The organism is Atopobacter phocae ATCC BAA-285, assembly GCF_000526675.1.
GTDB classification, from domain to species: Bacteria; Bacillota; Bacilli; order Lactobacillales; family Aerococcaceae; genus Atopobacter; species Atopobacter phocae.
Window position 1 is genome coordinate 1 of sequence record NZ_JAGN01000003.1, and the last position, 57,671, is coordinate 57,671.

The following is a 57,671-nucleotide window of genomic DNA, read 5'->3' on the forward strand; positions in this document are numbered from 1 at the left end:
CTCATTACCTGCTAAATCTTGTTTTGAGAATTTGACTACCGTTTCTTTTTCTTTATAGTCGTCTACCATTATTAGTAAACCATCTGCACCTTCTTTATTACCTGTTCCTACTTCTACATTTTGAATTTCAAGTTTTTGAGTCTCTTTATTTCTCACTACTTCAAATTTGATTTCTGTTGCTATTTTATATCCCTCTGGTGCTGCTGTTTCTGTGAATGTATATTTTCCTTCTTTAACTGTAAATTCTTTTGCTTTTGTCTTACCGTCAGATTCCCATGTTTGTTTATCTCCATTATTACCCGTTAAGGTAATTGTTGCTCCTTTTAACTCATTACCTGCTAGATCTTGTTTTGAGAATTTAACCGTTGTTTCTTTTTGATTTGAATTTTCTATAGGAATTATTTCCTTAGTATTCTTATTAATAAGGTTAGCTCCTAAAAGATTTTGATATTGTTTGCCATCTGCTTGTGTTACACCATTTGATATGTATAAATCTAAAGTGGAATTTTCTGGAATTTTCTCAATTTCTTCTGGTATTTGGTATGTAGGTTGCTTGTCTTGATAAGCCTTTAAATAATAATCCAACACATCATTATCTAAAATTTCACTTTTAGCATTAGTTAAAAGTATAGACAATGCTAGCGCTTCTTCGTCTTTAGGAAGACTTTGCAATTGTCCAATATTAATATACTGTCCATCAGTAAAGTGCCAAACTGCCATTTGAGTTATTTCTCTATATTTGTCATCAGAAAGGTTTAAAGATTTTTGAATAATTTTTCCATTTGGATACCCTTGTGTTAAAATTATTTTTAAAGCATTTATCAGCTTTTCACCTTTATATTTTGATTTTTCATTAACATGATTTTGAAAACTAACTACATCGCCAGTTGTTTTTTTATAAGCAAATCCGTTAATATCTCTTATCCCTCCGGGCCAATGATATTCTTTATTAAAGCAATAAACTATACGTTTATTATCATTAGTCTCCTTATCAACAACTGCTAATTTTCTTATATTGCCAATCCCACCTTCTTGATATCCAATATAATTGAATTCATCGCTACTATTGAATCCTTCTGCCATCACGTTACTCGGCAAAAGTCCCAACGCAATAAGCATAAAAGATAATATAAATGAAATAAATTTTTTCTTCATATTTCTTCTCCTTTAATTCATATTTTTTTAACCTATAATTATAGTAAAGCATTAAATTGATATATTTTCAATAATCAATTTGTACACTATATATAAAAAAATTTAATTTATTACTCACCTGCTGCAAGAGTCATTATCTGAATTAATACAAGTTCATCACTTAACATGAGACATTATCTAGCTGTCTATTTAAGTAGGTAGAGTTTAATTCTTTTTAGTCCGTTCATACATATGTGTGTTTCAAAGACGAATAACCATTACAATTAGTCAAAAAGGAACTATACCTATTTTCAGTTATCATTATACTACAAATTTGTAATTCATAAAATCTTTTTTAACAATTATCATTTTATTTTCTATTAAAAAACTCACACCAATTGATATGGTGTGAGTTTATAATATTATTATTTTATTTCTGATAAAGTAGATGATCATTTTCCATAATGATCGGTGGTAATTCATCTTTTTCGCCGTAAAGATCATCACGATTTAATAAATAGTCATTTAACTCTTCTCGTGATTGGAAAGTGGTCGTTTGGAATGGGTATAGCGGACCAAATTTCTCTATGAAAATGAGTTGCGTTCCTTGTTCCATTAGAACACCTGTATGTCCAACAAAGCGAATATCTTCTAATGGTGAATGCAAATACACGTTGACTAAGGACATGTTGCCTGGAGCCATTTGAATTTCTCTGTCGCTCCACGCTTGCTGAATTAATTGTATTTGTTCCTCTTCTTTTTTCGTTCCATTCATTGGTACCCAATTGAATAAAGTAATAAAATTGGCACGTTCTTCTGGTGATAAATGATACATATCAAATTGATCAATCGCTTCTATATCAAACATTAAAAACGTATCATCATTAATCGCTTGATGATTGGTTTGAATTAAATGTTTGGATAAAAGGAAACTTGATAAACGACAATTGACTTCTGGAAATAAATCACCTGAATCTGTTTCTTTCATTTCTAAACTAACATTGCTATAATCCACTTTTAAATCATGTAATGGGGTTAAACCATTTGTTAGCGAATCATTTTTAACCCGCTGATTAAAATCATCTGCCCATTCTATTAATGTGTCGATTTGTTGATCGGGTACTTTATTTTCACTTAGTATATCTTTCGCTTCTTGTTGTGTCGTTTTATTATTTAAGTTAGTGTAGTAAATTTTAGTTGATTGCACATCTGGTTGCGCTGAGTCTGTATTTTCTTTAGTATGGCATCCTGTTAATACAACACATGCAGCGATTAAGGTCAGTATTTTTTTCATAACGTACTCCTTTATTATGTTATTTATCGTATGGGGGTGGTGCCGTTTAATTTTTTTAATGTCAGTCTTATCGTATCTTCTAAAAAGTGATCAACATAAGACACTATTTCTTCTGGTGTTGTGTGCATTCCTTGACGTGCCCATTCTAAAATTAAACCGGACAGTGCACGTTCGTAAAAGAAGGCGACTGATTCAATATGTTCGATGGCTTCTTCTTTTTTCTCAACTAACGCTTGCTTCGTAATTAATTGTTGAATAATATGCAATGAGATACGATTGAGGAAATCCGTTAAATATTCACGTCCTTTTGAATGATACGTGTGATAGAGTAATCGTTCATTCATTTTCATATATTGCAACGCTTTTTTTAAGCCTATTTGCCACGTATCATACGTTATATTTTCACCAAGAACTGCCATCAATTTTTTGTTATAATAAACTTCGACTAAATCAAATACATCTTTGAAATGATAATAAAAAGTTTGACGGTTCACTCCTGCAATTTGAATGAGTTGAACAATGCTAATATCATCTAAAGATTTCTTGCTGAGTTCTTGTTCTAAAGCATTTAATAATTTTAACTTAGCTCCCATGTTAACCGTCCTTTCGTCTATGATTTTAACACATTCAATGAGGAAATGACTATCAAAAAATCATATTTCATAGTGGATAAAAATGAAGGTGAAATCATGTCAATTTAACGATTGAAACTTGCTTATCTTGATGCAATCCAATACAATTTATATGAGGTGAAATGAATGAATGTAACTGAATTATTTCCAAATATGACGATTCCATCGTCAACTGATTATCCGATTCAACATATTACAACGAACACAAAAGATGTAAAAGAAAACACACTTTTTATAGCGATTAAAGGAGCGCGTATTAATACACACGATGAGCATTACTTAAAAGAAGCCTATGAAAAAGGAGCACGTGTTTTTGTACTTGAAGAAGTACGTGATTTACCAGCAGATGCTTTGCCTATCATCGTTCCGAATACACGAGAAATGGTAGGTTTAATTGCATCACATTTTTATGGTAATCCTTCTCACTCATTAAAAGTAATTGGAGTGACAGGTACAAAAGGAAAAACATCAGTCACTTATATATTAAAAGGGTTGCTAGAAGGTTTGAATAAAAAAGTCGGAGTGATTGGAACAAATGGTGCAGTCATTAACGGTGAACAAATTGATTTAGATAATACGACACCTGATCCGATTACTTTACAGCGATTATTCCGACAAGCAGTTGATGCTCAAGTAGAATTTATTGCTATGGAGGTCAGCTCTCAAGCGATGAAACAATGGCGTGTTAATGGTACACATTTTAATGCCGCATTGTTTACCAATTTATCGCAAGATCATATTGGACCAACTGAACATGCTACATTTGAAGAATATCGTGACGCCAAAAAAGCTTTACTATACTTAGCTGACCATGTCATTATTAACCGTGATGATGAACACTTTGACTATTTAACGCATGATTTAGACCAGCCAGTCATTTCTATAGGGACGCATGATGCAAACTACGTTATCACACCAAAAGAAAATCAGTCTTTTATGTTAAATAAAGCAACCATTCAAACTAATTTATATGGTGGGTTTAATCAAGTTAACTTATCTTTAGCTATCGCCGCATTATATGAGTTAGGCTTTTCTGTTGATGAACAACGTCAACATACACAACAATTGGCGATTCCTGGTCGGATGGAAGTCATTCATAAAAATGAGCGAACCTTTTTAATTGATTATGCTCATAACGAATTGTCTTTAACTAGTCTATTCAATGAACTAAAATCATGGAACAAAAATCGTACGATTTTAGTCATTGGTTCAGTCGGTAATCGGACATATGAACGACGTAAAGAAATTCCATCGATTGCCAACCAATTTGTTGACGAAATCGTCTTAACGTCTGACGACCCATATTATGAACCACCGATGGATATTATCGAAGAAATGGCATCCTACAGTACCATTCCAACTAAAAAAATAGAAAATCGTGCTGAAGCCATTCGTGCAGCCTATATTGATTCTGAACCAGGTGATTTAATTATTGTCGCAGGTAAAGGAGCTGAAACTTTCCAAAAAGTAAAAGGTGAGCACGTTCCTCATAACGATAAAGAAACTGTTTTAAGCTTATAATTGAATTGATCAACTTGCTCAATCAAAAAACGCTCGAGTTCAATCTAAATGATTGTGAACTCGAGCGTTTTTATTTATATTAATGACTTTAATTCATAAACGAATCTTCTTCATCCATTTCTTCTTCATCTACATAAAAATCCATATCGTCTGCTAATACTTTTTCATCACGAAAACGATAAGCTTGAATTGCTCCATATAGTCCGACAATCGTCAACATATATGAAATAATTTGCATTCCCTTCATCAATGGTGTGTAAGCAAAAGGGATATTACCATTAAAAATATTGTACAAGTTATATATGACACTAAGCGAACTAATAACATACATAATCAAAATAAATGTTTCCCATTTTGCTTTTAAAATGCCATTAATCATAAAGAAGGTAGGAACTAATCCAATTACTAACCCAACTAATCCAAAAATAATTACCATACCCATATTTGACATCGCTTCAGGTGGCATATCTCCCATCTGTGTCACCAATACAAAAATCGTCGTTAAAACAGACCAAACTAATGCTGTAAATATTGTAATCTTTAATAATCGATTGGCACGATAATATGCGTCACTCACTAAATATTTTCCAATCATATTGTCCCAATTTTCCATGTAATCCCTCTTTTCTAAATATTTAATACCTATTTATTATTACATAAAAATTTTATTCAAACAATACCACTCATCATTCTAAGAATAATTGTCTTAATTCCTGATCAGTTAGCGATTGATTTAATGATATGACTTCATCCTGATCTGCGACAATTTCATTAAATAGACTGCGCTTAGCAGATTGTAATTCGCGAATTTCTTCTTCAATGGTTCCTTCTGCAATTAAACGATACACATGCACATCTTTTTTCTGGCCTAATCGATGGGCACGCGCAAAAGCCTGTGATTCCACCGCCGGATTCCACCATAAATCGAGTAAAATAACGCGATTAGCCCCTGTTAAATTGAGTCCTGTGCCTCCCGCTTTTAACGAAATAATAAAGACATCCGCATGTCCAACATTAAAATCATCGACCATTTTTTGTCTTAAATTCATTGGTGTCTTACCATCTAAGATGAACACACGATAGCCCGCATCTTTTAAAAAGTTAGCTAAATAAGGTAAGCCAGATGCAAATTGACTAAAAATAAGCCATTGATCGGTTGGGTTTTCTTGAAGCAAATGAGTGATTTGCATGTATTTACTGGATGGAGTGGTCCACTCTTTCGTTACTAATCCAGGATGACAACAAATTTGACGTAAACGAGTTAAGCCCGCTAAAATGGAGAATCGATATTTGCCAAAATTCTTGCCTTCAATTTCTGCCATTTGAACTTTAATTGCATCTAATTGACTTACGTATAAAGACCGTTCAAAAGTTGAGAGAGGTACTAATTGATCTTCTTCAATTAATTCTGGTAAATCAAATAGTACTTGACTCTTCTCACGTCTTAAAAAGAAAGGTGCTGTTAATCGACGAATTTCATTTAAATCAGTTATTTCAAAATGCTTTTTCGATTCAAATAATCCGGGAATAACTAACTGAATTAATGCCCATAATTCATCCATTTTATTTTCGATTGGAGTGCCACTTAATGCATAAATCGGACGATCGGTCCATTTCATTAACGCATGATGTGTCTTACTCCGGTCATTTTTAACGTATTGCGCTTCATCTAACACGACCGAAGCAATATCCAGTGGGAAAAACAATTCATGATCTTGTAAAAATGTTTGGTAACTCATAATCAATATTTGATACTGTGCGTTATCTTTCAACAAGGTCATTCGCTCAACCGGTTGCCCGCGGTATGCTATGGCTGATAGTTCAGGAACAAAACGTTTAATCTCATCTAGCCAATTGTCAACTAATGACGCTGGACAGCAAATAATAATGTGGTCAGACGGCTGGAAGCGTTCATCTGCATATTGAGTGGCAATTAAAGATAACATTTGAATCGTTTTCCCTAATCCCATTTCATCGGCCAAAATACCGCCCATATGCCAATCATTTAAGCGTTTCAGCCATTTCACTCCCTCAATTTGGTAAGGTTTCAAATAATCTTGAAGGACTAGATCTGTTGTAATTGATTCGGCTTCTTGATTTTGAAATTGGTGTAACAACCAATCAAAGGATGAGGTGGTGGCAATGGCATCTTTATCCACTCGTTCTAAATAGCGTTGGATGAGTGGTAATTTAATCATCGGTAACTCCATTACTGGTTGAATCGTTGATCGTTTTAAGTGCAACTCATCAATCAATTCATTAACTTCTTGCTCGCTAGATGCATCAACCGCGATAAATTGAAAGGGTTCGATTTCGACAAAGCGTTGGTTTGTTGCAATCGCATCTGTCAATAATTTAATTTGGCTTTGGTCTAAATCATCAGTTTCGAACTCAATAGACAAATAGCGCCCTCGTTCATTTATTTTAGGTCGCATTTTCACCTGATCAATAGTTGGTCGAGTTGATGCACGTAAGTTAAATTCATGTTGACGTAAATAAGGTAAGATTTCATGTGAAATTTTCCATCGATCCGCTACGTCTCGTCCCGAAAAAATAAATTGATGATCTTGATACGTTGCCCCAAAATTCATTAATTGTTCGAAAAAAGCAAGTTCCTCTATACTTCGCCAAACGATAAGTTGTAAACGTGGTTCTTCTAAAATGATGGGATAAGACATTTCATCCCCGTATTCAAAAAAGACTTCAAGATATAGTTGATGTTCGTCAAATCGGCCGTCAATTTGAATCGTTAACTCTTCCACTTGTTCACCCGATGGAATTCCATTAGCAACATCTTTTAATAAAGGCCATACAGCTTGAACCATCGAACTTTGACGTTCGCCTAATGTAAACTTTGGACCTGAAGATACGTGTAATCGTTTTCCATAATATGTGCCATGAGCGAGCTCTCCTAATATACGTAATGTTTCCATCTGCTGGTACGTTAACCGGTACCACGTTTGATCCATTATCATCACGCGATAATTTAAATCAAGCTGATACGGTGTCTCTAATTGCATTTGGACTTGATCATTTACTAGGGCATTAAATGGTTTTTTTATGGGTGTTGTCATCCAGTTCATTTCAAATGTAATACTTAACTGCAAGTTTTTTTGATTAACCTGTTTTGCCCACTCCAAAAATTCTGGTAAAATCGTTGAATCAATGACTAAATGATGACGATAACGTTTACTGTTATTTAATATGTTCATGTGATTTGACTTTAAAACCAATTGACCTAGTAGACGAAAGTGATTCATTGTTTCTTCTTTAAAGCGTAAGATTGGTTCTATATATTCTTGGTGTACGAGTTTTTCTAAAAATTCTATCGTTGATATTTCTTGCGGTAAAAAATCTAATTTTGTCAAAATAAACGATGCATCAATCCCACCGTAAACGACTGCATCCGATGTAAAATGTAATGGAATCGTTTCTATTTGAGTAAAGTGTTCTAAGTGATACGAATTGAAACGTGATTTAATTAATAATAATTCATTTAAGTTAATCGATTGCTCGATGGATTCAAACACACTGTTTTCATGATCTGATTCCATCCAATATCTACGACCGATTCGTTGTCGTAATTCTAACTCGACCGCAACTGTATGCACACAAAAATGATGTGCTTGCCAATATGCACATTGACAGGTATCTTCTTCTTTTCCTGTTCCATCAATTTGCACGCGGTAATTCCGGTCATCAATTACTTGCGCAAAAAAAGCTGGAAAATCTTTGGCTGCGCCTATCTTTACAATTCTTTTTTCTTCTACTAATTGCTTGGCTGACTCAATTAAATGGTCGGGTACACTCCACTTCATGAATACCACCTCTTTCATATGCCATTCCTTTATTATACCATGGTATTATTAAAAGAGCATTTTTTCCTTAAAAATGATATACTATTTTTGAAGTATTTATATATAGAAGAATAAAGGAGTTCTAACATGATCTTTAAATTAACATTCCTATTCATTAGAGGATTAATTCGATTACTCAATGGACCGACAGAAGTCATTGGTCGTGAGAATTTACCAACCGATACGGGATATACCGTTGTCGCCCCCCATCATTCTTGGTTAGATCCCGTTTTAGTCGCATTAGCGATTCAACCTCAACCGGTTATCTTTATGGCAAAAAAAGAACTATTCCGTCCCGCTTTTTTTGCATCATATATTAAAAAGTTGGGCGCTTTCCCAGTTGACCGTCAAAATCCTGGTCCTTCTGCTATTAAAATTCCTGTTCAAGCCATTAAGCAAGATAAAAAAGCACTCATTATTTTCCCGACAGGAACGCGTTATGCATCAGAAATTAAAAGTGGCGCTGCAACGATTGCTCGTCTAAGTCAATCTCCAGTTGTGCCGATTGCTTATAACGGTCCACTCACTTTACTCGATGCATTAAAACGGAAAAAAATGCAAGTTGTCATTGGTGAACCTTTCTACATCCAATCTAAAGAAGATGTAAAAGATTTTTCCAATCGTTTAAATGCTATTTTTCAAACCATTGATAAAGTGGCACCGATAACGACTGACTCATCTGAATTATAAATAACAAAAAACCTGAAACCATTATCGGTTTCAGGTTTTTTTTATTGAGATTGACCTTGAACTTGGTACATTTGAGCGTAAACACCTTGTTGTTGCAACAATTCATCATGTGTCCCACGTTCAATAATTTCTCCATGATCTAAGACTAAAATTTGGTTCGCATCACTAATGGTTGACAAACGGTGAGCAATGGCAATCGTTGTTCGATTTTGACGCATAGATTTTAAACTATCTTGAATAATCATTTCCGTTTCGGTATCAATATTAGCTGTTGCTTCATCCATCACTAAAATTTTAGGATGTCGAGCAATTGTACGCGCAAACGAAATTAATTGCCGTTCGCCACTTGAATAAGAACTTCCCCGTTCTAACACTTTTGAATCATATTGATCTTCTAATCGTTCAATGAAATGACTTGCATTGACATATTCTGCGGCTTGTTTAATCTCTTCTAAACTCATGTCTTCTTTTAATAAGGCAATATTTTGCTTAATGTCACCATAAAATAGAAAAGAATCTTGAAGAACTAAGCCCACCTTGTGACGTAACTCTTCTAAAGGATAATCTTTAATCGACTGACCATCAATTAAAATATCGCCACGATCAAACTCATAAAATCGCATAAATAAATTAATTATAGAACTTTTCCCTGAACCTGTTTGTCCCACTAAAGCGACTGTTTCACCTGGTTCAACAGTGAACGAAATATTTTTCAATACATCGACTTCTCCATCGTATGAGAATGAAACATTTTTAAATTCAATACGTCCTTCACTTATTTCAATTGGTTGATTCATTTGTTCTGGCGCCGTTTGTTCGTGATCTAACAGTTGAATAATACGTGTACCAGAAACAATGCCATCTTGGTAGACACTCAAGTTATTCATCATCATCCCCATTGGACTAAAGAAATTAGCGATATACATCGTAAAAGCATAAATTATCCCAACGTCTAATGGCTCATTTAAAGCTTGCACACTGAATAGTGCTAGAACAAGCGCTGTCGCTAAAGCTCTTAAAAAATGAATGACGGGCATTAGTAGTAATGAATTAAGTTTTACTAATCGTAAATTGGATACATAAAAAGCTTGATTTGTTTCATTAAATGTTTCGTTCATTCGATTTTCTTGATGAAACATCTGAATAATCGGCATCCCCGATATCGCTTCATTTAATTGCGCATTCACTTGACTCAAATTTTCTCGCATTCTTCGATAAAATAACGAACTTTTCTTTTGATACAAGCCAATCACTCCAGCGATTAACGGAGCAAAAATTAAGAAATATAATGTAATCGTCGGATTCAACGTGTACATCGCAATACCTGCTGCAATCATGCTTAAAATCCCTTCAATTAAAGCAAGAAAGACAGACCAAAATTCATTAATCGTTTGTGTATCATTAGTTAAACGCGAAATGATTTTTCCAGTCGGTGTTTGATCAAAGAAAGACATGCTTAGTGTGTTTATTTTTTCAAACAGCTGATTGCGAATGTATCGCACCGTTTGTGCACTTGCCACAGTAAAAATATATCGTTCATAATATTGTGCCAGCATTTTGAGTAAATTACCGACCATATACGCTATAGCAAACCAGACGCTGATTTTGATGGTCGCTTGTCCTGGCGTCAAATAATCATCAATATAACGTTGAATAATAATCGGTAAGCCCATATTAATCGCAGCAAGTACTAAGCTTAATATTAAACTCATCAAAAATTGCCACTTAAATGGTTTAGCAAATTGAATTAACCGTTTAATTACTTCAATCGACTGTTTGAACGTTAATTGTGGTCGTTTCTCATGCATATTAAGCCCCTCCCTTCAACGATTGTTCGACTTGTTGTCGTTGATACATATCATAATACCAACCCTTTAATGCCATTAAATCGTCATGTGTCCCTCGTTCAGCAATGGTTCCTTCATCGATGACTACAATTTCATTAGCATGCATCACACTACTTAAACGATGGGCTGCAATAATGGTGGTTTTATTGTGGCGTTCTTGTTTAAGATGCGCTAAAATACGTTCTTCAGTTTTAGCATCAACTGCCGATAACGAGTCGTCTAAAATTAAAATTTGTGGATCCGAAACAAGTGCGCGTGCAATCGAAATCCGTTGTTGCTGACCTCCGGATAAAGACACTCCACGCTCTCCTACTAACGTTTCATATCCTTCTGGAAATTCCGATATGGCTTCGTCAATATCAGCTAAACGAGCAGCCTCTTTCACTGCTTCAAGCGGTAATCCAGGATTTCTAAATCGAATATTGTCTAAAATTGTCGTTGAAAATAGAAAATTATCTTGTGGAACATATCCTAATTGATTCAAATAATAATCTAAATCATAATTTAGGATGTGTTCATTATTTAAAGTAATAGTTCCTTGATAATGGTCATATTGTCTGAGTAACAATTTGAATAAGGTTGTTTTACCTGATCCCGTTTTCCCTACAATACCTAATGTTTCTCCAGGTTTTACAGTTAAATGAATATTATTTAAATGACCTGATTGACTTTCATTATATTGAAAATGATCGATATGAAGCGCCAGTTCTCCATGGCCATTTTCTTGTTTACCATCTTCTTTTAAATAAATACTTGATTGTTCATTTAATAACGCATCCACTCGGTCATAACTAGCACTTCCACGTTGAAGTACATTCACTAATCGACCAACAGCTAACATCGGCCAAATCATCATACTAATATAATTAATAAATGCAATAAACTGTCCTAACGATAATTGTTTCGTTGTAATTAACCAGCCACCAAAAATAATCGTTAACATATAACTTAAACCAGTAAAGAAGTTGATATTCGGATTAAATAAGGCATCTAAACGATTCACTCGTTTATTTGCTTCAAAAACGGCTTCTGTATGTTTCTTAAATTGTTTTAAATCTTCGTGCTCTTCCCCAAACGTACGAATGACTCTAACACCAGAAACACTTTCTTGAACTTTTGAATTTAAATTTGAAAATTCTGCTTGTGCTTGTTTGAAACCAGTATGCATTTTCCGTCCAATTAAATTAGATGATAAAATTAAAAAAGGCAAAGGCATCATCGCAATTAAAGTTAATCGCCAATCCACAAACACCAGCATAGCAATTAATGTCGATCCCCCCGTAAAAATGGAGTCTGCAAATGTCAAAATCCCCGGTCCGGCCACCATTCGAATAGCGCTCAAATCGTTTGTCGCATGTGCCATTAAATCTCCCGTACGATGCCGATCAAAGAAAGGTTGATCCATATTGGTATAATGACGGAATAAACGTGTTCTTAAAATACGATCTAATTTACTAGCCGTACCAAAAATATTTGTACGCCAAATATAACGTGCGACGTATTGCGTTATTCCGGTCAAAAGTAACAAGCCGATAAACCAAACCGTTTGTCTCATCGTCAACTCTTTGCTAACGATCGCATCAATCATACGACCGATAATATATGGATTGACGGCTTGTAAAATTGCAACTAATAATAGCATCATTAACCCAATCACATATGCTCTTTTTTCTTGTTTAAAAAACCATCCTATTTTTTTATAGATGGACATGTAAAAACCTCCTTCAGTTAACCATTCCACTCCTCACTACTTTACCTAATTCTTCTCCCTAATTGCAAAGAAAACACTCGCTAATTGCCCCATATAAAAAGAGTTGGGAAAGTCCCAACTCTTTTATCAACATCTATTAAACACTTTTTGTGTGTTTTACTTTTTTTTCTTTTTGTTTTTTGCATCACGTTTTGCTTGCATTTTGATTGAATTCGCTAATTGACGAATTTTTGTTTCTGAAGGTTTTTGTCCCATTTGAATCATCATTGTACGTAACATTGTTTCATCAATTGGTGGATTCTCTTCAAAATATTTAATCATGTAGTAACGTGCACCGAAAAAGCCACCAACTAATCCAATCATAACACCGATGATGACGAATAAAATCCATACGCCTGTATTCAAGATTACCCCTCCTTTATATGATTACCTTGTCTATTTTACGAAAAATCACGCCATAAAGAAAGGTTAAATCACAAATTATTTCATTGATTATTTTACAAATGTTGAACGGTATAGGTTTACAACGTTCTCTACTGTAAAACCATATTCTTTCATCACTGTATTACCGTTTCCGCTGGCACCGAAACGATCAATACCTAATGATACACCGTCTAGCCCAACGAACTCGCCCCAACCAAATGTACTTGCCATTTCGATTGACATACGATTACGTACACTATTTGGTAACACTGATTCTTGATAAGCTGCATCTTGTTGCTTGAAGCGGAATTGACTTGGCATTGATACAACTGATACATCGATACCTTCTTCACGCAATTGTTTTTGAGCTTCCATTGCTAAGTATACTTCTGAACCAGTAGCCATTAAAATACCCATTGGGGTTTCTGCTTGACTTGGTGATAACACATAAGCACCTTTTTTAACGCCTTCTAATGCATGTTCTTTTGTACCAGGCAATACTGGTAATCCTTGACGTGTTAAAACTAATACAGTTGGATGTTGTTTACTTTCAAGTGCCATTAACCATGCTGCAGCCACTTCATTACCATCTGCTGGACGAATTGTGTCTAAGTTTGGTAATGAACGGAAAGTCGCTAATTGTTCAATTGGCTCATGAGTTGGTCCATCTTCTCCAACGGCAATTGAGTCATGTGTATAAACGTATGTAGCTGGGATATGACTTAATGCAGCTACACGCATTGCTGCTTTTAAGTAATCAGAGAATACAAAGAATGTTCCGCCATAAGCTCTTGTTCCGCCATGTAGTAAAATACCACTTAATGCAGCACCCATTGCAAATTCACGTACACCAAACCAAATATTACGTCCTTCATAATTTTCAGCGGTAAAGTCGCTATCTGATTTAATCATTGTATTATTTGAGCTAGCTAGATCAGCAGATCCACCCCAGAAATGTGGAACAGTTTCTGCAATTGCTTGAATCACTTGTTGACTCGTTACACGACTTGCTAAAGCATCAGAGCCTACTTCATATGAAGGTAATTTTTCAATTAAATCAGTTGGTAATTCATCATTAAAAGCTGCTTTATATTGGGCTGCTTTTTCTGGGAATTCACGTTGGTAGTCCTCAAATAATTGTGTCCATTCATCATATTCATTTGCACCTGTTTCAACCATTAATTTTTCAAAGCGATGTGCAACATCTTCTGGTACTTCGAATGGTTCATAAGTATAACCGTAAACTTTTTTAGCTGCGGCAATTCCTTCTTCACCAAGAGGCGCGCCATGAACTTTATTTGTTCCTTCATTTGGTGAACCAAACCCAATCACTGTTTTCACTTCAATTAATGTTGGACGTTCTGTTTCTGAATGTGCGGCTTCAATTGCTTCTGCAATTTCATCTAGGTCATTACCGTCTTCTACGCGAACATAATGCCAGTTGATTGCTTCGAAGCGTTTTTTAATATCTTCACTAAATGATTGATCTAAGCGACCATCTAAACTAATATCGTTTGAATCGTATAAAACGATCAATTTATCTAATTTTAAGTGGCCTGCTAATGATAGAGCTTCACTTGAAATACCTTCCATTAAATCACCGTCACCACATAATGCGTATGTGTAATGATCTACGACTGGGAAGTTTGGTTCATTGTATGTCGCTGCTAAATGGGCTTCAGCCATTGCCATACCCACTGCATTAGCAATCCCTTGTCCTAAAGGTCCTGTTGTTACCTCTACACCATCAGTGTAATGTACTTCTGGATGTCCAGGTGTTTTACTTTCAAATTGACGGAAGTTTTTTAAATCTTCCATACTGATGTCGTAACCTGATAAATGTAATAAACTATATAATAATGCGGATCCATGTCCAGCTGATAAAACAAAACGATCGCGGTTGTCCCATTTTGCATGTTTTGGACTAACTTTTAAATATTTAGAGAATAACGTATACGCCATTGGAGCGGCACCCATTGGTAAACCTGGATGTCCTGAGTTTGCCTTTTGAATCATATCCATACTTAGTGCACGAATTGTATTTACTGCTAATTGATCGGTATTATCAAACATTTTTCCATCTCCTTAAATATTTTTTAAGTGTCGATTATGAATCTTTTTATTTTTTTGAACTTCTTTTAAGCGGTTTGGTGTCACATCATTACCTTCTTGATCAACAACCTTCATCCCCTCGATGTGTTGTCGCATTCCTGTACGAAAAACTGTTAAATATTCTTGACGCAATTGGTCTTGTTCAACTTGTTCAGCTTCCGTTAATCCTTCAGCTTTTTTCTTTTTCGCTAAGGCATTAATGCGATCCATCTTGTCTTGGCTTAACACAATCATCCCACCTTTACATTTGTTCAAATAGTAACACATTCTATCTTATCATAATCTTTCAAAAAACTGAACTAACAGAAGCAACTCTTTATGTGAAAACAAAGGTTTATGTGTCATATTGAACATCTCTTCAACCAATGCGAACATTTGTTTGATTATCTACTTGGCATTTGATATACTATTAATAAGAAATTCTATACGCACTGCGAGATGCTTAATCGAAAAGGACGGTTATTATGACAAAAAAACTGACGACGCGGCAATTAGATATACTAACATTTATTCATGAATCCATTCGTGACAATGGCTATCCACCCACTGTACGTGAAATTGGGAATGGCGTTCAATTAGCCTCCACTTCTACGGTGCACGGCCATCTAAATCGTTTAGCAGAACGCGGTTATTTATATCGTGATCCGACTAAACCACGTGCTATGGAATTAACACATACAGCTATTCAAGCACTTGGCATTCAAGCCGATCATATTCCTATGTTGGGTACGGTAACTGCTGGCGCGCCTATTTTAGCAGTAGAAGAATCTACTGATATGTTCCCAACTCCACCACATTTAAAGGACTACAATAATGATTTATTTATGTTAACCATTCGTGGTGATAGTATGATTAATGCGGGAATTCTTGACGGCGACCAAGTTATTGTCAAAAAAACACCTACTGCATCAAATGGTGAAATAGTGATTGCGTTGACGGAAGAAGACGAAGCCACATGTAAAAGATTTTATAAAGAAAAGGATCATTATCGACTACAACCTGAAAATGATACGATGGATCCAATCATATTATCACATGTTACAATTTTAGGTAAAGTTGTTAGTTTATATCGAGAACATGTTTATTGAAACACTAAAAAGTCCCTACTCAATTAGAACTAGTCTACTTGAGTAGGGACTTTTTGTTATGTTTAGTATTCCATTAACGCAAATGTGTCATAACCTTTTATTTTGTCACGACCATTTAAGTCTTTTAATTCAATTAGGAATGCAGCACCGACTACGATACCGCCTAATTTTTCGACCATTTCGATTGTCGCTTTAATTGTACCACCTGTTGCTAATAAATCATCACAAATTAAAATGCGTTGACCTGGTTTGATGGCGTCTTTATGCAATTGTAAAATGGCTTCGCCATATTCTAATCCATAAGATACTTCTACTGTTTCACGTGGTAATTTGCCTTTTTTACGTGCAGGAGCAAATCCAACGCCTAATTTATAAGCCACTGGACAGCCAATAATAAATCCACGAGCTTCTGGTCCGACAATCATATCCACTTCTTTTTCAATGGCATAGTCTACAATTTTTTGAGTTGCATATTGATACGCTTCGCCATTTGCCATTAAAGGAGAAATATCTCTAAAGACAACACCTTCTTTTGGATAATTCGGAATACTTGCTATAAATTGTTTTAAATCCATTTTATACCTCTTTCAGTTTGTTAAAACATTCATGATTTTTTCGAGCGGCTGGAATTGATAGAAACGTTCTTCTTCAATTGCTTGGAGCCGCTGCTGATACAATTTAGATGAATCAATTGGTTGTTGTACTGGTTTATCAACCCGCACAATCTGACCACTCTCTATTGTAACAAATTTTAATTCATAAAACACGTTTATCATCCATTTTAAATCACTAATTTTTAAATTCAAAGTAGTTTCAAGTTCTTTTACTTGTTCAAAAGATAAAGTATTTTTTTGGTAGATGATTTTGTATAAACGCTTAAACTCTTCAATTTTTGGCATGGATCGTTCTAAATAACGATAAAATCGATGCATTACTACCCATATCTCTTCACTGTGAAATTTCAGTGGTTCATCATATCGAGTTATCAATGGTATTAAAGGACACTCCAAGAAAATTTGACGATCAAATGTTTGGTCAAATGTTACTTGATTCAGCTCATTGTAACTAATCGCTTCGCTGGTTGCATCTAATTTTTCTTTTAAAACGTCACCGATTTTCTCTGTTTCATAAATAAATAATGTTTGTTTTAATTGAAGTAGTTGTGGGTCTAATTTGCTTTTTCGCTCATCTAACCAAATTTTCCCCATTAATTCGTATCCTTTTAATCGAATTTGTGGGGTCTCTTCTCCACGCCATTTATTAAGATCTAATTCACCAATGATTTTTAAAGAGTGAGCGTGGCTTAATTGTTTTTCATTATCGCCCCAATTAAAGCCTAGAACTTCGATTGCGTCATTCGTTGGGTGATCCACTTTTGCTTTAAAGTGCGCTTGATTAACGCCCATTGTACGTCCATCTTTTAATTTAATGGACTCGATTCCAATGAGTGGTTGGGTAAATCCCATACCGTATGGCCCAATAGCTTTCAATTGATTGACAAAATCAATAGTTAAGCGCTCAATCGGTAAATTTAAATCAATCGATTCTTCGATAACTAGATCGTCTAAGGAAACATCATCCAATGCACGTTCTAATAATTTAATCATTTCATGTAATTGGTCTTTTTTCATAGTTAAGCCTGCTGCGCCGGCATGTCCTCCAAAGTACATAATTGAAGAAGCTGCCTCTTGAAGTAATTGATATAAATTAATTGATGGGATGGAGCGACCTGACCCTTTTATTTCTCCACTATTTGATCCATCACCTAAAAGAATAACTGGCCTAGCATAACGATCAACTAAGCGTGACGCAACGATTCCTAAAATGCCCACGTGAAAATCTGGTTCATATAAGACGATTATTTTAGGTAAGGGTTGCGTGGATGTTTTTTCTTCTAATAATGTCGCACATCGCTCGGTAACTTGTTCCACCAAATCGACACGTTGTTGATTAACTTGTTCCATTTGTTGGGCAATTTCATCAGCGACTTCACTATCAAGCGCAGTTAAAAGTGACACGGCTGGATTGGGATCGTCTAATCGACCTAATGAATTAAGTCTTGGTGCTATTTTAAATCCGATCGTCTGTTCATCAATTAATTGTCCTGCTTGTATACCACTTGCTTCTAGTAAACTTTGAATACCCATTCGTAAGGAATGATTCATTAATTGAATCCCCTGTTTGACCAGGGTTCGATTTTCATCTGTCAATGAGACTAAATCAGCTACTGTTCCAATGGCTGCTAAGTCTAGTAGCTCCATTGGCAATTCACCAGTCAATGCATGTGCTACTTTGAAAGCTACACCAGCACCACTTAAATCACCGAATGGATAAGTTCCTTTTGGATGGCGTGGATGTACAATAGCATAAGCTGAAGGTAACTCAGCTGGAATTTCGTGATGATCGGTTACAATAACATCTACTCCCATTGCCTGAATTGCTTCAATGGCTTCTTTCCCACTGACACCATTATCAACGGTTACAATTAAAGAAACACCTTGTTGTTTAAAATATTTATAAACGTCTAAGTTGGGGCCATAGCCATCAGTGAAACGATTGGGTAAATAGTAAGATACTTGTGCCCCAAGCTGCTCTAATGTTTCATATAAAATACTTGAACTGGTCATCCCATCGGCGTCGTAATCACCATATATCAGAATGGATTCTTGTTCCTCTACAGCTGATATGATTCGATCAACTGCTCGTTGCATATCATGTAATAAAAAAGGGTCATGATAGACAGGATTTTCTGTTTGAAGTAACGTTTCAATCATTTCTAATGATTGCCATCCTCTGCGCCAAAGTAATTCAACAATTAATGGATCTAACGTCAATTGGCTAGCGATTGTTTCAACGGTTTGTTGTTCAACGGCTTCTAATGGTTGGGGCCAAGTGAAATGTACTGATTTCATTTCATTCCTCGTCTCTCTATCTCTAAAAACTGTTGTTATTTCTTATTAAATAATTTGACAGTTAGAAAGTCACTAACTGTTGGAAATACTGTATAAATTAAGTGTGCTGCATGCATAATATATGGACGGTTTAATTCACGTTTATAATGTGTTAATAAACGGACACTTTCTTTTGCTAATTTTGTCGCGTCTAACATAATCATTTGAACGCTTTTTTCATATTCGCCACTATTATCAGCCACTTTAAAGAAATTCGTTTGAATTGGACCAGGATTAATTACTGATACTTTCACAGGAGAATCTGCTAATTCTAAACGTAAAGCATTTGAATAACTAATCACTGCACTCTTCGTTGCACTATACACTGCAGTTTTTGGTGTTGCTATTTTACCAGCAATTGATGCCACATTAATAATATGACCTGATTGTTGTTTTAACATTTTATTTGCACTCGCTTGTGAAAGTGCCATTAGCTGAAAGACATTTACTCGGAACATTTGCTCCGTTTGATCATAATCTAGTTCATCATATGGCTTGAACAATCCATAACCAGCACAGTTTACTGTTACATCCAATTGCTCTAATTGTTCTATTTTTTCTACCAGTTTCATAACGTCTTCTTTTTGACTTAAGTCGGCTATTATCATTTCCGTTGATTGTTGGTTATATGTATCGGTTAGCTGCTTAACGTCATTCAAACTATCTGCATTTCGTCCAACAATAACTAATCGATAGCCTGCCATTGCTAAAATTGTTGCAATTTCTTTTCCTAAGCCACTGCTTGCTCCCGTTACTAAAGCTGTTTTCAAAATAGCACCTCTTCTTTCTTTTAATCGTCTTTTATCATCACTTCAAAATGATCTAAATCCCTTGCAACAATAGTTTCTGCAAAGGCATGTTTCGCTTCTTGAATGAATTGTTTCAATTCTTCACCTAAATAGCGGCTACTAATATGCGTTAAGTAAAGTTGTTTAACTTGGCAGGATTTCGCTAACTCTGCTGCATCATTAATTGTTGAGTGGTAATAATTATAGGCTAAATCTTTATCAGCTGATTTAAAAGTTGCTTCATGAATTAAAGCATCACAATTTTTAGCAATCTTTTCTCTTTTAGCCGTTCGTCGTGTATCTAAAATAATACCAACAATTCGTCCTTTAACGGGCGCTGATAAATAGTCGTCCCGCTTATACAATTTGCCATTGTGTTCCACTTCACCTTTTTGCTTCAGTTGTCCAAATAAAGGACCAGCTGGCAATCCATCTGCGATTAATCGATCAGCTTGCAAATGACCTATCGAATCTTTTTCTTCTACTCGATAGCCAAAACTTTTCACACCATGTTCCAAGGTATAAGCTGACACTTTAAATGTAGCATCATCAATAATCGTTTGATCATCTTCTAATTCTACAAATTTAATCGCATAAGATAGTCGTGAATGACTTAAACGTAAGTTAGTTAACACAAACTCTTTAATTCCTTTTGGTCCGTAAATCGTCATGGGGTCTTGACCACCTTGATTCTGACGAGATACTAATAACCCGGGCAGTCCGTATATATGATCGCCATGCATATGGGAAATAAAGATTCGTTTAATTTTTCTTGGTCGAATCGATGTATGTAAAATTTGATGTTGAGTTGCTTCACCACAATCAAACAACCATATTTCATTTAACTCGTCTAAAAGTTTTAACGCAATGCTTGAAACATTCCGACTTTTTGAGGGTACACCTGCACCTGTACCTAAAAAAACTAGTTCCATATACACCTCTTTTCATGTGAACCATGTGTCACTACTCTATTTATTTGATTTCTTGTGGGACGAATGGGAAGCTTTTAATGATTTAACAACTAATTGAACCATTTTTTCTCTTCCTAATTCATTCGGATGAACACCATCATCACCAAACCAGTCTGTTTGACCGTTTGAGAATGACTTCCAGTCAATAATTTGAACTTTTGGATATTTTTCATGAATCGCTTGATACACGTTATTCACTTCTGTTTCCCATGAACGGTCCACATTAGCATTAACGAAGGCCACTTCATGACCATCTAATAGTTCAATTAAGCTTTCAACTTGTTGAATTGAGAATCCTCCATTTGTACCTAAGAAGATAACAATTTGATGTTGAATTTGTCCACTTTGAAGCATTTGCTGTAGTTCATTATAACTTTGATATAATTGACGACCAACTAAGCCGTTGACATTACTATTTTGGAAAACGGTTTGTAAATTGTCTTGTACCCCTAATAAAATTGAATCGCCATAAAACGTAACATCTAAATCTTGTGCAAAAGCTCGTTCCGCTTTACTTAATCCTGGAAACATTGGTAGTGCTGGTTTTATCTCTTTATTCTTGTCGTCTGATTCATCACTTGCTTCTCGATCATCTGATGGGACAAGTGGTTCTGGATTTTCAGGTGTTCCTTGATCTGATTCCATTTTATCTTTTTGTTTAGTCGTTTTCTTTTCGGACTGTTTCACTTGTTTATCTGATTGTCGATTTAATTGCTTATTCACATTTGGTGAGTGATTAGAATTAGCCGCTTTACTTGGTGCGGTCATTAATCCCCATCCTGCAATTAATGGAAGGAGCGCAATTAAAAAGAGTTGCGCTATTTTTCTTGTATGAATGGTTTGATTTTGTCGCCATTCTTGAAAAACTTGTTTTGACTCTTTCCAAAATGCTACTGAGAAAAAGCCTTGATAATAATGTTTTTCGAACAGTTGATATAATACTTCACCTAATATAAAAATAATTAAAAGTTGCGACATAACATGCCAGAAAAATCCCGGCATAATTTGGCTATATCGAAACTCATAAATGGTAATGACCGGGAAATACCACAGATAATAATAAAAGCTTCGTTTACTTAATTGTTTAAAAACTGATAAAGTGAAGATTTTATTTAAAATCGTTTTATGATGTAATGTTATCGCAATCAAAAACATACTGAATAAATCAAAAACAAAAATACCACCTCGGTATGTCCAAGGGCTCTTGTCATTTAAATGAAAGATAAACAAACCAACAACAAGTAAACTCAACATATTTAAGCCATTTAAGACTTGTGCTTGTTTTGTGGTAATATCTTCTCTTAAACGATTATATGGCCATAGATAAGCTAATAAGACTCCCATTAAGAAGGAGAAGGCCCGTGTATCTGTTCCGTAATAAACACGAGTAGGATCAATACCTGGTTGAAACCAAATCCCCATCAAAACAGCTGAAATAACACTTAACCCCATCAGTAGATAAGCTATCCCTTTTAGATGCTTCACATAACGTTGAAATACAGTTATTATGATTGGCAAGAGAATGATTAATTGAATGTATAAAGCGACATACCATAAATGATTATAAATATTTGGAGACAAATACATATCAAAATAGGATTCGCCTCGAATAATCTGCATCCAGTTTGTTGTGAAAGTTAAGCTCTCTAATACGTGCAACCGACTATTCATCAATAAGTCTGGCACGAATAAAGTTACAAAACTTAAACTGACGATAATCGTCGTTAACATGGGACGGTACAATCGCCCTATACGTCGTTTCAAATATTTGACCATTTCAAAGCGTTGCGCTGACAAATCTTGTCGTATTTTTATTGTGAGCAAATATCCAGCTAATATTAAAAAGATATCTACACCTAAAAATCCACCAGATACTATATACGGCATAATGTGATAGAGGATGACACTAATAATCGCCAGCACTCGAATACCGTCTAACGCATCCGCTCTCTGATTAAAATTATTATTTTTCATCATTAGTTGTCCTCTTAGTCTACAAATTCAAACACAAAATCTTTAATTCTCACAGCGTCTCCGTCTTGCGCACCTGCTTCACGTAACGCATCATCAACACCCATACTACGCATTTGACGACTGAAACGTTGTACACTTTCGTCATGATCTAAATTCGTCATTAAGTATAATTTTTCGATTTTCGCACCACTTAAAACGTATACGCCATCTTCTGAACGTTCTAACTCAAATGGTTTTTCATCTTCTAGTGTATACGTTTCGAATGTATTAATTTCTTCTTCGTTTAATGGGAAGAATTCTGTTTCTTCAAGAATATCAAACGATGCTTGTAATAATTCGCTGACACCTTCTTGTTTATGTGCAGAAATCTCATAAACTAACGGCTCTTTACCATATTTGTCTTGGAAACGTTGTTTGAACTGTTTCAATCGTTCAGCAGCTTCTGGCATATCCATTTTGTTTGCTACTATCAACATTGGACGTTCCATTAGACGTAAGTGATAATTTTCAAGCTCTTGGTTAATTTGTTCGTAATCTTCAAATGGATCACGGCCTTCTAATCCACCCATATCAATGACATGTAATAATAAACGTGTCCGTTCAATATGGCGTAAAAATTGAATACCTAAACCAACACCTTCAGAAGCACCTGCAATCAATCCAGGTAAATCAGCTAATACAAATTGACGATTTTCGGATAAATTAACCATTCCTAATTGAGGTGTTAATGTCGTAAATGGATAATCCGCAATTTTCGGTTTAGCACTTGATGAAACGGCTAATAAAGTCGATTTTCCAACAGATGGAAATCCTACTAATCCAACATCGGCTAAAACTTTCAATTCTAATAGCACTTCTAATTCTTCGCCTGGTTCGCCATTTTCTGCGATACTAGGCGCTGGGTTTTTGTGAGTTGCAAATCGTTTGTTACCACGTCCACCACGTCCGCCATGTGCCACTATGTATTCTTGGTTAGGTTCTGTTAAGTCAGCTAATAACAATTTTGTTTCAGCATGACGAACCAATGTTCCAGGTGGTACACCGATTCTTAAATCCTCGGCACCTCGCCCGTATTTACTTTTACTCATCCCTTTTTCACCAGGATCTGCTTTAAAATGACGTTTGTAACGAAAATCGAGTAATGTTCTTAAACCTTCTTCTACGAAGAAAATAACATCGCCACCTCGTCCACCGTCACCACCAGCTGGACCACCATCTGGTACATATTTTTCTCGACGGAATGCCACCATTCCATCGCCACCTTTGCCACCTTTTACATACACTTTTGCTTGATCATAAAATACAGCCATTCTATCCCCCCTTTATCTTTTCACTTGTAATTCTGTTACATCTGCAAATGTCATAATATAATTCGCTAATTGTCCTAATAAAGTTAAACGATTATTTCTGGTTGTTTCATCGTCAACCATAATCATATTATCATTGAAGAATTGCTCAATTTTCGGTGCAATTGTTTTTAAATCGTCATAACTAATTGAGCGTTGTTTTAACGTTTCTTTCCAATTCAATACGTGATGATACAACTCTTTTTCACTTGCTGTTTCGAAATGAGCTTCATCTATTTGTCCATCCGTTGTTTGATCTTTCTGCATTCGTAACACACGACTCAAGTTTTCAATCGTTGCTTTATAACTTTCGTCTTGCGAAGCTATCATTAATTGGTTCGTCACGTCTTGAATGCGATTGAAATCAAATAATTGATTGCCTAGTGCAGCTTTGACAATATCATCACGGAAGCCTTCACGTAGCAACCCTTGCGCTAAACGATCTTTCATAAATTGAATCACAAGTGCAATGGTTGATTGTTCGTCTCTCTTTATTCCATCGTATAAGCCAATGAACTCATTTAAAACTTGTTCCCAATTTAATGTCCAATTTTCATTTTTAATGATTTGAATAATCCCAATTGCTTGACGTCTTAAACCAAATGGATCATTTGAACTAGTTGGAATTAAGCCTACTTTAAAGAATGCTAAAAGATGATCAATTTTATCACTTAGTGCAAGAACACTAGCTATTGCGGAACTTGGTAAAAGACTACCTGCCCCATCTGGTAAATATTGTTCGCGAACTGCAGTAGCAACTTCATCTGATTCACCCATTAATTTCGCATAAATGCCACCAATAATTCCTTGTAATTCAGGTAATTCTTGAACGGTTTGAGTGGTTAAATCAAATTTATAAATAGCACTTGCACGTTTTAATTGTGCTAATTCGTCCGCTGATAAACCGACTAATTGGCCCAAATGTTGACCAATTGTAATAACGCGTTGTTCTTTTTCAGCCATTGTTCCCACTTTTTGATGAACATTTAAGTGAGCCAAACGTTGGTTAAATGTATCGATTGTTTGTTTTTGATCTTCTTCGTAGAAGAACAAAGCATCCTCTAATCGAGCGACTAAAACTTTTTCATTTCCTTTTTTCACGTTTTCGATATGCTTGTTATCACCATTTCGTACAGTTACAAAATGGGGCAATAATTTGCCGGCTGGTGTATGCACATCAAAGTAACGTTGATGACCTTTCATTGTTGTAATCAAAATTTCATCCGGGATTGCTAAGTATTTCGGATCAAAGTCACCCATTAAAATACTTGGGTATTCCACAATTGATGCTACTTCTTCTAGTAATTCATCATCTTTTGCAATCACAATTTGCTGAGTTGCTTCTAAATCACGCATTTGTTCTTTAATCATTTCACGACGTTGATCTAAATCAACAATGACATATTGTTCTTTCAATTGATCAACATATGAAACGGCACTATTTACTTGGAATGATTCACCTAAGAAACGGTGTCCTCGTGATTGATTGCTTCCAGTCAAATTAAAAATTTGTACGGGAACAATTTCTTCATTTAATAAAGAAACAATCCAATGAACGGGACGAATGTATTGATAGTCATAATCACTCCAACGCATTGATACAGGGAAATTTAATGATTCAAATACTGTACCAATGGATTGTAAAACATCTTGAGCTGGTTTTCCTTCAATGACTTGTTTTAAGAAAACATACTCGACGTCTTTTACTTGATCAATATATAAATCTGCTAAATCCGCACCTTTACCTCGAGAAAAACCGATGGCCGCTTTTGTCCACTGACCTGCTTCATCCACAGCATTTTTCTTTGCTGGGCCTCGAGAGATTTGTTCTAATGTTGTTTGACGATCTGCTAAACCTGATACTAAAACAGCTAAGCGTCTAGGCGTACTATAAACTTTGATCGCTTCAAACGATAAACGTTCATCATTTAAAAATTGCGCTACTCCTGCTTTTAAATCATTCATTGCGGGGATAATTGTGCGCGCTGGCATTTCTTCCAAACCTAATTCAATTAAAAAATTATTCATCTTGACTCTCCTTTACTTCTCCAATGACTTACTCGTTGTGGCCCATTGAGTGAATCAACGGGAAGCCTAATTCTTTACGCTCTTCAACGAAAGCAACTGCGATTGCCTTAGCCATTTGACGGATTCGTTTTAAGTAGGCTGGACGATCGGTCGCTGAAACTACTCCGCGTGCGTCTAATAAATTGAATGTATGGCTACATTTTAAAACATAATCGTATGCTGGATGCACAGCCTTCGCTTCAATTAAACGATGCGCTTCTTCTTCGTACTCATCAAACCATTTTAATAATTTAGTTTCATCACTTAGTTCAAAGGCGTAGACAGAATGTTCGCGTTCTGGTTGTTTAAAGATATCACCATATTTCACGCCATCTGTCCAAATAATATCATAGACATTATCTACTCCTTGGATATAAGATGCTAAACGTTCTAATCCGTATGTTAATTCACTTGTTACTGAATCAACGGTCAAACCTCCGACTTGTTGGAAATAAGTGAATTGAGTCACTTCCATTCCATCTAGCCAAACTTCCCAGCCTAAACCAGCACATCCTAAAGAAGGATTTTCCCAGTTATCTTCAACAAAGCGAATATCGTGCGCTAAAGGATCAATGCCTAATTCTACTAAACTTTGTAAATACAACTCTTGGATTTCTAGTGGAGATGGTTTGATAACCACTTGAAATTGATGATGTTGAAACAAGCGGTTAGGATTTTCACCATATCGTCCATCTGCCGGACGACGACTTGGTTCAACATAACATGCACGCCATGGTTCTGGACCGATTGCTCTTAAGAAAGTATACGGGCTCATTGTTCCCGCTCCTTTTTCTACATCATAACTTTGTAATTGTAAACATCCTTGTTTTCCCCAAAATTGTTGTAAACGTTGGATGATTTCTTGAAATGTTAATACTTGTTTCATCTGCTTCCCCTCACTCACTTTATAACGCTTTAATTGCTGGTAAAAAACTATACTGAACACCTGGAATTGGTTTAATCACCACTTCTTTAATAGAGTCAAGTGGTGTCTCAAATGAATAGACCGTTTGTTTCGCATTTGTTTCAAATGATTCTACCGGCTCATTATCGTCAAATACTTCCACCGAAACGGGACTCATACTTAAAATTTGAATTTGATTCGTCGTGAATTTTTCTTTTAAAATAATCACTTCTTTTAACATATTTATCCTCCTTAACCTAAAAAAACCCCATGCCAAAAAAATTGGCACAGGGACGATTACATCGCGGTTCCACCCTATTTCTGCTATTGCAGCACTTCAGTAGTTATTTAATTGTATAAACAATTTGCCATTTAAATTTGTTGGCTTTCACCCTTCCAACTCGCTGCTTCTAATCCCCTTCATTTTAATTCACATGTGCCAGAAATGCAATTAAAATTAGACTATTTAAACCATTTAAGCATATCTTCTAAGTAGTCCCAACTCTTCAAATGAATTCCAGCATAATCTTTATACAGATTATGCAATAATTGCTTAGCTGCTTGAAACGTTTCATCCTTTATATTCATTTGACCAAGTTTATTCGGCGTTATCAACCGCATCCGTTGGCACAATGCCACAGCTTGCGGCGACGTGGATAATAGACCTGGAACACTCTTATGCGTTTGTCTTAAATGGTTATATGCTTCAACTAAAATTACTCCATAAGGTTGATACGAAAAATAACAAGGCTCATGGAAAGCGTTCTTTCCCGTAATTTGACACGTCATCCAATCTGGATCGACACCAAAAAACGGTAAGACGTGCGTCTCAAGTAGGATTTGCAAAGCATTAGGACTTAATCCTTTTTCCAAATGATTCATCACTTGAACTAAGACGTCAAATAATTCACGTTGCACTTCACCATCTTCAAAAGCTGCATCAATAAGTGCCATAAAGTAAATGGCATATGCATAATTGATAGGATCATTTTGCAACTTTAATCGGCTATTTTGAACCGATGCATCTTTCAAAAAGGATAAACCACTCGGATTAATGCGCCCAAGAAATTGGGAGTGTACAACTGGATTTAAACTACTTTTCAGTGGATGATTCGGCTGTTTCGAAAGGCCACGAATGAAAAACATCCGTTTGCCATATTCTGAAGTAAATATTTTAACGAGCGCATCGTGTTCGCGGTACTGTCTTTTAGTTAATACAATTCCTTCAAACGGGGTAAAATATTCACTCACGCCACTGCCTCCTAGTTATAATCTTTTTGACTATATCCTAAGTTTTCTAATGTACTCTTTTGATCGCGCCATTTTGGTTTAACTTTCACCCATAAATCAAGAAATACACGATTACCTAATAATTGTTCAATATCTTTACGAGCGGCCGTTCCAATTTGTTTCAACATTTTTCCGCCTTTACCAATGATAATTCCTTTTTGGCTATCACGATCAATCATAATTGTTGCCTCAATGTGAACCACATCTTTACTATCTGTTTTCATTGATTCGACTTGCACTGCCACTGAATGTGGCACTTCATCACGTGTCATTAAAAAGATTTTTTCGCGAATAAATTCACTTACGACAAATCGTTCGGGATGATCTGTTACTTGATCTTTTGGATAGTACATTGGTCCAACTGGTAAATTCTTTTTCAGTAAATCTAAGAATGTAGATAAATTAGCACCATTCAAAGCAGAAATTGGAATAATTTCTTTGAAGTTTAACAAGTGACGATATTCTTCTACCGTGTCGAAAACTTCTTCTGGTGTCATTAAATCAATTTTGTTCAATAACAAGAAAATAGGTGTTTTGATTTGACTTAATTTTTCGATAATAAATTTATCTCCAGGTCCTAATTTCTCATTTCCGTTGATTACTAAACAAACCATATCTACTTCTTTTAAACTGCTATATGCGCTTTTATTCATAAATTCACCAAGTTCATGTTTTGGTTTATGAATCCCTGGTGTGTCAATAAAGATAATTTGCGCATCATCATCCGTATAGACACCTTGAATTTTATTTCGAGTTGTTTGCGCTGTATCTGACATGATTGCTACTTTTTGTCCTAACATTTGATTCATTAACGTTGATTTACCAACGTTTGGTCGTCCGACAATTGCAGCGAATCCTGAGTGAAACTCTTTTTTTGTTTTCAGTGTGCTCAATCTCCTTTTTATAATAAGCCATTTAATAATTTAGGTAAAAATATTATCATTCCGACCAATACAGCAATCACACTAGCTAATACCACACCGCCTGCTGCGACATCTTTAGCTCGTTTAGCTAAAATATGATAATGATTATCTGTTATTAAGTCAGTTAAATATTCAACTGTTGTATTCCATATTTCCATTAATAGTACGAGGGCAATCGCAAAGACTAGTACAATCCACTCCATCCAATGTAATTGAAAGAATAGACCACTCAGCAAAACTACAACACTAACTAATAATTGCCTTCTGAAATTAGATTCCATCTGCCAAACAATTTTTAATCCGTCCCATGCATGCCCGAGTGATTTTTGAAACGTTTTATTTTTCCAATCCATAAGCGTTTAGAAGCTCCTTTTGTAGCCCAAACATTACTTTTTCATCTTCAGGGGTTTGATGATCGTAGCCCATTAAGTGTAAAAATCCATGAACAGCAAGAAATCCTAGTTCACGATATAAACCATGTCCGTACTCCTCAGCTTGTTCTTTAGCTCGTTCAATTGAAATAATAATATCGCCATAATGATGCGGTAAATCCAATTCTTCATCGTCAAAGTCGATCATTAATTCGCCTTCGACTGGATCATCCATCGCAAAACTAATCACATCTGTTGGACGATCTATTCCACGGTATTCTGCATTAATTTCTTGGATACGTTCATTTGTCACAATTGTAACTGAACATTCTGAACGATCACTTAACTTTAATTCTTCACTGGCAAAAGTTAACACATTTTGGATTAAGTCAGCTTGTTCAGTTGTTAATAAATTCATTTCATCCATAAAATCGATTTGCATTATTCTGTCTCATCACTTTCTTTATCCATTTTTGTTGGTACTTGTTGTTTCTTTTTTTCAAGTTGGCTATATGCATTAATAATATCCGCAACTAACGGATGACGAATAACATCTTCTGCTGATAATTTAATGCGACTTACTCGTTTTAAATGCTCTAATTTATTCCACGCATCAATTAACCCGCTCTTTTGCCCAGCCGGTAAATCAATCTGTGTAATGTCTCCATTCACAACCATTTTACTTCCAAAACCTAGTCGTGTCAGGAACATCCGCATTTGAGCTGTTGTTGTATTTTGAGCTTCATCTAAAATAATGAACGCATCATTTAATGTCCGTCCACGCATATAAGCAAGAGGGGCAATTTCAATGACACCTCGTTCCATTAATCGCTCGGTGTGATCAATTCCATAAATCGTATATAACGCATCATATAGTGGACGCAAATAAGGATCGACCTTTTCCTTCAAATCACCTGGTAGAAAACCTAAATTTTCTCCAGCTTCAACTGCTGGACGGGTTAAAATGATTTTTTTCACTTCGCCTTGTCTTAGTGCAGTTGTCGCTAATACAACAGCTAAAAACGTCTTGCCGGTTCCAGCTGGGCCAACACCTATTGTTAAGTCATGTTTTCTAATTCCGTTAATATATGTTTGTTGTCCCGCTGTTTTAGGACGAATGGGCTGTCTTTCATGCGTTCTTCCAATTTCTTGTCGGTACAAGTTTAAAAAGGCATCCAAAGTGTTTTTTTCAGCCATTTTAATCGCTGTCACGATATCTTGCGGCGCTAATGTTATACCACTCGCTATTAAAGTTTCTAATTCATTAAGTAAACGACGAATAATCGATGTTTTTGATGCGTCACCCAATACTGTAATCGTTTCTCCTCGTGTAAATAATTCTACTTTAAAAGCTTGTTCAATTAAAATTAAATGACGATCATTTGGGCCTAAAAGTACTGGTAATAGCTCAGGATGTTTTAATTCAATAATCAGATCGTTATTTTCTTGCAAATGATAACCTCTCTTCTCTTTTACTACAAGTTAATTCAACAATTCCATTGCAATGTCACGAATGACTGACCCTTCTGCTTGGCCTTTCATTTGCTTTGTTGCTTCTCCCATTAATTTGCCAAATTCTTTCTTACTTGTAATACCTAATTCGTCTACTAAACGTTCTAATTCTGCTTTAACTTCTTCAACGCTCAATTGTTGTGGTAAATATTGTTTCACAATTTCAATTTCAAATTGAACTTTTTCAATTAAGTCTTCACGACTTGCTTGTTCAAATTCTCTTTTTGAATCTTGACGTTGTTTTAATTCACGCGACATAATAGTCACTTCTTCTTCTTGAGATAAATCAGATTGTTTGTCAATTGCAGCGTTTTGGACAGCTGCTTTTAACATACGCAATACACTCAATGTCTCCTTATCTCTTTTTTTCATTGCTGCTTTAATATCTTGATTCAATTGTTCAATCAGGCTCATGTAACTCTTCCTTCCTTCAACTTACTCATTTATCGATGGTAATCTATACTCTTATTATCCTTTATTTTCGGTGGATTTACAATAGAACGAATTCAACTTAAATAAATCTAAAAACTTGAAACAAAAAAGCTGGAACATAAAGTCCCAGCTTCTCACTAATCATGTGGATTAATGTTTACGTTTACGTGCTGCCTCAGATTTTTTCTTACGACGAACACTTGGTTTTTCATAAAATTCACGTTTACGTGCTTCTTGCAACGTACCAGATTTTGACACGTTACGTTTAAAGCGGCGAAGAGCGTCGTCAAGTGACTCATTCTTGCGAACAATTGTTTTTGACATGTTAATTCCCTCCCTCCGAGCTTTTAAGTAACGATTTGCTAATGACTTAACATATATCATTTAAAACAAAATGTCCTTTTAATAGTTTACAAAATGTTTTCCTATACGTCAACTACATTTTACAAATATATCCTTTTATTTTTTGATAATTTTTTAGTGTGCTGTAATCCTTAACCATTTAGCTTTTTGCTATGCATCAAGTGTTGAAGCGATTTCTCTGATGAGTTCTTGTAATGAGCTAATTACCTCTGCTGGTAGCGGATGGTTTGGATATAATTTATTGTGTTCTAATACGTAATCTAAACGACGTTGCATACGATTTCTTAATTTAACCCGATACGCATTGTCTTCGACTGGAATGTGGAAATCTTCAATTTCAGCGTATTGTACATCTTTTAATAATGGGAAATCCATATAAGTCGCTGTTTGTTCAACATTACTTTCAATGATTCCAAGTGTATGATGTGGTTTTACTTTATCATTTAAGAAGAATCCCGTATTTACTATATAACAATCTACTTGTCTTTCTTCAAATAACGCTTTAAATTTTTCATAATCTTCTACTAATGGATAAACACGGAATGGATTAGCATAAGGTTCAATGACTAACTCATCTTGTTTGCCTATAATATTTTCAGCACTTGAACGTTTTGTTGCTAATGTACAACCAAATGTTGCTGCTAAAACTGGATCATTGATTTTTAAAACTGGTGGAAGTGAATCATCTTTCATAATCCAATAAATCGCATTAATCGGTTCTGTAATATGATCAACACGGTTAGGCGTTGCATAGCGCGACTTCACTGTCCGACCATTTCCATTACGAATATCTTGGGTGACTAATACTCGTTCACCCTCTTTATTTCTAGTTACTCCAACGTTTTGAACGGTCATAAAATAATTTTGCTCACGATGACCTACTGGATAGTCATTGGTTTTATCAAAGTAAGAAGGTTCTAGTGCAACGGATGATCCTGTGATTAAATTGATAACAAAAGCATCATCATGCAATACTTCGATATTATATTTATCATTATGTTTAGCATGAGTTAAGGTAGATTTACCTGATCCGGATAAACCAAAGAAGCTAGCGACATAATCCCGCTCATTGACATCACGGAAAATTTTCAATCCACCATGACAAGAACAAAAACCATTACGGGCTGCTGTTCCCCACGCCAGTGTTAAAGTACCTTTTTTGATTTCACCAAAATAATTTAACCCTAAAATCATAGCAACATTATGTTCTGGATCAAAGTATGCCAATCCATTTGGATAATCTGGGTGACGCCAATCTGGGTCAAAGAAAACATAAATATCATTTTCATCGTATGTAACAGAATTTTTATAACGTTTTGAATACTGTGCATTGTAAATTTGGAAGTTAAGTAGCCAACTATATAAGTTGTTAATTTGAGTTTGTGGCATTGTGATATGCGCTTTTACCATAAATTCTTCGTCTAATCCGACAATCGTTGTTGCACGATAAAACGGCTTTAAGCTTCCTTGATAGGCTGCTTCGCGAATAATCTTTTCAAGTACTTCGTCTTCTTTTGGATTTTGTCCAACAATTCGACGTGCTGCTGCCGTCCGTCCGACTACCGCTCCACCATTTTGCACTAGGATATGTGCTTGACTAGGTAAACCAAGTTCTTCAGCAAACTGCACATGTTGATCCATTACAATTGTATTTGGTGCTTCTTTAGCCAAATGGTACGCTTGTTTGATGGATTCAATTTCGACTGCATTATTACCATAAAAAGCTGTTTCAACAACTGTTTTAAGTTGTGAGAAATAACGTTGCTCTGCTCGAATTTCTTCATTTTTAAATGTTTCAACTGTTGACATATCACATTCCAACCTTTCTCAAATAATTTACTTGGTTTTATTACATCTGTATTATAACACTTTAACCCACTTAGTGAAAGCGCTTTTAAATATGTTTCGTGTGTATTTTTTGTGTTTATTTAAGTTCTTTGTCACCCTTTATTCGAAAAACGGTTGACACAACGAATAAGAGTTCATTACACTGTATTCATATTACTGTAGAAAGGAGTTAAGATATGCAATTAAAAGAAGCTTTACGTTCCTATTTTCTGACACACCAAAATGAAGTAATTTCTGGAGCAGATTTAGGGCGTGAACTTAATGTTAGTCGAAATGCTATATGGAAAGTCATTAATCAATTAAAAGAAGAATTACCTATTGAATCCATTGCTAAATCTGGGTATCGTTTATCATTTGATCCGTCATTATTGCATGATGATCAATTACGTTTAGCGTTTCAAAATCAGAAAGTTATTCCTAATCACGTCTTGTTCACAGAAACAATCGATTCAACGAATTCTTACGCTAAAAATCATTTGTTCCAGCAAGACTTCCCTTCAATTATTGTTTCCAATGAACAAACAGCTGGGCGTGGTCGTTATCAACGAGAGTTTCTTTCGCCTGCTCAAACTGGCATTTATTTAACCATTTCATTTAAAATGCTCCCTCATTTTACCGATGCAGGACTTATTACAACTGCAGCAGCCGTCGCAGTAAGACGTGCAATTACGTCTTTATATCACATTGATTTATCCATCAAATGGGTTAATGATTTATTTCTTCATTCAAAAAAAGTAGCTGGCATTTTAACTGAAGCAACTACGAATTTAGAAAGTGGGACGATTGATTCTGTTTTTTTAGGAATTGGATTGAATCTCCTTCCCTTACCGGAACTGCCTAATGAATTATCTCATATTGTTGGAAGTCTATTTCCTGAATCACTACCCGAGTCATTTAATCGATTGGATCTCGTACTTTCCATTTGGCAACATTTTTGGGACATTATTCAAAACGATCATACATTTCAGTTTTTAAAAGAATATAAAGCTGCCTGTTTTCTGATTGGGCAACGCATTCAATATTCAAAACATGGTACTACTTATACTGGCATTGCAGTTGATATTGATCAACGCGGTAATTTAATCGTAGAAGACGAGAATCATACTCGCGATAAATTATATTATGGTGAAGTGCAATTATTAAAAAAATAAAATAAATAGGAGTTTACATTATATGAAATCATCATCAACAAAATATTTAATTTTAGCTAGTCTTTTTGCTGCCCTAACCTTTCTATTCGGATATATTTCGATTCCGGTAGGACCTGTTCCAATTACCTTGCAAACGTTAGGTGTTAATTTATCAGGTATGTTATTACCTTCTCCGTTTGGCGCCTTGGCTATGACGGTGCATTTACTACTAAAAGTTATTATGGGCGCTAATCCCCTTACTACACCTAGCTTCGGCTTTTTAATCGGTTTTATTCTTCAAAATATTTTATTAGCTGCTTATTTGAAAAAATATTCATTTTCATTTAGTGTTAAACATTTAGTCCCATTATCTCTTATAGCATTATTGACGCCATACATGATTGGATTCCCGTACATGTTTTATATGGTAAAATATGTTTTTCATTTAGAGGGTAATCTTTTACATTGGTTAAACGCTGGATTTTTCATTTTCTTACCCGGTGATATTTTAAAATGGATTGTTTCTGTTATTTTATATAATCGATTAAGACGTATTAAACAAATTTTTTAATTGATTTTTCAATTTTAGCCTAATTTCTTCTAAATATTTGGTATGATAAAAGAGAGCAAATAGAGGAGGAAATTATGAAATCAAAAGAAATGAACGAACAGTTAATGGAACCTTTCAAAGCGCCCGAAGGATATACTTTTGAGGCATTGCGTCAATTATCAAATGAAGATGATTTACCGGAGTTGAAAGAAAAACATCAATTGATTGAACAGTATGATACCAATCAATTATTGCAAGTAATGGCCGTTTTAAATATGCCTGTCAGTGATGAATGGTCAAAAGAGAAATTATTAGCAACTTATTATGATAAATATTATAGTCCGCGCTATTTAAAATGGTTAATTAGCTTTGTAGATCCTCGTATTAATCAATTATTTATCAATGATGCTTTTATTTCAAAAGAATCTGTACCACCTCAAGTTTGGAGTGATATTTTACCTGTATTAGATATACTTACACAAACAGGTATTATTGAGTCTCAAAAAGTATCTGAATTTGACGCGATTTTTAAAGCTCGACCAGCCTATAGTGAAATGTTATTCACTTTGGCTGAAAAAGATATTTTCCGTCATACAAATGAATTCAACGTCCTTTTAGTTAGTTTAATGAATCAATTAATAACGGTTTATGGCATCATGAAAGCTGATGAGGTTAAATCTTACTTAATTCAGTTTAATTTGACTATTGAAGAAAAAGCTGAATATATTTTAGAATTGATACGAACAATGCCTTTAGTATTTACTGTTTTCGGTTATATGGATGATTTATTCGTTTCTAAACGCTTTAATTCACCAGAAAAAAGAGAAGCATTGTTAGAACAACAAAGTAAGTTTGAACGTTATCACATTGATACCATTCAAGAAGCTTTACAAATTGCTAATAATGTCTTTTTACGCGTACCAAGTTCACGTTTATTACGTCGCTTAAAAGACATTACGAAAGAAGCTTCAGCTAATTTACCAAAAGGGTTTGAAGAACATTTAATTCAACAAGTATTAAACTTCCCAATCCCTTCAGTGGAGCCCCTATTTAATTTAGTCGAGCAATTTGTTTCAGTGACGGATGAACAAAAACAGCTTTTAGAAGAAGATTTAAAAATTCTCGTTCGCCATAAACACTTACCCGAATTTAACGGTCAATCCGTTCATGAATTAATGAAAAAACAAAAAGCAGAGGGATAATTTCCCACTGCTTTTTTACTTTTTACAATCTGGACAGAGGCCATAAACTTCAAAACGATGAGTCTCGACATTGTACCCTTCTAGCTGTTCTCCCATAATTGACATTGGGCAAACATCTAAAGCTTTTATTTTACCGCAATTTTTGCAAATAAAGTGATGATGGTGATGTCCACTTAAACGACATGCAAAATGAAAATACTTTTCTCCATTTAATTCAGTAGACTCTAACACGCCCAATTCAGTAAATAAGTATAGATTACGATAAATTGTATCAAAACTTAATGAAGGAAATTGTTCACTCATATATTCCTGAACGTCTTTAGCCGATAAATAGCGATCTTTATCAACAAAATAACGGACTAATGCTTCTCTTTTATCCGTATATTTATAATTTGCTTCTTTTAATCGCTCAATTGCCCACTCAATATTTAATTCCTTGGACATTCAATCACCTTCCTTTGAAATACCATTATTATATTATGCTTAATTTCAATAAATATCAACTTTTTTAAATAGGTATATGCTATACTACAATTGAAAATCGATCTACTATTATAAATGTGCCCATTCATTTAGAAAAAGGAGTGTTTTCATGCCTAATTTTACTTTTGTGGCAATAACTGATACATCTGGTGAAATTATTGACTCATTATTAATTGAAGTAATGAAACATTATCAACAAACCGATGTGCAAGTTATTCCTTACCAATTTATTACGACTCATAAACAAATTGATCGAATTCTAGAACGATACCAAGAACAGCATGTTTTAGTTATTCACGCCTTTATAAAAAAAGATTTGCGCGATCATTTTAAATCTATTTGCCATTCTTATCAAATAAGGCATCACGACTTACTCGGTCCTTTACTAGAAGCCATTGATGGCAAAGTAAAAAATCAAAAAAACGGATCGCCAAGACTTAAGCACCATTTAACTGATGCTTACTTTGACCGAATTGGTGCTATTGAATACACGGTAACAAACGACGATGGTAAAAATCCTAGTGGACTGCCTGAAGCTGATATTGTTTTACTAGGTGTTTCAAGAACGAGTAAAACTCCGTTATCTATGGTCCTTGCTAATCGCAATTTACGTGTCGCTAATTTACCGATTATGCCTGAAGCCACAGTACCTAAAGAATTATACCAAGTAGATCCACGTCGTTTAATTGGATTGACGACTACGGTTGATGTATTAAAGAATTACCGTGAAGAACGCATGCGTAGTTACGGATTATCTAGCGAATCACCGTATACATCAATTGAACGAATTCACGAAGAACTAGACTATGCTAAAACATTGTATGAACGTTTAAATTGTCCTGTTATTATTAACACAAGCACTCGTTCAATTGAAGAATCCGCAGCCGTTATTTTAAGTTACATTGATCAAGTTAAACTTCCATTACATGCGCATGTAAATTAGGATTAAATGTTTGATGTTGTAGCATTTTAATTTCATAATAATATGGTGCTTTTTGATTTTTCTTGTCTTCACCAATCCAAGGCGTTTCTAATATTTTAGGAACGTCTTTAAAGCGTGGATCATTAACTAACCGATTCAAAGTTTTAAAGCCAATTTCTCCATAACCTAAGTTCTCATGACGGTCTTTATGCGCACCTACTACATTTTTTGAATCATTGATATGCAATACCTGTAAACGCTCTAACCCAATAACTCGATCAAATTCTTCAAAAACCTCGTCATACTGATCCACTAATTGATACCCTGCATCATGCACATGACAAGTGTCAAAGGTCACCGATAGTTTATCATCTAAATGTACCCCTTCAATAATTTGAGCCAACTCTTCAAATGTACGTCCAATTTCAGTTCCTTTTCCCGACATCGTTTCTAATGAAATTTTAGCCGTTTGATCAGGTCGTAAAATATCGTTCAAACTATCAACAATTTGCTGAATCCCCACTTGTGCACCGGCTCCTACGTGGGCACCTGGATGAAGTACAATTTGTTTCGCACCTATCGCCTCAGCTCGTCTAATTTCTTCACGTAAAAATTCTCTAGCAAATTCATTATAGCCAGGTTTCGTTGTGTTCGCTAAATTAACAATATATGGTGCATGTACGACTACTTCAATTAAACCATTTTGTTGCATAAATTGTTGTCCTGCTTCAATGTTCAGCTCGTCAATCGCTTTTCGTCGCGTGTTCTGTGGTGCTCCAGTATAAATCATAAACACATTTGCATCGTATTGAAATGCTTCTTGGGCTGCTCCAAGTAGCATTTCTTTCCCTTTCATTGATACATGTGATCCTACTTTTAACATGGCTTCTCTCCTGTTCTTTTGCTATAAACGTTAAATACTATAAAGAAAACCAGCTATTTATCATAGCTGGATTCAATTTTAATTCATTATTTTGTTTTTAAGTGTAATTCATTCAATTGTTTCGTATCTACAAAACTTGGTGCATTTGTCAATGGATCAACTGCATTTCCATTTTTTGAGAATGCAATGACTTCACGAATATTTTGTTCACCTGCTAATAACATTACTAAACGGTCTAATCCTAAAGCAATTCCTCCATGAGGTGGGAACCCGTATTCAAGTGCTTCTAATAAGAAACCAAATTGGCCACGTGATTCTTCTTTAGACATACCAATGCGTTCAAACATGGCTTCTTGCATTTCAACGGTATTAATACGTAATGAACCACCACCAATTTCATATCCGTTTAATACGATGTCATAAGCTGCGCCTCGTGCTTCATCTGGTGCTTCCAATAAAGCTTTTGGATCATCATTAACTGGCTTAGTAAATGGATGATGTGCTGCAACGTATCGTTCAGCATCTTCATCGTATTCAAACATTGGCCAGTCCACAATCCATAAGAAGGCTAATTCTGATTCATCAATTAATTGATGTTTTTTAGCTAAATGAACACGTAACTCACCCAATGATTGATGGACAACTGATGCTTGATCTGCACAGAAGAAAATAATATCGCCCACTTGTGCATCTAAGCGTTCTACTAAGTCTGCTGATTGATCCGTTAAGAATTTAGCAATTGGTCCTTTGAAACCTTCTTCATCTACTTTCAACCAAGCTAATCCTTTAGCTTTGAATTTAGCAACGAATGTCGCTAATTGATCAGCATCTTTTCGACTATATTCATCGGCTAAACCTTTTAAATTAATCGCTTTTACTAATCCATTATTTTCAACGACTGATTTAAATACTTGTAATGAGCTAGAAGCAACAATATCCGACACGTTGATTAACTCCATGCCAAAACGTACATCCGGCTTATCACTACCAAAACGATCCATCGCCTCATCATAAGGCATCCGTTTGAATGGAACTTTAATGTCTTTTCCAAGTGATTCTTTAACCACATATTTCAATAATTCTTCTGTAATAGTTTGAATTTCTTCCATCGTTAAGAAAGATGTTTCTAAGTCTACTTGTGTAAATTCAGGCTGACGATCACCACGTAAATCTTCATCACGGAAACAACGAACAATTTGGTAATAACGATCTAATCCACCAGCCATTAATAATTGTTTAAATATTTGTGGCGATTGTGGTAAAGCATAAAATTCTCCACTGTGAATACGAGACGGAACTAAATAATCACGTGCACCCTCTGGAGTTGAACGTGTTAAATATGGTGTTTCAACATCGATAAAACCTTCTCCATCTAAGAAGCGACGAATCGCATGAGTAACTTTTGAACGTAACATTAAGTTTCTTTGTTTTGATGGACGTCTTAAATCTAAATAACGATATTTCATTCGTAATTCTTCACTCATTTGATGTTCGTCATCAATATAGATTGGTGAAGTTTTAGCTTTGTTAAATACAGTTAATTCTTCCACTTCAATTTCAACAGCACCTGTTGCTAAGCGAGGATTTTCAAGTCCTTCTCCTCTGCTACATACACGTCCTGTTGCTTGTAATACGTATTCACTTCGTATCGATTCAGCTGCCGCAAAATCGTCTTTTACTAAACTTGCATCAAATTTTAATTGAACTAATCCTGTACGGTCTCTTAAATCGACAAAGATTAATCCCCCATGGTCACGACGAGATTGAACCCAACCATTTACAGTCACAATTTCTCCAATATGTTGTTCTCTTAATTCGCCGTTGTAATATGTCCTTTTTTTCATTCGTAACATCCTTTTCTCGATAAATTTATTTTATTCTAATTAATCTTATGCCTTAAAATATTCATCAATGACTGAAGAATCTAAAGTCAATTGATTGAATAAAGCGTCGAATGATTCATCCAAATCATCTAAATGAATGGATAATTCTTTTTTCGTTTTTTGACCTTTAAACACAGCCTCTTGTTTTTCGACTTCTTCAGATCCAATAGTTACAACAACTTGTGCTTGTTGACGTTCGGCTTGTTTAAACTGAGTTCTTAATTTTCGACCTAAGTAATCACGATCGACGCTATATCCGAGATGGCGTAATTGATTCATTAGTTTTAGCACGGTCTCTTCAGCTTCTTCACCTAAACTAGCTATATAGACATCAAGTGGTTCCACTTCATTCAAATCAACCGCTTCAATATCTAATAGCATCATTAAACGTTCCATTCCAGCGGCAAAACCAATTCCTGGAGTTGATGGTCCACCCAGTGACTCTACTAAGCCATCATAGCGTCCACCTCCACAAATAGTTGTATTAGCGCCGAATTCTTTTGAATTAGTCACAATTTCAAAAACCGTATCTTGATAATAATCCAATCCACGAACTAATTGATGATCAATTTCAAATGGAACTTCAAATAGTTCAAGCAATTCAATCACGCGGTCAAAATGTTTTCTAGACCCTTCACTTAAGAAATCAATCATTTTAGGCGCATTTTTAACTATTTCTTGGTCCTTTGTATCTTTACTATCTAAAACGCGTAAAGGATTTTCTAAATAACGTCTTTGTGAATCACTACTTAATTCGGCCTCAAATGGTTTTAAATAATTAATTAACGCCTCACGATAAGCTTGGCGGTCAGCTGGTTGACCTAATGAATTAATTAATAACTTTAATTGTTTTAATCCTAGTTCACTGAATAAATCCATGGCTAAACTAATCACTTCAACATCTACACTTGGATCGACCGCACCAAAAACTTCACAACCTAATTGATGAAATTGACGCATTCGACCTGCTTGGGGGCGTTCGTAGCGGAACATCGGTCCAATATAGTATGCTTTAAAAGGATTCGGAAATTCAGGTCCAAACCATTTATTTTCAATATATGCTCTAACAACTGATGCAGTGCCCTCAGGACGTAAAGCTAAATGGCGATCACCCTTATCATTGAAATCATACATCTCTTTTGAAACAACATCTGTCCCATTACCAACACCACGCGAAAATAAATCGTATGATTCAAAAACTGGTGTTCTTACCTCATTAAATCGATAATCGTTCATAATAATACGGATTGTTTCTTCAACTTTTTGAATGCGACTTAATTGTCGACCAGATAAATCTTGAGTTCCTTTTGGACGCTTTATCATAATATTTCCTCCTCTTTTGATCAAATCTAGCCCATGAATAAAAAAAGACCCCTAGCAAATAACTTGCTAAGGACGAATTAATCGTGGTGCCACCTTAATTTAGTTGTAATATACAACTCTTTTTCCGATAACGGTTGGTCCGATGTGTGTTTATTAAGTGTTTTCTTGTTTTTTAATTGGAATAGTTCGCACCTACCACTATCTCTCTTTACCAAATTAATAAACAATACTTGTCTTAAATCACATATTTTTTAATATTCTCTTAAACGTAATTAACTAAATTGTACAGAAATTTTATTTAAAAATCAAATGATTGTTCTGAAATATTAGTATTTTCATTTGATTATAAATGTGCGCATATAAATTGTCAACATGCTTTATTCAATGCTTTTTTAAACTTCTAAACGCTCTTTAATTCCTAACTAAGCATGATATAACTTTCTCATATTTTACGATGATTATTACAATAAGTTTACAATTAGATAACGAAGATTAGAAAAATTAAAACGTTTTATAAAACCTGTTACAATAAAGACAATCTTGTATAAAGATAATAGACAGGAATAGGATGATCGATATGAAAACGACTTTTATTGATTGGATTAAACAATCAAAAGTTTACTCCGTAATTATCGCAGTAACCTTTCTCCTCTGTTTCATTATACTGTCGTTTCTGCTTAACGCAAGCAATCGAAAAGTAATTGATGTTCCTCATCAGGCAGTTTATGAATCACAGGAAACCTCTTCAAATGTTCTTACCATGTTAAAAAAAGGTGATCGAGTTCAAGTATTAGAGTCCTCAAATAATTGGTCTTATATTTTAACTGATTCTAACGAGCGAGGCTATCTCTCTCAATCAACCCCAGTACCAATGAATAAGAAAGTAACAAAGAAGAAAAAAGATACCCAACTTGCAGTTGTAAAGAAAGAAAATGCAGCTATTCGTAATCAAGCAGATGATACGAGTGAACTTTTAGGTATCGCTCAACCAGATGAAGAGTTTGTTATTAAATCAATTGACGAGCAATGGGTCAGCATTCTCTATCAAGAAGGAATTGGCTATATTAAAAAGGATATAATCACTATAAGAAAAGGATCCGCCAAAGACATAAAAGAAACAATTAAAGATCCAGTTGATCACTTAGTCATTGTGAAAGCCAATCAATCCGCTCTATATTCAAAAGCTGATTATGATAGTCCCGCCATCGAATCAGTGGCTAGAGAACAGGTTTTTCCATACATCTCTGAGAAAGAAGATTTTTATTACGTTCGAATTAATGATGATTTTGCTGGATATATTCCAAAAAAAGATGTTGAAAAGAATTTTTCGACTCCAAATAAAGATACTAAACGCCCAAAAAGTTTGAAAAAGGCGACCATTGTTATCGATCCAGGTCATGGTGGAGAAGATCCAGGTGCAGTAAGTAATTATTCCAATTGGCATGAAAAAGATTTTACATTGGATGTTAGTTTAGCGTTGGCGTCTGCTTTAAGAAAAAAAGGTGCAACGGTCTATTTAACACGAGAAGATGATTCTTCTGTATCACTTGCTGATCGTGCCCAGTTTAGCCATGAAAAGAAAGCTGATGCATTTATTAGTATTCATTTCGATTCCACTCAAGAAGATAACGACAGTACCGGATCAACAACCTATTTTTATGATGAGAGTGATTCGGACTTAGCGCAGGCTATTAATCAGTCATTAGGACAGCTAACGTTAAGAAATAATGGGGCTCATTTTGGTAACTATCTAGTTCTTCGTGATAATAAACAACCTAGCATTTTAGTTGAACTTGGCTATATGAATAACAAAAAAGACGTAAAAGTAATTAGTAAAAAAGCAGAACGTAAAGAAATTGTTGATAAACTACTTAAAGGCTTCGAACAATACTTTAAATAATATGCAAAAAGCAGCTCACATTGAGCTGCTTTTATTATTTGTTTTTTGAATCTAAAATAATTGTGACTGGACCGTCATTTATTAATGAAACTTGCATATCTGCTCCAAATTTGCCGGTTGCTACTTTCAATTGTTCTTCACGTAATAATTGATTAAATGCTTCATACAATTCGTTCGCTTGATCCGGTGCTGCTGCGGCAGTAAAACTTGGCCGATTTCCTTTTTTTGTCTTTGCTAATAAAGTGAATTGAGAAATCGATAAGACTTGTCCGTTGATTTGATGAATTGACAAGTTCATTAACCCTGCTTCATCTTCAAATAAACGCATACCACTTACCTTTCTAGCACAATATGTCACATCATCCATTGAATCTTCTGCTGAAATACCCACTAAAAGTAAGTATCCCGCATCAATTTGTCCAATCACTTCATCAGCTACTGAAACTGAAGCTTCTTTTACTCGTTGTATTACGACTTTCATACTGTCTCCTTAGTTAAGATATAATACGTTGTACTGCATAAACATCTGGTATACTTCTTATTTTATCAACAATTAAAGATAATTGATTCACATTTTCAATGCCTAGATTAACGGTAATTTCTGCCATTTGATTATCATCGATTTTACCATTAACACCTTTTAAACTTTTAATTGTACTATTAATGACATTTAAAACTTCATTCAATAATCCATTACGATTATAACCGCGTACAATTAACTCCGTGTTATATAGTTCTTTTAATTGACTTGTATCTTCCCATTCCATATCAATTAATCGATTAATTTCATCTTTCGCACATTGTACGTTAGGACAATCGGTACGATGGACTGAAATACCTCGTCCTTTAGTGATATAACCAACAATATCGTCCCCTGGAACTGGACTACAGCAACGACTTAAGCGTATAAGTAGATTATCGACACCTTCAACAACCGCTCCACCTGCGTGTTTGACTGTCATTTTATTGTGTCTTTTTTCTCTCTGTGTTTCAGTTGATTTAGGATCGTTCTCCATCAACTGTCTGAGTTGTTCTTCTTCTAATTGCTCTTGGCGAATTTTTTCAGTCAATTTATTCACAATCGAACCCACTGACACGTCACCAAATCCAATAGCAATCATTAAATCTTCTTCTGTCGCAAAATTAAAGCGTTCGCGGACTTCTTTCAATGCTTTTTTATTCAAGATTTCTTTTGGATTAAATCCTCTTTCTTTCAGTTGGAAGATGATTTGCTCACGTGCTTTTTCAATATACAAATCTTGCTGTTTCATTTTGAAGAAACGTTTAATTTTATTTTTTGCTTTACGTGTAGATACCATATTAATCCAGTCATACGATGGTCCGTTTGAATTGGAATTAGTCATCACTTCTATAATATCGCCATTTTTCAAACGATAATTTAGAGGCACAATTTTTCCATTGACTTTTGCTCCTACCGTTTTGTGACCAACATCCGTATGAATATGATATGCAAAATCTAGTGGACTTGCACCATTCGGTAATTCAAATACATCACCTTTCGGAGTAAAAACATAAACTTTATCACGAAATATATCTTCTTTAACGCCTTCAATAAAGTCTGTCGCATCTTGAGATTCTTGTTGTAATTCCAACAAATCTTTAAACCAATCGAGTTGTTTTTGCAAGGGATCAGCAGTTACTTTTTGAGTCCGCCCTTCCTTGTAAGCCCAATGTGCCGCTACCCCAAACTCAGCAACATCGTGCATGTCTTTTGTTCTTATTTGAACTTCAACTGGTTTTCCATCAGGTCCGATTACGGTTGTATGAATGGATTGATACATATTGTCTTTTGGCATCGCAATATAATCTTTAAATCGTCCGGGTACTGGTTTCCATTTAGTATGAATAATTCCTAACACTGAATAACAATCACGAATTGTATTAACAATAATTCTTAAAGCCAGTAAATCATAGATTTCACTAAATTCTTTTTTCTGATCGACCATTTTTCGATAAATCGAATAAATATGTTTTGGTCGTCCATAAATTTCTGGTTGAACCATATTATCTTGCTCTTTTATAGCTCCGATAATCTCACTAATCGCATGTTCAATAAATAATTCACGTTCATCACGACGACTGTCCATCAAATGAACGATACGATAGTATGCTTGCGAATTCAAATATCTTAAACTCGTGTCTTCTAATTCCCACTTTATAATATTCATCCCAAGACGGTGTGCTAACGGTGCGTATATTTCTAACGTTTCCTTAGCAATTTTCTTTTGTTTTTCAGGGGATTGAAATTTTAACGTACGAATATTATGTAAACGATCGGATAATTTCACCATAACTACTCGCAAATCTTTCGCCATAGCTAATAACATTTTACGATGATTTTCTGCTAATTGTTCTTCATCTGAGCGGTATTTAATCTTACCCAATTTCGTAACGCCATCAACAAGTTGTGCGACAATTGGTGAAAATAAAACAGAAATATCTTCTAAAGTAAAACCCGTATCCTCTACTACGTCATGTAAAAAACCGGTAATCACTGTATCGCGATCTAATTTTAATTGAGCTAAAATCCCTGCCACTTGAATAGGATGGATGATATATGGTTCGCCTGATTTTCGATATTGTCCTTTATGCGCAACTTGTGCACAATATAAACTTTTTTTCACCAGTTCAACACTTTCATCATTCATATACGCACGACACATTTCAATGACTTCTTCGCCTGTCATATTTTCCTTTTTCGGCATAATTACTCACCCCTTTTATTCAATTGATCTAACTCGGTTAAACTAGATATAACACTTAAAAAATAGAGCGGAGCAGTTTCTGCACGTAAAATTCGCGGACCTAAACTTTTAGGGATTGCCCATTGACTTAAATACGCACGTTCAGATGAACTAATCCCACCTTCAGGACCAAATATTGCATAAATAGCATGATTTTTCATACTATTTTTCACTAATTCACTCCAACTCATCGATGATTGCACCATGATTTCATCAGTTTGTAACCCATTTTCATCTTTTGCTTGCTCTTCATCAGCTAGAACGACAACTTCTTCATGCCATAAAGGCGCTAATTGTTTCAAGGTATCACAAATATTTACTTGCGGAATGGCTAAACGATGTGATTGTTCAGCTGCTTCTTGTGCAATACGCTGAAAACGTTCTAATTTTTGTGCTTTTTTCTTATCATTCCATTTAACAATCGATCGATCCATCGATAAAAATGTAATCGAGCGTACCCCTAATTCTGTTGTCTTTTGAACAATCCATTCTGGTTTATCTTTCTTTGTTAACCCACAAATAATATGGACATCTAGTGGAAGTTCAACCTGTTGTTCCACATTTTTGATTGCTCTAACGTATACCGCCGAATCAATAGCAACAATTTCTGCTTCAAATAATGACTGATTAGGATCAACTAGTAAAATCATTGTCCCTACTTTTTCTCGTAGTACATTCATCAAATGATGCGAAATATCTTTGTCTAATATGATTTCCTTACCTACACTTAATTCTTCTGCAATAAAATATCTCTGCATGATTTACTTCTCTCCATGTTTAAAAACTAAACAATGCCAATCATTTTTTTCCATGCTTTGTTCAAGTTCAAATCCAACTGCTTCAAATGCTTTCGCTACTTGTTGTTTCTTCGCGCCAATAATTCCTGATAAAATTAAACGGCCTTCTGGTTTTAATAAACGTTTCGCATCATCAGCCATTAATTCTAAGATTCCCGCTAAAATATTTGCAACAATTATATCTACCGGTTCTGTTTGTTTCGTTAACAAATTGCCTTCAGAAGCAAAAATACGATCGCTATTTGGATTTAAGCGTGCATTCTCTTTTATAATTTGAGATGTGCTAGGGTCAATATCATAACTAAATACTTTATCTGCTCCTAAAGCTGCTGCTGCAATACTTAAAATACCACTACCGCTTCCTACGTCACAAACTGTTACTTGAGGTCGAATATACTGTTCAAGCGCTAGTAGACATAACTGAGTCGTCGGATGACTACCTGTACCAAAAGCTAATCCTGGATCTAAACGTAATTGAATCGGAAAATCTTCAGTTTCAAAAGCTTCTTCCCACTCTGGAACAATAGCCATAAATCGAGTAAGTGCAATCGGTTTATAAAATTCTTTCCAACCATCTTGCCAGTCCGCTGCTTTTAAAGGGGTCAATTCTACCGTAAATGGTCCTTCTAACGATAGTTGACTTATATTTTCTTTGAATTGCGCTTGATAAACTGGCGTAATTTCATTTTCTAATTGGTAAACCGATAACTTCACTTCACCTTGTATACCTTGTGCTAAATCATCTGAAAAAAGCAACCAATCTGGCGAGTCTTTTCTTAATGAATCGAGATCATTAAAACTTTCGACTTCAACACCTTGAAATCCTTGATCCATTAAAAAATTTGTCACTACTTCCTGATCACTTTCAATGACTGCTATTGTTATTTTAACCCAATCGTTATTTGTCGACATTTGAATCTCCCTCGCCATAATATTCTTCATGATCTATTCTCTCGTAATCTAACTTAAATGGATAATAAAGTAAATCTTGATCATAATGCATTAAATCTTTAGCTTGTTGCACCGTGTGATTAAATTGCTTCATGCTAAATTGTGGTTCATAAATTGTTTGAGAATCGTCACTTAAAAATTCTAATAATTCAAATTCAATTTGATGCAATGCTTTTCGTAATTCTTTAACAAACTGGTCAATTAATCCTTTTTCAACGCTACCATCATCCGATAATGGAATAGTTAGCAAGTAATTAGGATAAATTGCAGCTGGCATTGAATTATCAAATACCGCTTGATGAGGTTGTGCAACAAATAAACATTTCACTTGATAAACCCACTCTTTATCCACATTTTGATTGCCTTCAATGTCCGTTAATGCGATGGAATGATTTTGTTTATTAATTAAATAATTTAGTGTAATTTCTATTTTTGGAAACTTTTCTGACCATTGTACTGTATAATTCCAATTAATTGGCTCTTTAGCAAAACGTTGTGCAATATATTTTATGATATTTTGTTCTTCTAATTGTTTAACAACTTTCAACATTTCACCTCATTAATTACTTGTTTCCCTTTATTTTAACAGAAATTTAGTCATTTGATAATAGAAGTATCTTAAACTCATCATAAATCATTTATTCCATTACAAAAATGTCATTCTTATCACTTTTATTACGTATTCTCAAAAAAGTGTTGAATAAAGGAATTTTGTTTGTAAGTTGACACATAATTTAGTATCATTAATGTAGAGTAAAAACTCTTTCTTGTTTGGCCAATTAAATGGCTCTTCGAACGCACATAAAATATTAAAGGTGGAAATAAAAATGACAGGCAGAAAACTACATCACACAGATATTTATGAAAAAATCTTTAAACGCGCTTTCCGTGGATATAATATTGCGGAAGTTGATGAATTTCTTGATGTGATTATGCGTGACTATAATTCATTTCAAACAGATATCGATTTTCTAGAAACAGAGAACGAACGCTTAAAAGCAAAGATTGAAGAATTATCACAACAAACGCAAGGTGTTAAACGAGAAACAACACAAAATTCAAATCAAGGTGTTACAAACTTTGATATTTTAAAACGCTTATCCAATTTAGAACGTAAAGTTTTCGATGATCGTTTACGTGACTAAACACTCAATGTATTGACGGGATATCTCGTCATTTTTTAATGACAATTTTGATTTGTAAATTTCGGGTAATTGCGCTTATCGTAAGATAGGTGAGGAAAGTCCATGCTCGCACAAGCTGCGATGCTTGTAGTGTTCGTGCATAGTGAAAAAATAAGCTATGGCAACGTAAGTTGACGGCAGAAAAAATGGCTAAGGTCTCTGACTATGCCAAAGTATTCTTGAAAGTGCCACAGTGACGAAGTGTATGTGGAAACAGATACAGTGGAACGCGGTAAACCCCTCGAGCGAGCAACCCAAATATACCATAGGTAGGGGCACTCTTTTAGCGGAATTGAACGCGTGAAGGAGGCACTTTAAAAAGTGCAGACAGATGATTACCCCAACATTAACGCCTGCAATTAATGTTGGACAGAACATGGCTTACAGAAATTTACAAGCAGGATTTTTATTTTTTCAACGGCTGAAAGGAGCCTTTATGACAAAGAAATTTCAATTACTTGCAACTATGGCAAGTGGTTTAGAAACATTAACACGCAACGAACTAACTGATCTCGGTTATGAGGTCACTACTGATAATGGCAAAGTATTTTTTGAGGGTAATTATTCAGATATCGCTCGTACCAATTTATGGTTAAGAACTGCTGATCGAATTAAAATTGTGTTTGGTCAATTTAAAGCTCTCTCTTTTGAAGAACTGTTTGATCAAACTTATGATTTACCATGGGAAAACATCTTACCAATGGATGCTGAATTCCCAGTAAGTGGTAAATCAATCAAATCAAAACTTTATAGTGTGCCTAATGTACAAGCTATTGTAAAAAAAGCTATTGTTAAACGTTTGCAAGATACTTATAAACGTCGAGGTCAATTACCTGAAACAGGTGCACTTTATCCTATCGAAGTCGCTATTCGTAATGACCAAGTTCAATTAACTATTGATACAACTGGTGACAGTTTATTTAAACGTGGTTACCGAATTAGCAAAGGAGCGGCCCCTTTAAAAGAAAATATGGCTGCAGCTTTAATTTTATTAACTAATTGGTCTAAAGAAAAACCTTTTGTTGATCCAATGTGTGGCTCAGGAACTTTAGCGATTGAAGCGGCTTTAATTGGAATGAATGTTGCTCCAGGTTTGAATCGTGAGTTTGTCAGCGAACATTGGACTTTTTCTGATGAAAATACGTGGAATGATGAGCGACAACGTGCAGAAGAACAAATTGATTATGACATTGAGTTAAATATTGCCGCAAGTGATATTGATCCTCACATGATTGAAATTGCTAAACAAAATGCAATGGAAGCTGGTTGTTATGATCAAATTCGCTTCAAACAAATGAATGTTGCTGATTTCCGTACATCTGATGAAGACGGTGTACTTGTAACTAACCCACCTTATGGTGATCGTCTGTTAACAGAAGAAGAAGCTCATCAATTATACAAAGTGATGGGTATTGCTTTTGCACCACTTGATTCTTGGAGTAAATATATTTTAACAAGTGATTTAACTTTTGAATCATTTTATGGTCAACGTGCAACGAAAAAACGTAAATTATATAATGGACGAATTCGCACGGATTATTTCCAATATTGGGCACGTCCTAAGCGTTTTAAATAGGATAATTTAAAATAGATCAATTGCACAACTTTCAATAGTTGTGCTTTTTATCGTTGACTTAGTTTTATTTTTAAGGAGAAATTTTATGGAACGATTAAAATCTTTTATCATACCCCTTATACCAGGAATTAGTGCTGCCCTATTTTGTGTTATAATAAGCAAAATATTAGCTACCTACTTCTTACCAACCATTGGAGCAGCCACATTATCTATTTTAATTGGCATTTTATTAGGGAATACAGTCTTCACTTCCCCACAATTGGCTAAAGGTACTAAATTTTCAGAAAGTAAACTATTAGAAGTGTCAGTTGTTCTGTTAGGATTAACTGTTACCGTTCAAACTATTACACAACTGGGCTGGTCAGGTTTAGTTTTTATTCTGTTGCAAATCACTATAACACTTCTGGCTGCTGAAGCAATTGGACGCCGTTTGAAGTTTAATTCCAATATGCGCCGTTTGATGGCTGGTGGAAATGCGGTTTGTGGATCAAGTGCAATCGCCTCGATTGCTCCTGCTATTGGTGCTTCTGAAGAAGAAAAAGGGCAAATTATTACTTTAGTGAATTTACAAGGAACTGTTATGATGCTAACTCTTCCATTTCTTGCTCTTTATTTGTGGCCTTCTAACCTTTTAGTTCAAAGTGCATTAATTGGAGGAACGTTGCAATCTGTTGGTCAAGTCGTTGCTGGCGCTAGTTTAATGAGTGCAGAACACATCCAATACGCTATGCTATTTAAAATTATGCGTATAATGAGTTTAGTCGGCGTTGTATTTTTATTTAATCGTTTAGCACGTTCATCTAACCCAAGTGAATCATTGACGTCTAATATGTCCTCTCCACATATAAAAAAAGGAATCCCTTGGTATGTGATGGGATTCCTAGTCGCTTGTTTCATTAATAGTACATTACCTTTGCCTTCTGTATTTGCAACGACTTCTCATATAATTAGTAGTTGGTTTGAATTAACTGCTCTCGCCGCAATCGGTTTACGTTTAAATTTAAAACACTTTTTAAAAGAAGGTTGGCAATTTTTAATATATGCCTTATCTGTCGGGATAGTTCAAGTAGTTACTGCAATTACTCTTATATATTTGTTAATGCTTCATTCATTTAGTTAACATGTTTATTGAGCAACGCTCGCGCTAATTCATCAGCTTTTTTATTTTTCTTTTCTGGTACCCAATCAATAATTACTAGTGGATACGTATCAAATAATTTTTGAATTTGTTCTAAGAGGTGTTTATAAACTGTTTTCTTTACATATCCTTTTGAAATTGCCTGATAAACAATTTGACTATCTGTATGAATAAATAATCGTTCATTTGTCGGAAAGTTATAACTCAGCCATTGAACACTATAATAGACTGCATAAAATTCAGCAATATGATTATCCATTGATTCTTTGATGAGATGTTGATAATGATATTGCTTTTTTTCGTATAGCACATGAGCAGCAACAGCTGTATACGGGCTGTCTTTCTTTACAGCAGCATCTGTAAATATTTCAATCATTAGCATTTAACCAATCTAATGTGTTTAACCAACCCTCAAAAAAGGTTTGGTAATGTATACCTAAATGTTCTTCCAAGTGAGGATAATGTTCAATTAAAAACATGCGAAATTCTTGCTCTACCAGTCGTTGGGTATTCGAGTCATTCCGATAAAACTCATTAATCCATTGAGGCCAGTTGATCCAATATTCTGTTTGATCCAAAGGCATTAGTTGACTTAAATCAATCGATTTGAATTGATTGTCAGCAAAATACTGCACATACTCCGTGTCTGTATTAATTGAATGATGCAGACGTGCCATTAAAGATAAATAATCTGCTCGTTCTGCTTTTGTTAATTGTCGTTCTAAAAGCATTTCTTTTGATAAATAATACTTTTCTTCGTCATCAGGCAATCTTAACCAACTTTCATACCAATGATATCTTTCAGAAATATTCAACCCTTTTTTCAATTGATTTTTCATCGATTGAATTGTTGTTTGTAATTCTTCTTGAAATGATTGTTGCAGTGAATTTACTGCGGTAAAACGATTAGGTAACTGATTGAGGAGTTGCTGCGCTAAAATCCATTCTTTTAAACGAATTAAAGAATCAATCAATTCAATATAATTGTCCTCAGTAACTTTCAGTTGATTGGCCGTATCCGAAAAAATGAGTTGACCAATCTGTTCATATTTCTTTTCAGCATAAAGTGTTTTAATATTTTTATTTAGTTCATCCATTGCTATTATACACCTCACTTCTATTTATATTTTAAACGTTCTGTCCAAATAAAAACAGAGCAAAGATAACTTTGCTCATTCACTGTTTTTTATTTAATTACGCATTACTTGCTTCTTTTTCAGCAATTAAATTGATTTCTCCATTTTGGATATTAACAAAATTAATAATGTCTTTAAAATTAACAATTGTTCGCTCTTCACAAATGTCATGCATTTGTTCAGCTGAATGAGACCAATTTATTTTTACGACAGCAGAGTTCATTAGAAGTTTTTCAATTTTACCGAACATCTCATGTTCACGAAATGAAAATTCGATTTCATCTCCAACTTCTGGTCTTAAATCCTCACGAACAGCATCTATAATTTTTAATGCTTCTTCGTATGGGACATCTAATATATGGGCAATTCTCGACTTACTAGTACCTTTTCTAAGTTCTGTTTCGACCGTTTGACGCATTTTATCTGATAATTTCATTGATCTCTCATGCCCCTCTCTTTAACTCTAACACCGTTATCTCTATTATAGCATAAAATCGAACGAAAAGCTAAAATGACAGGTAACCCTAGTTTTAAGCGTTAATAGCGCCTGTTTTTTCAAAAATAATGATGATTTTTAGTCTACTTAAAATGTTCTTTCAATGTTCAATATAGTGATCATTTAATTAAAAAAATTTATATTTTTCACTTTAAATAACGTTGACTTTTCATAAAAAATATCTTATACTCATATTGTTGTGTTCCAGTAGCTCAGCAGGATAGAGCATTCGCCTTCTAAGCGAACGGTCGGGGGTTCGAATCCCTCCTGGAACGTATATTGAGTTGAAAATACAACTCGCTAGCATTTAACCAACTTCAACGAACGATTGAAGTTGGTTTTTTTATTTATACAAATTTTAGACTCATCCATCTTCTTCATAAAGCACTTAAAATGGCCCTAGTTAATATTAGGACCATTTTCAGCATGATTATTCAACTTCTATATGCCAATTTTCAAATGGTATTTCTTCAAACGAATCGTCATTCACTAACTCTACATCAACAAAATGTTTAATTTGATTTAGAGCTTTCAAATGAAATTTTCCATTGCGATATTCAACTACTGTTATAGCTGCATTTTTAATTGGTGTATCTAGTTCAAAGTCAGGAATTAATTCATGCATTATATTGCGAATGGTCATCCCATGACTAACAACTAAAATATTTTCATCTGACTCACGATGTTCACTAATTAATTTAACTAAACCTCGTTCGACACGCGTCCAAAATTCATTGAAATCTTCTGCCCAACCTTTTGGATCAGCCGCTTTAAAAGCATTTAATTGGTCCATTACAATATGTTTAGAGGTTTTATCGAATTCTCTTTCATTGTATCCCAATTCTCTTACTTTTTTCCAAGCTTCTCTACCTACTTCACCTTCAAAGGAACCAAAAAATACTTCTCTAAATTCACGCATCATATGTATTTTAATATTCTCATTAATATATTGATTATATTTTAAAGCGAGCTGAGCTGTTTCTACAGTTCGTCTTAAATCACTCGTATAAATTGCTTTGAATTTTACATCTTTTAATCCATAACCACTTCTAAGAACATCAATTCTCCCTTTAGGCGTTAATGGTGCATCAGACCAACCTTGCATACGTTCTAAGGCATTTAAATAAGTTTCACCATGTCGCATAAAGTATAAAGTTACACCTTTTTCACTCATTATTATTCCCCCTTAACTTTTAATAGTCTTTCAATGCTCGGTCAACTTCTCGTTTAATTGATTTTTGTTTTAAAGATTCACGTTTGTCATACATTTTCTTCCCTTTAGCTAAACCAATTAAAACTTTTGCAAAGCCGTTTTTAATATAAACTTTTAAAGGAACAATTGTTAAGCCGCCTACTTTGGTTTCTTTTTCTAACTTACTAATTTGGGAGCGATGCAAAAGTAATTTACGATCTCGCAATGGATCATGGTTAAAAATATTACCTTGTTCAAATGGACTAATATGTATATTTTTAAGAACCGCTTCCCCATTTCGTAAACTTACAAATCCATCTTTTAAATTGAGACGACTTTGTCGAATTGCTTTAATTTCAGTTCCTTTTAAAATCATTCCTGCTTCGAAGGTTTCAAGAATATGATAATCATGCGAAGCTTTTCGATTTTGAGCTAAAGGCTTATCATCTGTCTTTTTCTTCATCATATACTCCCTTTATTTCAATTTCTTTTGACGCTTCATTCTTTTTTTCTTTTTCACTGATTTTGTTTTTGAAGATGCTTTATCTTTTACAGCTAATTTTAATGTTTTACTTGGCTTTTTGTTAGCTGTTTTTTTATTAGCAGGCTTCTTCGAGCGTTTTTTATTTTTTTTACGTTTAACCACACTTGTTGTTCGATCAGCTGTCCATGTGTAATTTTCAATCAATTTAAAATCAATTGTTCGTGTTTCTTTATTACTTTGTGTTATTTCTACTTGCACTTTATCACCTAAGCGATGCTGTACACCAGTACGTTCTCCTATTAATACCATTCGTCGATCCATAAAATGATAATAATCATCATCTAACGTATTCATATGAACTAAACCTTCAATAGTATTTTCAAGTTCTACAAAAAATCCAAAACGTGTGACCGAACTAATAACACCATCAAATACTTCGCCAATATGTCCAGCCATATACTCGGCTTCCTTCATTCGATCCGTTTCACGTTCTGCATCGACTGCTCGACGTTCTGCCATAGAAGTATGCATCGCAATGTTTGCAATTTGATCCGTTAATCGTTCTTTTTCTGTATCTTCAATCACCGGTTGATTCATGAATCCATAAAAGCGAATCATTCGATGGACAATCAAATCGGGATAACGTCGAATAGGTGAAGTAAAGTGTGTGTAATCTTCAGAGGCTAATCCAAAATGTCCACCTGGTTCTTCTGAATACTTCGCTTGTTTCATTGAACGTAACATCATGTTAGAAATAATTGGTTCGAAGCGATCATTTTTAATTTCTTGTAATAGGTCTTGCAATTCTTTCGGATGTAAAACGTCACTATCTGGTAATGATAAACCAAATGATTGAATAAATTGTCTAAATTGCAACATTTTTTCTACGGTTGGTTCTTCATGGATTCGATAAATAAACGGTAATTCTAATTGACTAAAATGACGCGCCACTGTTTCATTAGCTGCTAACATAAATGATTCAATTAAACGTTCAGCTATGAAGCGCGTACGCTTAATAATAGCAATTGGAAAACCTTGTTCATCTAATTGTATTTTCGCTTCACTCGTCTCAAAATCAATGGCACCACGTTGATAACGATCTTGCATTAAAGCTTCGTGTAATACACGCATTAAATCCAACATCGGTACCACTTCAGCGTATTGCTCTAATAGAGCAGGATTAGAACGTTTAAAGATATCATTAACGTCATCATATGTCATTCGATATTTTGAACGTATAACAGCTTCTACTAGGCGATAATCAACTAATTGATAATCGGCCGTGAAATACATTTCACAGCCCAACACGAGGCGATCAACATTAGGGTGTAACGAACAAATACCATTCGATAATTGTGTCGGTAACATAGGTACAACACGGTCCGTCACGTACACACTCGTTCCGCGTTCCAACGCTTCTTGATCAATTGCTGACCCCTCTTTTACATAGTGTGATACGTCTGCAATGTATACACCAAGTTTTAAACGTCCATCATCCAATTTTTCTAAATAAATAGCATCATCTAAATCTTTCGCGTCAGCACCATCAATTGTTATAATTGGTAAATGTCTTAGATCAACTCGTTCACCAATTTCTTCATCTAATACCGTTTGTGGAATCTCTTGA

53 protein-coding genes, 1 tRNA gene, 1 other RNA gene and 1 other annotated feature (1 of these 56 running past the window's edge) are annotated in these 57,671 nt (G+C 34.8%); of the genes, 13 read left to right on the top strand and 42 right to left on the bottom strand.

The window, feature by feature from the left end; translation table 11 throughout:
- The 3 genes from L866_RS0100890 to L866_RS0100900 form a co-directional block, all read right to left on the bottom strand.
- The coding region (locus L866_RS0100890; protein ID WP_025728245.1) for a thioester-forming surface-anchored protein at window positions 1-1,155 on the bottom strand (1,155 nt) is incomplete at its 3' end.
- A gap of 409 nt (window positions 1,156-1,564) precedes the next feature.
- Window positions 1,565-2,428: a DUF4300 family protein gene (locus L866_RS0100895; RefSeq protein WP_025728247.1), complete on the bottom strand. Its 864-nt coding sequence runs from the start codon at window positions 2,426-2,428 to the stop codon at window positions 1,565-1,567.
- 23 nt (window positions 2,429-2,451) lie between these two features.
- Window positions 2,452-3,021 (bottom strand): TetR/AcrR family transcriptional regulator, encoded by a 570-nt coding sequence (locus L866_RS0100900; protein ID WP_025728249.1) that lies wholly within the window; start codon window positions 3,019-3,021, stop codon window positions 2,452-2,454.
- 165 nt (window positions 3,022-3,186) lie between these two features.
- On the opposite strand from L866_RS0100900, the gene L866_RS0100905 reads away from it, so the two are divergent.
- Complete coding sequence (locus L866_RS0100905; protein ID WP_025728251.1) at window positions 3,187-4,581, top strand: UDP-N-acetylmuramoyl-L-alanyl-D-glutamate--2,6-diaminopimelate ligase; 1,395 nt, start codon at window positions 3,187-3,189, stop codon at window positions 4,579-4,581.
- An 88-nt stretch (window positions 4,582-4,669) separates the two neighbouring features.
- Here the strand turns inward: L866_RS0100905 and L866_RS0100910 are convergent, their stop codons facing one another.
- Window positions 4,670-5,194 (bottom strand): hypothetical protein, encoded by a 525-nt coding sequence (locus tag L866_RS0100910; RefSeq protein ID WP_025728253.1) that lies wholly within the window; start codon window positions 5,192-5,194, stop codon window positions 4,670-4,672.
- A gap of 73 nt (window positions 5,195-5,267) precedes the next feature.
- A complete protein-coding gene (locus L866_RS0100915; protein WP_025728255.1) occupies window positions 5,268-8,399 on the bottom strand; it encodes a DEAD/DEAH box helicase in 3,132 nt (1,043 codons plus the stop codon).
- Window positions 8,400-8,525: 126 nt separating this feature from the next.
- On the opposite strand from L866_RS0100915, the gene L866_RS0100920 reads away from it, so the two are divergent.
- Window positions 8,526-9,128 carry a lysophospholipid acyltransferase family protein gene (locus L866_RS0100920; RefSeq protein ID WP_025728257.1) on the top strand — a complete coding sequence of 201 codons (603 nt, stop codon included), beginning with the start codon at window positions 8,526-8,528 and terminating at the stop codon, window positions 9,126-9,128.
- 41 nt (window positions 9,129-9,169) lie between these two features.
- On the opposite strand, the gene L866_RS0100925 is transcribed toward L866_RS0100920, so the two are convergent.
- The 5 genes from L866_RS0100925 to L866_RS0100945 all read right to left on the bottom strand — a co-directional run bounded on the left by L866_RS0100925 (window position 9,170) and on the right by L866_RS0100945 (window position 15,449).
- On the bottom strand, window positions 9,170-10,936 hold the full coding sequence (locus tag L866_RS0100925) for an ABC transporter ATP-binding protein (protein ID WP_025728259.1): 1,767 nt from the start codon (window positions 10,934-10,936) through the stop codon (window positions 9,170-9,172).
- Window position 10,937: 1 nt separating this feature from the next.
- Complete coding sequence (locus L866_RS0100930) at window positions 10,938-12,686, bottom strand: ABC transporter ATP-binding protein (RefSeq protein ID WP_025728261.1); 1,749 nt, start codon at window positions 12,684-12,686, stop codon at window positions 10,938-10,940.
- 156 nt (window positions 12,687-12,842) lie between these two features.
- The gene (locus tag L866_RS0100935; protein ID WP_025728263.1) at window positions 12,843-13,091 is read right to left on the bottom strand and encodes a YneF family protein; all 249 of its coding nucleotides are present in this window, start codon (window positions 13,089-13,091) and stop codon (window positions 12,843-12,845) included.
- Window positions 13,092-13,178: 87 nt separating this feature from the next.
- Window positions 13,179-15,182, bottom strand: coding sequence for a transketolase (gene tkt / locus L866_RS0100940; RefSeq protein ID WP_025728264.1), 2,004 nt, complete (start codon window positions 15,180-15,182; stop codon window positions 13,179-13,181).
- Window positions 15,183-15,194: 12 nt separating this feature from the next.
- Window positions 15,195-15,449: a DUF896 family protein gene (locus tag L866_RS0100945; RefSeq protein ID WP_025728266.1), complete on the bottom strand. Its 255-nt coding sequence runs from the start codon at window positions 15,447-15,449 to the stop codon at window positions 15,195-15,197.
- Between the two features lie 236 nt (window positions 15,450-15,685).
- Between L866_RS0100945 and lexA the strand changes: the two genes are divergently transcribed.
- A complete protein-coding gene (lexA, locus tag L866_RS0100950; protein ID WP_025728268.1) occupies window positions 15,686-16,309 on the top strand; it encodes a transcriptional repressor LexA in 624 nt (207 codons plus the stop codon).
- A gap of 62 nt (window positions 16,310-16,371) precedes the next feature.
- Here the strand turns inward: lexA and L866_RS0100955 are convergent, their stop codons facing one another.
- From L866_RS0100955 to L866_RS0101035, 17 genes are all read right to left on the bottom strand, one after another.
- Window positions 16,372-16,884, bottom strand: coding sequence for an adenine phosphoribosyltransferase (locus L866_RS0100955; protein ID WP_025728270.1), 513 nt, complete (start codon window positions 16,882-16,884; stop codon window positions 16,372-16,374).
- Between the two features lie 12 nt (window positions 16,885-16,896).
- The gene (recJ, locus tag L866_RS0100960) at window positions 16,897-19,221 is read right to left on the bottom strand and encodes a single-stranded-DNA-specific exonuclease RecJ (protein WP_025728272.1); all 2,325 of its coding nucleotides are present in this window, start codon (window positions 19,219-19,221) and stop codon (window positions 16,897-16,899) included.
- A 35-nt stretch (window positions 19,222-19,256) separates the two neighbouring features.
- Complete coding sequence (locus L866_RS0100965; RefSeq protein ID WP_025728274.1) at window positions 19,257-20,030, bottom strand: SDR family NAD(P)-dependent oxidoreductase; 774 nt, start codon at window positions 20,028-20,030, stop codon at window positions 19,257-19,259.
- A 20-nt stretch (window positions 20,031-20,050) separates the two neighbouring features.
- On the bottom strand, window positions 20,051-20,980 hold the full coding sequence (gene rnz / locus L866_RS0100970) for a ribonuclease Z (RefSeq protein WP_025728276.1): 930 nt from the start codon (window positions 20,978-20,980) through the stop codon (window positions 20,051-20,053).
- Window positions 20,981-21,016: 36 nt separating this feature from the next.
- The gene (locus L866_RS0100975) at window positions 21,017-22,996 is read right to left on the bottom strand and encodes an acyltransferase family protein (RefSeq protein ID WP_025728278.1); all 1,980 of its coding nucleotides are present in this window, start codon (window positions 22,994-22,996) and stop codon (window positions 21,017-21,019) included.
- Between the two features lie 11 nt (window positions 22,997-23,007).
- A complete protein-coding gene (gene obgE, locus L866_RS0100980) occupies window positions 23,008-24,303 on the bottom strand; it encodes a GTPase ObgE (protein WP_025728280.1) in 1,296 nt (431 codons plus the stop codon).
- A 12-nt stretch (window positions 24,304-24,315) separates the two neighbouring features.
- Window positions 24,316-26,367: a glycine--tRNA ligase subunit beta gene (gene glyS / locus L866_RS0100985; protein WP_025728282.1), complete on the bottom strand. Its 2,052-nt coding sequence runs from the start codon at window positions 26,365-26,367 to the stop codon at window positions 24,316-24,318.
- Between the two features lie 28 nt (window positions 26,368-26,395).
- Window positions 26,396-27,292, bottom strand: a complete 897-nt coding sequence (gene glyQ / locus L866_RS0100990) for a glycine--tRNA ligase subunit alpha (protein WP_025728284.1) — start codon at window positions 27,290-27,292, stop codon at window positions 26,396-26,398.
- 19 nt (window positions 27,293-27,311) lie between these two features.
- Complete coding sequence (locus L866_RS0100995; RefSeq protein WP_025728285.1) at window positions 27,312-27,551, bottom strand: hypothetical protein; 240 nt, start codon at window positions 27,549-27,551, stop codon at window positions 27,312-27,314.
- A 221-nt stretch (window positions 27,552-27,772) separates the two neighbouring features.
- Window positions 27,773-28,561, bottom strand: a complete 789-nt coding sequence (recO, locus tag L866_RS0101000; protein WP_025728287.1) for a DNA repair protein RecO — start codon at window positions 28,559-28,561, stop codon at window positions 27,773-27,775.
- A gap of 11 nt (window positions 28,562-28,572) precedes the next feature.
- On the bottom strand, window positions 28,573-29,493 hold the full coding sequence (gene era / locus L866_RS0101005; protein WP_025728289.1) for a GTPase Era: 921 nt from the start codon (window positions 29,491-29,493) through the stop codon (window positions 28,573-28,575).
- An 8-nt stretch (window positions 29,494-29,501) separates the two neighbouring features.
- Window positions 29,502-29,876, bottom strand: coding sequence for a diacylglycerol kinase family protein (locus L866_RS0101010; protein WP_025728291.1), 375 nt, complete (start codon window positions 29,874-29,876; stop codon window positions 29,502-29,504).
- On the bottom strand, window positions 29,860-30,336 hold the full coding sequence (ybeY, locus tag L866_RS0101015) for an rRNA maturation RNase YbeY (protein ID WP_025728293.1): 477 nt from the start codon (window positions 30,334-30,336) through the stop codon (window positions 29,860-29,862). The genes L866_RS0101010 and ybeY overlap by 17 nt, the downstream gene beginning before the upstream one ends.
- Window positions 30,336-31,346 (bottom strand): PhoH family protein, encoded by a 1,011-nt coding sequence (locus tag L866_RS0101020; protein WP_025728295.1) that lies wholly within the window; start codon window positions 31,344-31,346, stop codon window positions 30,336-30,338. Before L866_RS0101020 ends, ybeY begins: the two co-directional genes overlap by 1 nt.
- Before the next feature lie 30 nt (window positions 31,347-31,376).
- Window positions 31,377-31,820, bottom strand: coding sequence for a GatB/YqeY domain-containing protein (locus tag L866_RS0101025; protein ID WP_025728297.1), 444 nt, complete (start codon window positions 31,818-31,820; stop codon window positions 31,377-31,379).
- Between the two features lie 168 nt (window positions 31,821-31,988).
- Complete coding sequence (rpsU, locus tag L866_RS0101030; protein WP_022796477.1) at window positions 31,989-32,162, bottom strand: 30S ribosomal protein S21; 174 nt, start codon at window positions 32,160-32,162, stop codon at window positions 31,989-31,991.
- A gap of 189 nt (window positions 32,163-32,351) precedes the next feature.
- Complete coding sequence (locus tag L866_RS0101035) at window positions 32,352-34,010, bottom strand: phosphoenolpyruvate carboxykinase (ATP) (protein WP_025728302.1); 1,659 nt, start codon at window positions 34,008-34,010, stop codon at window positions 32,352-32,354.
- A 215-nt stretch (window positions 34,011-34,225) separates the two neighbouring features.
- Here L866_RS0101035 and L866_RS0101040 point away from each other — a divergent pair, with 215 nt between their 5' ends.
- From L866_RS0101040 to L866_RS0101050, 3 genes are all read left to right on the top strand, one after another.
- Window positions 34,226-35,200 (top strand): biotin--[acetyl-CoA-carboxylase] ligase, encoded by a 975-nt coding sequence (locus L866_RS0101040; protein WP_025728305.1) that lies wholly within the window; start codon window positions 34,226-34,228, stop codon window positions 35,198-35,200.
- Between the two features lie 22 nt (window positions 35,201-35,222).
- Window positions 35,223-35,750 (top strand): biotin transporter BioY, encoded by a 528-nt coding sequence (locus tag L866_RS0101045; RefSeq protein WP_025728306.1) that lies wholly within the window; start codon window positions 35,223-35,225, stop codon window positions 35,748-35,750.
- Between the two features lie 74 nt (window positions 35,751-35,824).
- Complete coding sequence (locus L866_RS0101050) at window positions 35,825-36,931, top strand: hypothetical protein (RefSeq protein WP_025728308.1); 1,107 nt, start codon at window positions 35,825-35,827, stop codon at window positions 36,929-36,931.
- 15 nt (window positions 36,932-36,946) lie between these two features.
- Here L866_RS0101050 and L866_RS0101055 read toward each other — a convergent pair whose 3' ends face one another.
- Complete coding sequence (locus tag L866_RS0101055) at window positions 36,947-37,375, bottom strand: Fur family transcriptional regulator (RefSeq protein ID WP_025728310.1); 429 nt, start codon at window positions 37,373-37,375, stop codon at window positions 36,947-36,949.
- A 148-nt stretch (window positions 37,376-37,523) separates the two neighbouring features.
- Here L866_RS0101055 and L866_RS0101060 point away from each other — a divergent pair, with 148 nt between their 5' ends.
- Window positions 37,524-38,357 (top strand): pyruvate, water dikinase regulatory protein, encoded by an 834-nt coding sequence (locus tag L866_RS0101060; RefSeq protein ID WP_025728312.1) that lies wholly within the window; start codon window positions 37,524-37,526, stop codon window positions 38,355-38,357.
- Here the strand turns inward: L866_RS0101060 and L866_RS0101065 are convergent.
- From L866_RS0101065 to hisS, 3 genes are all read right to left on the bottom strand, one after another.
- Window positions 38,326-39,219 (bottom strand): deoxyribonuclease IV, encoded by an 894-nt coding sequence (locus L866_RS0101065; RefSeq protein WP_025728314.1) that lies wholly within the window; start codon window positions 39,217-39,219, stop codon window positions 38,326-38,328. The genes L866_RS0101060 and L866_RS0101065 overlap by 32 nt on opposite strands.
- A gap of 86 nt (window positions 39,220-39,305) precedes the next feature.
- Window positions 39,306-41,063, bottom strand: a complete 1,758-nt coding sequence (gene aspS, locus L866_RS0101070; RefSeq protein WP_025728315.1) for an aspartate--tRNA ligase — start codon at window positions 41,061-41,063, stop codon at window positions 39,306-39,308.
- A gap of 45 nt (window positions 41,064-41,108) precedes the next feature.
- Complete coding sequence (hisS, locus tag L866_RS0101075) at window positions 41,109-42,428, bottom strand: histidine--tRNA ligase (RefSeq protein ID WP_025728316.1); 1,320 nt, start codon at window positions 42,426-42,428, stop codon at window positions 41,109-41,111.
- Between the two features lie 62 nt (window positions 42,429-42,490).
- Window positions 42,491-42,671, bottom strand: a binding site (T-box leader).
- 331 nt (window positions 42,672-43,002) lie between these two features.
- On the opposite strand from hisS, the gene L866_RS08940 reads away from it, so the two are divergent.
- Window positions 43,003-44,325, top strand: coding sequence for an N-acetylmuramoyl-L-alanine amidase family protein (locus tag L866_RS08940; RefSeq protein ID WP_025728317.1), 1,323 nt, complete (start codon window positions 43,003-43,005; stop codon window positions 44,323-44,325).
- Window positions 44,326-44,359: 34 nt separating this feature from the next.
- Here L866_RS08940 and dtd read toward each other — a convergent pair whose 3' ends face one another.
- The 5 genes from dtd to L866_RS0101105 are packed head-to-tail and all read right to left on the bottom strand — an operon-like array spanning window position 44,360 to window position 49,385.
- A complete protein-coding gene (gene dtd / locus L866_RS0101085; RefSeq protein ID WP_025728318.1) occupies window positions 44,360-44,806 on the bottom strand; it encodes a D-aminoacyl-tRNA deacylase in 447 nt (148 codons plus the stop codon).
- 13 nt (window positions 44,807-44,819) lie between these two features.
- A complete protein-coding gene (locus L866_RS0101090) occupies window positions 44,820-47,051 on the bottom strand; it encodes a RelA/SpoT family protein (protein ID WP_025728319.1) in 2,232 nt (743 codons plus the stop codon).
- A gap of 2 nt (window positions 47,052-47,053) precedes the next feature.
- The gene (locus L866_RS0101095) at window positions 47,054-47,848 is read right to left on the bottom strand and encodes an RsmE family RNA methyltransferase (RefSeq protein ID WP_025728320.1); all 795 of its coding nucleotides are present in this window, start codon (window positions 47,846-47,848) and stop codon (window positions 47,054-47,056) included.
- 3 nt (window positions 47,849-47,851) lie between these two features.
- On the bottom strand, window positions 47,852-48,799 hold the full coding sequence (gene prmA, locus L866_RS0101100; RefSeq protein ID WP_025728322.1) for a 50S ribosomal protein L11 methyltransferase: 948 nt from the start codon (window positions 48,797-48,799) through the stop codon (window positions 47,852-47,854).
- Window positions 48,786-49,385, bottom strand: a complete 600-nt coding sequence (locus L866_RS0101105; RefSeq protein WP_169729059.1) for a DUF3013 family protein — start codon at window positions 49,383-49,385, stop codon at window positions 48,786-48,788. Before L866_RS0101105 ends, prmA begins: the two co-directional genes overlap by 14 nt.
- A gap of 280 nt (window positions 49,386-49,665) precedes the next feature.
- Here L866_RS0101105 and gpsB point away from each other — a divergent pair, with 280 nt between their 5' ends.
- The 4 genes from gpsB to L866_RS0101120 all read left to right on the top strand — a co-directional run bounded on the left by gpsB (window position 49,666) and on the right by L866_RS0101120 (window position 52,718).
- A complete protein-coding gene (gpsB, locus tag L866_RS08290) occupies window positions 49,666-49,983 on the top strand; it encodes a cell division regulator GpsB (RefSeq protein WP_035445832.1) in 318 nt (105 codons plus the stop codon).
- Window positions 49,984-50,040: 57 nt separating this feature from the next.
- Window positions 50,041-50,411: RNase P RNA component class B (gene rnpB, locus L866_RS09190), an RNA gene on the top strand.
- A gap of 47 nt (window positions 50,412-50,458) precedes the next feature.
- Window positions 50,459-51,598, top strand: coding sequence for a THUMP domain-containing class I SAM-dependent RNA methyltransferase (locus L866_RS0101115; protein WP_025728326.1), 1,140 nt, complete (start codon window positions 50,459-50,461; stop codon window positions 51,596-51,598).
- A gap of 85 nt (window positions 51,599-51,683) precedes the next feature.
- On the top strand, window positions 51,684-52,718 hold the full coding sequence (locus L866_RS0101120; RefSeq protein ID WP_025728328.1) for a YeiH family protein: 1,035 nt from the start codon (window positions 51,684-51,686) through the stop codon (window positions 52,716-52,718).
- On the opposite strand, the gene L866_RS0101125 is transcribed toward L866_RS0101120, so the two are convergent.
- The 3 genes from L866_RS0101125 to L866_RS0101135 all read right to left on the bottom strand — a co-directional run bounded on the left by L866_RS0101125 (window position 52,711) and on the right by L866_RS0101135 (window position 54,308).
- A complete protein-coding gene (locus tag L866_RS0101125; protein ID WP_025728330.1) occupies window positions 52,711-53,112 on the bottom strand; it encodes an RNase H family protein in 402 nt (133 codons plus the stop codon). The two genes, L866_RS0101120 and L866_RS0101125, sit on opposite strands and share 8 nt — an antisense overlap.
- Window positions 53,105-53,833: a hypothetical protein gene (locus tag L866_RS0101130; protein ID WP_025728331.1), complete on the bottom strand. Its 729-nt coding sequence runs from the start codon at window positions 53,831-53,833 to the stop codon at window positions 53,105-53,107. The genes L866_RS0101125 and L866_RS0101130 overlap by 8 nt, the downstream gene beginning before the upstream one ends.
- Window positions 53,834-53,930: 97 nt before the next feature.
- The gene (locus L866_RS0101135; RefSeq protein ID WP_025728333.1) at window positions 53,931-54,308 is read right to left on the bottom strand and encodes a DUF2187 domain-containing protein; all 378 of its coding nucleotides are present in this window, start codon (window positions 54,306-54,308) and stop codon (window positions 53,931-53,933) included.
- Between the two features lie 261 nt (window positions 54,309-54,569).
- Between L866_RS0101135 and L866_RS0101140 the strand changes: the two genes are divergently transcribed.
- Window positions 54,570-54,643: transfer RNA gene (locus L866_RS0101140), tRNA-Arg, on the top strand.
- 155 nt (window positions 54,644-54,798) lie between these two features.
- On the opposite strand, the gene L866_RS0101145 is transcribed toward L866_RS0101140, so the two are convergent.
- The 3 genes in view from L866_RS0101145 to rnr are tightly spaced (at most 19 nt apart) and all read right to left on the bottom strand, a layout consistent with a single transcriptional unit that may run on beyond the window.
- Window positions 54,799-55,542: a histidine phosphatase family protein gene (locus L866_RS0101145; protein WP_025728335.1), complete on the bottom strand. Its 744-nt coding sequence runs from the start codon at window positions 55,540-55,542 to the stop codon at window positions 54,799-54,801.
- 19 nt (window positions 55,543-55,561) lie between these two features.
- Window positions 55,562-56,023 (bottom strand): SsrA-binding protein SmpB, encoded by a 462-nt coding sequence (gene smpB, locus L866_RS0101150; RefSeq protein ID WP_025728337.1) that lies wholly within the window; start codon window positions 56,021-56,023, stop codon window positions 55,562-55,564.
- Window positions 56,024-56,035: 12 nt separating this feature from the next.
- On the bottom strand, window positions 56,036-57,671 hold the 3' portion of the coding sequence (rnr, locus tag L866_RS0101155; protein ID WP_025728339.1) for a ribonuclease R. 731 nt of this gene lie beyond the right edge of the window; the window shows 1,636 of its 2,367 coding nt (coding positions 732-2,367); its start codon lies off the right edge, out of view — the gene reads right to left on this strand; it ends in the stop codon at window positions 56,036-56,038.

What these genes read in the sequence shown, in the direction of transcription:
- L866_RS0101120 (WP_025728328.1), top strand. Translation starts at nt 51,684, where the DNA reads ATGGAACGATTAAAATCTTTTATCATACCCCTTATACCAGGAATTAGT.
- L866_RS0101135 (WP_025728333.1), bottom strand. Translation starts at nt 54,308, where the DNA reads ATGAAATTATCAGATAAAATGCGTCAAACGGTCGAAACAGAACTTAGA.
- L866_RS0100955 (WP_025728270.1), bottom strand. Translation starts at nt 16,884, where the DNA reads ATGGATTTAAAACAATTTATAGCAAGTATTCCGAATTATCCAAAAGAA.
- L866_RS0101095 (WP_025728320.1), bottom strand. Translation starts at nt 47,848, where the DNA reads ATGCAGAGATATTTTATTGCAGAAGAATTAAGTGTAGGTAAGGAAATC.
- L866_RS0101035 (WP_025728302.1), bottom strand. Translation starts at nt 34,010, where the DNA reads ATGTCAACAGTTGAAACATTTAAAAATGAAGAAATTCGAGCAGAGCAA.
- dtd (WP_025728318.1), bottom strand. Translation starts at nt 44,806, where the DNA reads ATGAAAGTCGTAATACAACGAGTAAAAGAAGCTTCAGTTTCAGTAGCT.
- L866_RS0101060 (WP_025728312.1), top strand. Translation starts at nt 37,524, where the DNA reads ATGCCTAATTTTACTTTTGTGGCAATAACTGATACATCTGGTGAAATT.
- smpB (WP_025728337.1), bottom strand. Translation starts at nt 56,023, where the DNA reads ATGAAGAAAAAGACAGATGATAAGCCTTTAGCTCAAAATCGAAAAGCT.
- rpsU (WP_022796477.1), bottom strand. Translation starts at nt 32,162, where the DNA reads ATGTCAAAAACAATTGTTCGCAAGAATGAGTCACTTGACGACGCTCTT.
- L866_RS0101040 (WP_025728305.1), top strand. Translation starts at nt 34,226, where the DNA reads ATGCAATTAAAAGAAGCTTTACGTTCCTATTTTCTGACACACCAAAAT.
- L866_RS0101090 (WP_025728319.1), bottom strand. Translation starts at nt 47,051, where the DNA reads ATGCCGAAAAAGGAAAATATGACAGGCGAAGAAGTCATTGAAATGTGT.
- L866_RS0101045 (WP_025728306.1), top strand. Translation starts at nt 35,223, where the DNA reads ATGAAATCATCATCAACAAAATATTTAATTTTAGCTAGTCTTTTTGCT.
- L866_RS0100915 (WP_025728255.1), bottom strand. Translation starts at nt 8,399, where the DNA reads ATGAAGTGGAGTGTACCCGACCATTTAATTGAGTCAGCCAAGCAATTA.
- L866_RS0101055 (WP_025728310.1), bottom strand. Translation starts at nt 37,375, where the DNA reads ATGTCCAAGGAATTAAATATTGAGTGGGCAATTGAGCGATTAAAAGAA.
- recJ (WP_025728272.1), bottom strand. Translation starts at nt 19,221, where the DNA reads ATGAAATCAGTACATTTCACTTGGCCCCAACCATTAGAAGCCGTTGAA.
- obgE (WP_025728280.1), bottom strand. Translation starts at nt 24,303, where the DNA reads ATGGCTGTATTTTATGATCAAGCAAAAGTGTATGTAAAAGGTGGCAAA.
- tkt (WP_025728264.1), bottom strand. Translation starts at nt 15,182, where the DNA reads ATGTTTGATAATACCGATCAATTAGCAGTAAATACAATTCGTGCACTA.
- L866_RS0101010 (WP_025728291.1), bottom strand. Translation starts at nt 29,876, where the DNA reads ATGGATTGGAAAAATAAAACGTTTCAAAAATCACTCGGGCATGCATGG.
- L866_RS0101115 (WP_025728326.1), top strand. Translation starts at nt 50,459, where the DNA reads ATGACAAAGAAATTTCAATTACTTGCAACTATGGCAAGTGGTTTAGAA.
- ybeY (WP_025728293.1), bottom strand. Translation starts at nt 30,336, where the DNA reads ATGCAAATCGATTTTATGGATGAAATGAATTTATTAACAACTGAACAA.
- lexA (WP_025728268.1), top strand. Translation starts at nt 15,686, where the DNA reads ATGACAAAAAAACTGACGACGCGGCAATTAGATATACTAACATTTATT.
- aspS (WP_025728315.1), bottom strand. Translation starts at nt 41,063, where the DNA reads ATGAAAAAAAGGACATATTACAACGGCGAATTAAGAGAACAACATATT.
- L866_RS0101025 (WP_025728297.1), bottom strand. Translation starts at nt 31,820, where the DNA reads ATGAGCCTGATTGAACAATTGAATCAAGATATTAAAGCAGCAATGAAA.
- L866_RS0100910 (WP_025728253.1), bottom strand. Translation starts at nt 5,194, where the DNA reads ATGGAAAATTGGGACAATATGATTGGAAAATATTTAGTGAGTGACGCA.
- L866_RS08940 (WP_025728317.1), top strand. Translation starts at nt 43,003, where the DNA reads ATGAAAACGACTTTTATTGATTGGATTAAACAATCAAAAGTTTACTCC.
- L866_RS0100920 (WP_025728257.1), top strand. Translation starts at nt 8,526, where the DNA reads ATGATCTTTAAATTAACATTCCTATTCATTAGAGGATTAATTCGATTA.
- L866_RS0100895 (WP_025728247.1), bottom strand. Translation starts at nt 2,428, where the DNA reads ATGAAAAAAATACTGACCTTAATCGCTGCATGTGTTGTATTAACAGGA.
- prmA (WP_025728322.1), bottom strand. Translation starts at nt 48,799, where the DNA reads ATGTCGACAAATAACGATTGGGTTAAAATAACAATAGCAGTCATTGAA.
- L866_RS0100925 (WP_025728259.1), bottom strand. Translation starts at nt 10,936, where the DNA reads ATGCATGAGAAACGACCACAATTAACGTTCAAACAGTCGATTGAAGTA.
- L866_RS0101065 (WP_025728314.1), bottom strand. Translation starts at nt 39,219, where the DNA reads ATGTTAAAAGTAGGATCACATGTATCAATGAAAGGGAAAGAAATGCTA.
- L866_RS0100995 (WP_025728285.1), bottom strand. Translation starts at nt 27,551, where the DNA reads ATGTTAAAAGAAGTGATTATTTTAAAAGAAAAATTCACGACGAATCAA.
- L866_RS0101050 (WP_025728308.1), top strand. Translation starts at nt 35,825, where the DNA reads ATGAAATCAAAAGAAATGAACGAACAGTTAATGGAACCTTTCAAAGCG.
- L866_RS0100905 (WP_025728251.1), top strand. Translation starts at nt 3,187, where the DNA reads ATGAATGTAACTGAATTATTTCCAAATATGACGATTCCATCGTCAACT.
- L866_RS0100930 (WP_025728261.1), bottom strand. Translation starts at nt 12,686, where the DNA reads ATGTCCATCTATAAAAAAATAGGATGGTTTTTTAAACAAGAAAAAAGA.
- L866_RS0100975 (WP_025728278.1), bottom strand. Translation starts at nt 22,996, where the DNA reads ATGATGAAAAATAATAATTTTAATCAGAGAGCGGATGCGTTAGACGGT.
- glyS (WP_025728282.1), bottom strand. Translation starts at nt 26,367, where the DNA reads ATGAATAATTTTTTAATTGAATTAGGTTTGGAAGAAATGCCAGCGCGC.
- L866_RS0100900 (WP_025728249.1), bottom strand. Translation starts at nt 3,021, where the DNA reads ATGGGAGCTAAGTTAAAATTATTAAATGCTTTAGAACAAGAACTCAGC.
- L866_RS0101145 (WP_025728335.1), bottom strand. Translation starts at nt 55,542, where the DNA reads ATGAGTGAAAAAGGTGTAACTTTATACTTTATGCGACATGGTGAAACT.
- gpsB (WP_035445832.1), top strand. Translation starts at nt 49,666, where the DNA reads ATGACAGGCAGAAAACTACATCACACAGATATTTATGAAAAAATCTTT.
- rnz (WP_025728276.1), bottom strand. Translation starts at nt 20,980, where the DNA reads ATGGAACTAGTTTTTTTAGGTACAGGTGCAGGTGTACCCTCAAAAAGT.
- glyQ (WP_025728284.1), bottom strand. Translation starts at nt 27,292, where the DNA reads ATGAAACAAGTATTAACATTTCAAGAAATCATCCAACGTTTACAACAA.
- L866_RS0101130 (WP_025728331.1), bottom strand. Translation starts at nt 53,833, where the DNA reads ATGGATGAACTAAATAAAAATATTAAAACACTTTATGCTGAAAAGAAA.
- L866_RS0101125 (WP_025728330.1), bottom strand. Translation starts at nt 53,112, where the DNA reads ATGATTGAAATATTTACAGATGCTGCTGTAAAGAAAGACAGCCCGTAT.